This is a genomic window from Blautia faecis (genome assembly GCF_020554845.1).
Taxonomy (GTDB): domain Bacteria; phylum Bacillota; class Clostridia; order Lachnospirales; family Lachnospiraceae; genus Blautia_A; species Blautia_A faecis.
This window is the reverse complement of record NZ_JAJCIA010000033.1, coordinates 1-46084: the sequence shown is the minus strand read 5'-3', so window position 1 is coordinate 46084 and position 46084 is coordinate 1. Positions and strand designations below refer to the sequence as shown.

Genomic DNA, 46084 nt, shown 5'->3' with positions numbered 1-46084 from the left:
CTGGAGCGTTGCGCCGGCGAGTGAGCAATCACCATTGTCCGAATGCGTCCGCCTTTAACAACTTTCAACACACTAAATAGTAATAAAATATACAGAAAAGAGGACACCCCATGAGCAAAGTAACCATAATCACCGGCGGTACATCTGGAATCGGAAGAGGGATTGCGGAGAAAATTCTGGAAAATTCTGCGTCGGACGATATTTTATATGTGAGCTATGGACATAACACGGAGCAGGCGGAGGAATTTCTTCATGCACAAACAGAGGAAAATCAGAAAAAAATCCGGTTGCTCCAGGCTGATATGTCATCCTATGATGAAATGATGAAATTTGTATCCCGGATCAAAGAAGAAGCAAGCCGTGTAGACTGGCTGGTAAACAATGTAGGAATCAGCACCTATGCGAAATATGAAGACTACACCTTCAACGAATGGACCAAAATTGTGAATACCAACCTGTCTGTTCCGGTATTTCTGGTGAAAGAACTTCGCCCCATTATGAGCGAAGGCGGCAGCATTCTTTTTACAGGCTCCTACGCAGGACAGCAGGCTTATTCCTCCTCTCTGGTGTATGGTGTCACCAAATCCGCCATTCATTTCCTTACCAAATCTCTGGTAAAAGAACTGGAACCAAAGCAGATCCGGGTCAATGCCATTGCCCCGGGATTTATTGAAACCAGCTGGCATAAGAACCGCACTCCGGAAAGCTATGAACGCATTAACCGTAAGATTGCGCTTCACCGCTTTGGTGAGATCTCAGAAGTGGCAGATATGGCATACGAAGTTCTGAAAAATGGATACATGAATGGAAGCGTTGTAGACATTCATGGCGGATATGACTATTTCTAAAAAGAATCCTCTGATCTGATTCCAAATAAAAAATCTGTATCAGGATTATATTCGCGAAGTGATTAACAAAAACAAAATTCACAAATATAGTTCGGGATTTTTCTAAATATAAAATTTCTGGAATTAATTGATTTTAAGAAGATAGTGTGCTAAAGTATTTATAATGTTGTGCGAAAGCGAGGAGAAAACATTGCACAAAAGTGATGAAAAATACCAGGCTTACGTAAAAATCCTAGAGGAAGAACTGGTTCCTGCAATGGGATGTACCGAACCCATTGCCATTGCCTATGCAGGCGCAGTGGCGAGAAAAACTTTAGGTAATCTGCCGGAACAGCTGGATATTAAAGTAAGTGGAAATATTATCAAAAATGTAAAAAGCGTCATCGTTCCCAATACTGGCGGCATGAGGGGAATTGCAGCTGCTCTGTGCGCGGGTGTGATCGCAGGCGATGCGGAAGCGCTCCTTGAAGTAATTGCAAGAGTAACACCCGGTCAGAAGGAGGAAATCAAGTCCTACATGGATCAGGTGAAACCCAAGATCACTCCGGCATCCACCGGGCATGTATTTGAAATCGATCTGACCGTAACTCAAGGTACTGAAACGGCCCGTGTTCGCATTGTAGATACTCACACCAACATCATCCTTATTGAGAAAAACGGCCAGCCTGTTTTCCAGAAAGATGTCTGTTCAGGTAAGGAAGAGAAAAAGACCGACCATTCCATATTAAACATAGAAGACATTATCGACTTTGCCAACACTGTTGACACAGAAGATGTAAAGGAGGTTCTGGAGCGTCAGATCCGTTACAATACAGCCATTTCTGAGGAGGGACTTCGCGGAAACTATGGAGCGAACATCGGAAAAGTCCTTCTTCACACCTACGGCGACAATATTAAGATCCGTGCCAGAGCCAAGGCAGCAGCCGGTTCCGATGCCCGAATGAATGGCTGCGAGCTTCCTGTGGTGATTAACTCCGGAAGCGGCAACCAGGGTATGACTGCCAGCATTCCGGTCATTGAATTTGCCAGAGAGCTGCAGGTTTCCCATGACAAAATGCTTCGCGCCCTGGTGCTTTCCAATCTTGTAACCATTCATCTGAAGACTGGAATCGGAACTCTTTCTGCCTATTGCGGTGCAGTAAGTGCAGGCTGCGGAAGCGGTGCGGGAATTGCTTATCTCTACGGCGGCGATTATGAAGTAATTGCACATACAATCGTGAATTCCCTGGCAATTGTTTCCGGAATCATCTGTGACGGAGCGAAAGCCTCCTGCGCAGCCAAGATTTCAGCAGCAGTCGATGCCGGAATCATGGGCTATGAAATGTACATACAGGGACAGCAGTTCTACGGAGGTGATGGAATCGTTACCCACGGTGTGGAAAATACCATCCGGAACGTGGGACAGCTGGCGAAGGAAGGTATGTGCGAAACGGATAAAGAGATTATCCGGATTATGGTAGAGCGTGGTTGAAAAAGGCTTTCTGCAAGATGTGCGCCACAATTTGCGGGAGCTTGCGGAAATACTTTTTTAAACAGGTTCTAGGAAAAGGAGATGAAGGGAAAACACTATGAAGTGGAAATACATATTAAAAAGAATACTGATCGCCATTCCCACTTTTTTCGGAATTACCATATTGGCCTATTTTATTCTGAATATGGCGCCTGGTTCACCGCTGGATGCACTTCTGGCAGATCCGGGAATTACTCCGGCAGAGCTGGAACGTAAGAGAGTGGCACTTGGACTGGATCAGCCGGTGATCATTCAGTATTTTACCTGGCTGAAACAATTGCTTACGGGAAATCTGGGATTTTCCTACAGCACCCAGAGACCGGTGGCAGCGATGATACTGGAGCGTCTTCCGGCTACTGCGATTCTGGCAGCAAGCTCCATTGTACTGTCATTGATCGTATCCATTCCTCTTGGAATCTTTGCTGCCTCCAGGCCGAATTCAGGAAGAGATTACTTTTCCGGCGGTCTGTCTATGCTGATGATGGCGACTCCGAACTTCTTTGTAGGACTGGTATTTATTTACCTGTTCGCCATTGTGTTTAACATTCTGCCATCAGGAGGAATGTACAGCTCAAGCGGAGCTCATACATTTGGAGATCTGATGAAGCACATGATCCTGCCTTGTCTGGTTCTTTCCTTCCAGCAGATCGGAGGATGGGTAAGGCACATGCGAAGCAGTATGCTGGAAGTTATGCAGGATGACTACATTCGTACCGCCAAGTCCAAGGGTCTTACCAAATGGAAAGTGATCATGAAGCATGCCTTGAAAAATGCCCTTACACCGGTTGTTACAGTTGTGGGAATGTCCATTCCTTCTATTGTAGGCGGTGCAGTTGTAACTGAGCAGGTTTTTGGATGGCCGGGAATTGGCTCTCTTATGGTAACAGCGATCAATGGACGAGACTACCCGGTTATTATGGGAATCACGGTTATGATCGCGGCAGCGGTTCTTATTGCGAATATTCTCACTGATGTTGCATACGGAATTCTGGATCCGAGAATCAGCTATAAATAAGGGAGGATAGAAGACAAAAATGAAAAAACAGAAAAACGAAAATGTAAGCTATCTTTCCGAGGTACTTGATAAACTGAAAGAGCACAAAATGGCTATGGCAGGCCTGGTAGTCCTGATCGTGGAAATCCTGATGGTGGTTTTTCTTCCCATGATCCTGAAGCTGGATCCTTATACTTCAGATTACACTGCTTTTTCTGCAGCTCCGGGAGGAGCGCACATCCTTGGAACTGATGCTATCGGACGTGATGTTTTTGCCCGTTTGATGTACGGCGGAAGAACCTCTCTGCTGGTTGGTTTTGTTTCCACACTGATCAGCTGCGCAATCGGAGTTCCTCTTGGCCTGGTTGCTGGTTATGCCAGAGGAAAAGCGGAAGCAGTTATTATGCGAATTGCAGATATTTTTATGTCTTTTCCATCAATTGTGCTGATCCTGGTGCTGGTTGCTGTTCTGGGACCGTCTGTCTGGTCTGTAACCTGTGTCATCGGTGTGCTCGGCTGGACACAGTTTGCCAGACTGATCTATGCAAATGTACTTTCCGTATCCGAGAAAGAATATGTAGAATCTGCAAGGGCAATTGGTACCTCCAATTTCAAGATCGTGACAAAGTATGTTCTTCCAAACTCTTTTGCCCCGATCCTGATCGCAATCACATTCCAGATGGCGAGTGCCATCCTTTCCGAATCATCCTTAAGCTTCCTTGGCATGGGTGTACAGCCGCCGGGAGCAAGCTGGGGAAATATGCTCTACGATGCGCAGTCCATTACTGTGCTTTCCCAGAAACTGTGGATCTGGCTTCCGCCGGGACTTGCACTTCTGATCACTGTGTTAAGTATTAATTTTCTGGGCGACGGTATCCGCGATGCGCTGGATCCGAAGATCAAACTGTAATGTCTCAGGATTAGGAGGGTCTTGATGCAAGACCGGACAGTCCGTTGACATAAGATTGGTTCCGGGAGTTTCCCGGACTGATTTGCTTCACAAAACCTGTCAGAGAAAAAATATCCCTGACAAAAGAAAAAAGGAGGAGACCTATGAAATTCAACATGAAAAAGGCTGCAGCGCTCCTGCTTGCAGGAAGCATGGTAGCAGGCTATGCTGTTCCAGCTGCTGCTGAGGCAGAGGAAAAAGTTGTAACAGCTGCTATGGACCAGGCATGGGATACCATGATGCCGCTGAACACCACAAGCAACTACACCCGTTTTATCTGTGACCAGATTTATGACCGCCTGACACAGACAAACGCAGACGGTTCCATTGAGGGACGCCTTGCTGAGTCCTGGACTGTAAATGATGCCAGTGACGCAGTTACCTTTAAGCTTCATGAAGACGCAGTATGGTCTGATGGTGAGCCGGTTACAGCAGAGGACGTTGTATTCAGCTACCAGATGTATTCTGATCCGTCTGTAGAGGCAAAGAGCCGTTATCACCTGGAGTACATTGCCGGTGTGGATGATTCCGGAGCAGAGCTTTCCGAGGATTCTATCGAAGTAACTGCAGACAGCGATTATGAAGTAACCTTCAAATTAAAAGAGGCTATGTATCCTGATACATTCCTGCAGGATATCGACACTGTTTTCATCATCCCGAAACATATATTTGAAGGAAAAACAGCAGAAGAGATCAATGCTCCTGACCTTTGGGCAAATCCGGTAGGTTCCGGCCCATTCATCTATGACAGTGAGATCAATGGTGAGCGTATGGAGTTCACAAAGAACGAAAACTACTATCTTGGAACTCCAAATATTGACCGTCTGATCATCCGTGTAGTACCGTCCGCAAACGTTCTTTCCGGTCTTATGAACGGCGAGCTTGATTTGATCGGATTCGGTTCCGTACTGACTGATGACTGGGAAACAGCCAAGTCCCAGGATAACCTGGTAACAGAGTCTGTTCCTACCACTTCCTATACCACTCTGATCTTCAATACTCAGAAGGAATATCTTACTCAGGAAGTTCGCCAGGCACTGAATATGGCAATCAACCGTGACGTACTGGTAAATGGTCTTCTTATGGGAGAGGGAACTCCGATCATGACCCCGATCGCACCGGTAAGCCCATACTACAATGACAAAGTTCAGGTTCAGTACGATCCTGAAAAGGCAAAAGAGATGCTTGCAGAAGCAGGCTTCCCGGCTGGACAGACACTGAAATTTTTCATCTCCTCTGGAAGCAGCATTACCGAGAGATGTGCAGCCCTGATCGTACAGGATTTTGCAAATGTCGGTGTAAATGTAGAAATTGAGCAGATGGACTTTGCAACTCTGATGAGCCGTATGCTTGACGGCGAGCATGATCTTGGAATCATTGGTTCCGGCGGAACTCTTGACCCAAGTGAGAGCCGTGAAATGATCTATCCGGAAAGCTCCTGCAACTTCTGCCAGCTTCAGGATACAGAGCTTTCTGACCTGATCGACAAAGGAAACGCAGAGCTTACTTTTGAAGCAAGAAAACCATACTTCGATGAGTATCAGGAAAAGGTTGTAGAAAAAGCAGCTATGGGCTACTTATATACAAAGAACCTTCTTACCGCTTACAACAAGAGCATGAAGAACCTGAACGTTGCAGACTTTAATTGTCTGAACTGGTCTTCCTGGGAGTGGGATAAAGAGTAATAAAAATGGGAAACAGGACAAAAGCGGATAAAGCTTTTGATCCTGGAACCCGCCAAATATGAGAGAAAAGACTCTCATTTCTGGCGGATTTCAGGAGCTGTGAAAGAATCACAGTGAGTTAATTAAGAGAAAAAGGAGTACAGCTATGGCATCTTTACTTTCAGTAGAGAATTTACAGGTACAGTTTCAGACAAAAAAAGGCATTAACACAGCCGTTGACGGTGTAAGCTTTTCTGTAGAAAAAGGCAGGATCCTCGGAATTGTAGGCGAGTCTGGATGCGGAAAAAGTGTCACATCCATGTCTATCCTTCAGCTTCTTGGAAGCAACGCCCGGATTTCTGGCGGCAGCATCAAACTGGATGGAAAAGAACTGATAGGGCTTCCGGAGAAAGAGATGTGCAGGATCCGCGGAAATGATATTGCCATGATCTTTCAGGATCCAATGACTGCCCTGAATCCGACTCTGACTATTGGAACCCAGCTGATGGAACCAATCATGCTCCACCAGAACTGCGGCAAAAAGGAAGCCTGGACAAGAGCTGTGGACGTTCTGAAAAGAGTTGGAATCGCAGCGCCGGAGAAGCGGATGAAGGAATATCCGCACCAGCTTTCAGGCGGTATGCGCCAGCGAGTGATGATTGCCATGGCAGTATCCTGCGAGCCAAGACTTCTTATCGCAGATGAGCCTACCACCGCCCTGGATGTAACCATTCAGGCACAGATCCTGGAGCTGATGTGTGAGCTTAGGGAAAAAATGGGAACGGCTATTATGCTGATTACCCATGATATGGGGGTAGTAGCAGAGACCGCAGACGATGTGCTTGTTCTTTATGCAGGAAAAGCAGTAGAATACGGCAGCATTGAGGATATTTTTGAAAGACCGAAGCATCCTTATACACAGGGACTTTTGAACTCTATCCCACGTCTTGATGAGGATGTAGAGCTGTTGAATACCATTGAGGGCACCGTTCCGGCACCGGATGCTATGCCTGCAGGCTGCAGATTTGCTCCCCGATGTCCTTACGGAAAAGACCGCTGCATGAAAGAAAAACCAGGCGTTTACCATGCTGGAAATTCTCTGGTAAGCTGCTTCAGATACGAGGGTGAGAAAGAATGAGTGAGAACACAGGAATCTTGTTGGAAACAAAGGATCTATCCAAATATTTTACGGCAAAAAAAGGGCTTCTGAACCGTAATCCATCTGTAGTAAAAGCAGTAGACCATGTAAGTCTTTCTGTGAGAAAGGGTGAGACACTGGGCCTGGTCGGAGAGTCCGGCTGCGGAAAATCCACTCTGGGAAGAACTATTCTCCGCCTGATCCCGGCAACAGAGGGCCAGGTTATGTACAATGGGGAAGATATCCTTACCTATGATAAGAAAAAAATGTGGGAAATGCGCCGGAAGCTGCAGATCATTTTTCAGGATCCATACAGCTCCCTGAATCCCAGAATGACCGTTTATGATCTGATCAGTGCCCCTCTTGAGGTGTATAAAGTGGGGACTAAGGAAGAACGCAGGGAAATGGTGGAAGAGATCCTTCAGGAGGTTGGACTGGATAAACAGTATCTGAATCGTTTTCCTCACGAGTTTTCAGGCGGTCAGAGGCAGCGAATCGGAATTGCAAGGGCACTGATCCTGAATCCGGAATTTGTTGTCTGTGACGAGGCGGTTTCCGCACTGGACGTATCTGTCCGTGCGCAGGTGCTGAATCTTATGAGAAATATGCAGCAGAAGAAAAATCTGACCTACCTGTTTATCTCCCATGACCTGAGCGTAGTCCGCCATATCAGTGACAGAATCGCAGTTATGTATCTTGGAAGTGTGGTTGAGGTTGCAGAAAAAGCCCAGCTTTATTCCAACCCGATGCACCCCTATACCAAAGCTCTTCTTTCTGCAATCCCGCTTCCGGATGTGAAGAAGAAACGTCAGCGTATCATTCTGGAAGGTGACGTGCCAAGTGCCTACAATCCACCGTCTGGATGTAAATTCCATACCCGCTGTCCCTATGCAACAGACCGCTGCAGGCAGGAAGCTCCTGTACTTCAGGAGGTGGAAAAGGGGCATAAAGCAGCCTGTCACAGGGCTTTGGAGCTTGTCTGAAAATTTATTTCCTGCAATCTGCAGGCTCTGCAAATTGTGACGTACATTTTGCAGAAAGCCTTTTTAAACATGTTCTGGAGTCTGCTGAATAATTACATATCAGGAAGGATACTACCGGTTTTCCAAAGAATTCCATTAAATGGATATCTTTGGGAAACCGGTATTTTTTTAAGTTATTTTTGTTTAATTTGACGTTATTTTCGTTGCTTTATTGAAAAAAATTTCATTTTTTGCTAAATTATATATAAATATGGAGTATTCTGATTTTGTTTAGAAATATTCCAAAATTTCGAAAGGGGATGGAATGGTGGAAAACAGAAATAACAGATTGCTGAATGCGAAATTAAACAAGTATATCGTTCCAGGTATTATGATGTCGCTGGCACTTCAGCTTGGAAACATTGTGGACACCATCTTTGTAAGTAATTTAATTGGTGTAGAAGCAATGTCCGCAGTCACAATGAGTCTTCCGGTTGAAACGATAGTTCAGCTTACTGGTTACTGTCTGGGTGTGGGAGGTTCCATAGCCGCAGGGAATATGCTTGGTAAACGTGACAAAGAAGGGGCCTCGAGATTGTTTTCAGCCACTTTCATTGTCACACTCGTGGTGGGACTGCTGTTTTCTCTTATTGCATTTCCTGCCGCAGGACCTATTGCCAGATTTCTGGTATCCGGAGACGGAGTTTTGACAACTTATACAAGAGACTATATCCGCATCAGCATGTTAGGTGCACCGGTAATCGGAATTGGTCTGATGATGGTAAACTATCTTGGGGTGGAAAACCATCCGGAGCTTGCTTCTGTTTATCTGATCGCAGCCAATGTGATAAATCTTGTGCTGGATTACATATTTCTTAGATTTACACCACTTGGAGTCACAGGTGCATCCTTATCAACGGTACTTGGCTTCCTTTTTGCCATGGTGGTTTTCCTTTTCTACATTCGCTCAGATAAGAGGAATATCAGTTTCGTGCGGCTGAATGCAAAGGATTTCGGAATCGTGAAGGAAGCGGTGGTTACAGGTGTGCCTATGCTTGTTTTCATGGCAACCAATTTTGTAAAAGCCCTTGGCCTGAATACCATCATCATGAATCAGATCGGGGAAGACGGAATGGCAGTATTTACGGTCTGCGACAATGTTTTGCTGATCGTGGAAATGCTTACAGGCGGAATCATTGGTGTAATTCCTAATGTTGCAGGAATTCTTTTTGGAGAAAAAGACTATGTGGGAATCCGTGTCCTGTGCAAAAAAATGCTGAAATACAGCTACATCGTGCTGGCAGTCATATTCGTTCTGATCATGCTGTTTACAGAACAGATCACCATTATGTTCGGAGGCGGCGGAGAGCTGGGACGGGAGATGGTTCATGCGCTGCGTATTTTTGCTCTGTGTGTAGTGCCTTATCTCTGGAATAAATTTACCGTAAGCTATTATGAATCTATTGAAGAGACTGCAATTGCAAGCTTTGTTACCTTCCTTGAAAATGCAGTGGCAGTTCTTCCTGCAACATTTATAGGAATTTCTATCTGGAAACAGATTGATGGAATCGGTACAAATGGAATTGGTGCTGCATTCGTTGCCACAGAGATCATAACTCTGATCGCAGCCTGGGTTTTCCGAAAGATCAAACACAAAAATTCTACTTTTTATATTGTTCCCGATCAAAATCCCGGAACCAATCTTGATTTTTCCATTAAGAGCACCATGGAAGAAGCTGGCGCGGTTAACAGAAAAATCCTGGAGTTCTGCAAGGAAAACGGTGTATCCGGAAACAGAGCCAATCTTGCTGCCGTGTGTGCAGAAGAAATGACTGTGAATATCATTAAATTTGGTGGAAAAACTTCCAACTGGATCGACATCAACCTTTGCCTGGAGGATGACATTTGCCAGTTAAGGATAAGAGACAACGGAGTGAATTTTAATCCGCTGGAATACAGCTATGACCATGAGGAGTTTGATATCCATGGAATTGAGCTGGTGAAAAAGATTTCAAAATCAATGGATTATATCCGCGCAATTGATATGAATAATACAATAATATCATTTTAGGAGGTGCAGGAAATGTCTGACATTAACGAAAAGAGCAATTTTGTTTTTGAATTTCAGCCTGTGACAAAGCTGTTTGAAGAGCAGGTGCGGCTTCATCCTGACAAATGTGCTGTAGCTTCCAGCAAGGAAAGCTTTACCTACGCACAGCTGAATGAAAGAGCAAACAGAATTGCGAATTCTCTTATTGAAAAAGGCGTTGGCTGTGAAAAAATCGTAGGTGTGGTACTGGAGCGCTGTTGTGACTTTTACGCAGTCCGTCAGGGTATTTTGAAGGCTGGTGGTGCATTTGCTGTTGCAGCTCCGGATTATCCCGATGACCGTGTGCAGTTCATTTTTGAAGATGCAGGAGTTCCCTTTATTATCACCACAGAGGAGATCGCGAAGGAGCGCCAGGAGCTGTTTTCCAGGCTTTCCTGTACGGTGCTTCTGCTTGAAGAACTGCTGGAAAATCCAAATGCCGGGAATCCGGATACCAGGATTAAGGAACATGATCTTTGCTACTGTATTTACACCTCCGGTTCCACTGGAAAACCAAAAGGTGTTATGATCGAGCATATCAACCTTGCCAATTTTATAAATCCTAATCCAAAGAATGCAGAAACCTATGGCTATGTAAGCAGGGGAAGCGTTTCTCTTTCCATGGCAGCCATGACATTTGATGTTTCGGTATTGGAGGAATTTCTCCCTCTCACGAATGGAATGACCGCAGTGATCGCAAGCGATGAAGAGATCCTGAATCCCATTATGCTCGGAGATTTAATTGTAAAAAATAAAGTGGATATTATGACCACAACTCCTACCTATCTTTCCAATATGATCGATCTGCCCCAGCTTCAGGAAGCAGCAGCCCAGATCAGGGTATTTGACGTAGGAGCAGAAGCATTCCCGCCTGCACTTTTTGACAAGATTCATGCAGTAAACCCAGATGCTTATATTATGAACGGCTATGGACCAACCGAGACCACCATCAGCTGTACCATGAAGGTGATCACCGACAGCAAAAATATTACCATCGGAGAGCCAAACGGCAATGTTCAGGTGTACGTGGTTGATAAAGAGAACAGGATTCTTCCGGACGGAGAGACAGGAGAGCTTGTAATTGCAGGTCTTGGTGTAGGTCGGGGCTATATCAATCTGCCGGAGAAAACAGCGGAGGTTTTCATCACTCTCAACGGAGAAAGAGCCTATAAAACAGGCGATCTTGCAAAGATCACTCCAGATGGCGAGATCGAATTTTTCGGAAGAATTGACAATCAGATCAAGCTTCGTGGTCTCAGAATCGAGCTTGGTGAGATCGAGGAGGTTGTTAACAGCTTCGAAGGAATTATCACCAGTATTACAGTACCGGTGGATAATAAATATCTTTGCTGCTACTTTATGGCAGACCGCCAGATCGATGTTGAAGCGCTTACCGCTTATGCGTCAGAATCCCTGGCTCATTACATGGTTCCGGATGTTTTCATCCAGCTGGAAAAAATGCCTTTAACACAGAATGGAAAAATTGACAAAAAGGCATTGCCCAAGCCTGTGGCGCAGCCCAGAAATCTGAAAGAGCCGGAAACTCCAATGCAGAAGAAGATTTTTGACATTGTGGCCCAAGTAGTAGAAAACGACTTCTTCGGAATCGACACCAGCTTTTATAAGGCCGGCCTTTCCTCCATCAGTGCAATGAAGCTCTGTGTTCTGATCTCAGAGGAATTTGGTGTTACCGTAAAAACAAGCGATATCCACGAGAACAATACCGTGGAGAAGCTGGAAAAATATGTCATGCTGGCGCCGAAGCTCAGAACCTACGAAAAGAGAGAGGTTTATCCTCTTACCGGTTCCCAGAAGGGTATTTTTGCAGAATGCAGCAAAAATCCTGAGAGTACCGTATACAATATCCCCTTCCTTTTTGAACTGGATCCTGCAGTGGATACCCGGAAATTATCCGATGCAATTGCCAGAATGGTAAGCGCCCATTCCTACCTGCTTACACAGGTATATCTTGACGATAATGGGGAGATGGTACAGCGCCCTGGAAATGAGACATTTGTGCCGGAAGTAATCGAGACCACAAATGAGAAATTTGCCAGCCAGAAGGAAAGCCTTGTACGTCCGTTTAAGCTGGAAAAAGGACGTCTCCTTCGTGTGGCAATTTATGTGACAGAAGATAAGAAATACCTCTTTACTGATTTCCACCATATTATTGCTGACGGCAACTCCTATGATATCATTTTCGAAGATATCAATAAGGCATATATGGGTGAAAAACTGGAAAAAGAGTCCTATACCGGATTTGATGCGGCCCTTGATGAAGAACAGCAGATGAAAGAGGGCAAATACAAAAAAGCCGAGAAATATTATGACAGTATTTTTGAAGGAATTGAGACTGAATCTCTTCCTATGCCGGACCTGAATGGAAAAGCTCCTGAAAAAGGTTATCTGGAGAAGACCATGGGCCTGAAAGAAGAGGCCATTCTTTCCTATTGCGAGAAGCTGGGTGTTACCCCGAATATTTTATTTACAGGTCTGTTCGGCATCCTTATGGCAAAATACTCCAATGCAGAGGACAGTCTGTTTTCTACTATTTATAATGGACGAAACGATTCCAGGCTTGAAAACACAGTCTGCATGCTGGTAAAAACTCTTCCTGTTTATTGCAAATTCGACCCGAAGACCACCGTACAGGCGTATATGGCAGAGCTTTCCGAGCAGATGCTGTCCTCCATGGCAAACGATATTTTCCCATTTTCCGACATTTGTGCAAAATACGGGCTGAATTCGGATCTTACCTTTGCATACCAGGCAGAGCTCAGCGACGATTATCCAATTGGAGACACTATTGCCAGAGGTCACGACCTTTCCCTGGATATGGCAAAAATGCCTCTGCTGATCCAGGTAAGAGAGTACAACCACACTTATGTGCTTACAGCAGAATACCGCAGCGACATGTACAGCCAGGCCTTTATTGACGGAATCCTGGATTCCTATGAAGCTGCCATGAGCTCCATGCTGAAAACAAAATATGTTTCTGAAATCTCTGTGATCTCTCAGAGTGGGGTAAACAAGATCGCAGAATTCAATCATACAGAAAACGAATTTGACAGAAGCAAAACCATTTCTGACATGTTCGCTGAATTGGCAGAGACCATTCCGGACCACACAGCAGTGGTATTTAAAGACCGGAAATATACATACAAAGAACTGGACGAGCTCAGTGACAGACTTGGAAAATATATTGCATCCCAGGGAATCGGCAGGGAGGATGTAGTCTCCATTCTGATCCCCCGCTGCGAATACATGGCCATCGCACCAATGGGCGTGATCAAAGCCGGTGCAGCATACCAGCCTCTTGACCCTACTTACCCGAAAGATCGCCTGATGTACATGCTGGAGGATTCTGCTGCGAAGCTTTTGATCGCAGACAGAGAGCTTCTGCCACTGGTAGACGGCTATCAGGGACCTGTTTTATTTACAGATGAGATCCCACAGCTGGAAGAGCGTGACGTGGAACTTAAGAAGCCAGAGCTTCATGATCTGTTTATTTTACTGTACACCTCCGGCTCCACTGGCGTACCCAAAGGCTGTATGCTGGAATATGGAAATATCACTGCATTCTGCCACTGGTACAAAAAGTATTACCATATAGATCACAGCTCCAAAATAGCAGCTTATGCGTCCTTTGGTTTTGATGCTTCCATGATGGATATTTACGGAGCAATTGCAAACGGTGCAGAGCTTCACATTATTCCGGAAGAAATCCGCCTTGATTTCATTGCACTTCAGCGTTATTTTGAAGAGAATGGCGTTACCCATTCCTTTATGACCACACAGGTGGGAAGACAGTTTGCAATGGAAATGAGCTGCGAGAGCCTGCAATATCTTTCCATAGGCGGAGAGAAGCTTGTTCCTATGGAACCACCCAAGGATTACAGATTCTTTAATGCTTATGGCCCTACAGAGTGTACTATTTTTACAACTGTATTTGAAGTGGATAAATATTATCCAAACATTCCGATCGGAAAAGCGCTTGACAATTTCAAACTTTATATAACCGATAAGTTCGGCCACCTGCTTCCATATGGAGCTTGCGGTGAGCTGATGATCTCCGGATGGCAGGTTTCCAGAGGCTATCTGAATAAACCGGAGAAAACCGCGGAAGTTTATACCAGAAATATTTATGATGACACCGAAGGCTATGAAGTCCTGTATCATTCTGGTGATGTTGCCAGATATCTTCCGGATGGAAATATCCAGATCATTGGAAGAAAAGACTCCCAGGTTAAGGTCAGAGGCTTTCGAATTGAGCTTTCCGAGGTTGAGGAGGTCATAAGAAGATACGAAGGCATAAAGGATGCGACCGTAGTAGCTTTTGATGATCCTAATGGCGGTGGAAAATACATTGCAGCTTATGTAGTATCTGACGGTCAGGTTGACATAAATAAGTTAAATGATTTCATCAAAGAAACCAAGCCTCCATACATGGTTCCGGCAGTTACCATGCAGATCGACAAGATTCCGCTGAACCAGAATCAGAAGGTAAACAAAAAAGCCCTTCCACTGCCAGAGCGAAAAGTGGAAGAGATCGTGAAACCGGAGAATGAGACTCAGCAGAAGCTGTTTGACTGTATTGCTGAGGTTCTTGGCTATACCGAATTCGGCATTACCACAGATATTTACGAGGCAGGACTGACCTCTATCACTGCTATTAAGCTGAATATCCTTATTTCCAAAGCTTTTGACATTGTGATAAAAACATCTGACATCAAGGATCACCCAACCATTCAGATGTTAGAGGGCTTTGTGAAGACTGCCGGAAAAGAAACCAAGAGGGAAATCCAGGAAAATTATCCTCTCACCAATACCCAGGAGGGAATTTTCATCGAGTGTACAGCAAATATGGGATCCACCATCTACAACATCCCATATCTTCTGAAGCTTGACAAAAAGGTTGACCTGGATAAGCTGGCAGAAGCAATTGACAGCACCGTTGCAGCTCATCCTTATCTGAAAACCCGTCTCTTTATGAGCGACGAGGGAGAAGTTCTTCAGAAACGTGATGATGCTTTAACCTATAAGACGCAGATTATAAATGGAATGAACCGGGAAAATCTGGTTCGTCCGTACATGCTGTTTAATGAGCAGCTTTTCCGCTTTGAAATTCACAGAACCTGTGATGGAAATTACCTGTTCCTTGACATTCACCATATTATTGCAGACGGCACCTCCCTGGGCATTATCCTGAACGACATTAACAGGGCTTACAGTGGTGAAAAGCTGGAAGTGGAAGCGTATACTTCCTATGACCTGGCCCTTGATAATAGGGATGCTCTGGCAAGTGATGCTTATAAGAATGCAGAGAACTACTATAAATCCATTTTTGAAAATGCGGGCGGAAGCATCAACTTCTATCCAGACAAGAGCGGAGCAGCTCCAACCGCAGAGATGTATCATCGTGAGACCAGTGAGTTCTCCGTACAGGATGTGAAGGCATTCTGTAAGAAGCATGGAATTACAGAGAATGTATTCTTTATCTCCGCCTTTGGTATTACTCTTGGAAAATACAATTTCAGGAAGGATGCAGTATTTACCACTATTTACCATGGCAGAAACGATTCCAGACTTTCTGATACCGTGGGTATGCTGGTAAAGACACTTCCTGTTTACTGTGATTTCTCAGGAAGCACTAAGGATTGCCTGAATGAAGTCCAGCAGCAGCTGATTAATTCCATGAACAACGATATTTATCCGTTCTCCCAGATCAGCCACGAGTTCAACATCAAGGCAGATGCCATGGTGATCTATCAGGGCGACAATTTCGCCTTTGATAATATCGGTGGGGAATATGCGCAGGAAGAACCTGTTCAGCTGAATGCGGCAAAGGCACATGTTTCCATCAGTATTTCAATTGAGAGAAATAAGTTTGTCTTTGAGATTGAGTACAGAGGCGACATGTACAACGAGGAAACCATCAAATACCTTGCAGATAACCTGGAAACAACGGCAGATGGAATCCTGAGAGAATTCGAGCCGGCAGACATCAGACTGATGTTTGAGGAAGAGACCAAAATGGAAGATGATCCTTCCCATGCCGGAAAGACTTTTGTAGATCTGTTCAGAGAAGCTGTTGCAAAATATCCGGACAGACCGGCGGTAAGAGATGGAATGGGCGAGCTTACCTATAAAGAACTGGATCATATGTCAGATTATGTTGCCCAGAAACTGACCGAAAACGGATTCGGAAGAGAGAAAGTAGCAGGTATTTTGTGCGGAAGAACAAAGGAATATGCGGTGGCCTATATCGGTGTTATGAAAGCTGGCGGCGCATATGTTCCACTGGATCCGGAATATCCGCAGAGCAGGATCGAGTACATGCTGAAGGATTCCGAGGCAGAAAACCTGCTTGTAATAGACCGTTATCGCAGTCTGGTAGGCTTCTACGACCAGAATGTGATCAGTCTGGATGACGTGGCAGCAGAATCCAAAGACTTTGCGCTTTCTGTAGAGCTTACAGCTCCGAAACCAGAGAACCTGGCTTACATGATCTACACCTCCGGTTCCACCGGAAAACCAAAAGGCGTTATGCTCGAACAGCGGAACCTGCTGAACCTGATCGAGTATATCCTCATGACAAGAAAACTGACACCAGATGATATTGTAGCAGAGTTTGCAAGCTTCTGTTTCGATGCATCCGTGATCGACCTGTTCGCTCCGCTTACTGCAGGTGCGGTACTGTACATTTTGCCAGAGAGCATACGAAAAGATGCAGTTGCTGTTGGAAAATTCATAAAAGAAGAAAATATTACCACAGCTACCTTCCCAACCCAGATGGGCGAACTGGTTGCAGAGCTTCTTGACGATGCTCCGAGCCTGAAATTTGTCACCCTGGGCGGTGAGAAGTTCAAATATTACCGGGATAGAACTTACCAGATGATCAATGGCTACGGTCCAACGGAGAATACTGTTTCCTCCACGGAGTTCTGGGTTGACAAACAGTACGACAACATCCCGATCGGTAAGTCACAGCGGAATATCCGCAGCTACATTGTGGACGAAAATATGAAACGGCTTCCGGTAGGCGCTTCTGGTGAGCTTTGCCATGCCGGACGTCAGATTGCAAGAGGATATCACAATCTTCCTGAGAAGACGGCTTCCGTATTTGTGGAAAATCCGTTCTCCGTATGTGACGAGGACAAACGTCTTTACAGAACCGGTGATATGGTCCGCATGAAAGGTGACGGAAATATTGAATATATCGGAAGAATCGATTCCCAGGTAAAGATAAGAGGATATCGTATTGAACTTGGTGAGATCGAAGGAGCTCTTCTGAAGCACGATAAGGTGAAGAATGCTGCTGTTATAGTGATCGAAAAAGGCGGAAACAAATATATCACAGCTTATTATACTGGTGAAATCATTCCGGAAGATGAGCTGAAACTGTTCCTGAACCCGCTGATTCCGGATTACATGATGCCATCCTTCTTTGTCCATCTTGAGAAAATGCCGGTGACTCCTGGCGGAAAGATCGACAAAAAGGCACTTCCGGTACCAGAAGTAACCACCACAGCCAGCACAGCCTATGTGGAGCCTGTTACCGCTGTCCAGATTGCACTTTGCGAGATATTTGAAAAAGCACTTGGCATTGAAAAAGTAGGAATTGAGGACAACTTCTTCGAACTTGGAGGCTCCTCACTTACTGCATCGAAAGTTGCTGTTATGTGCCTTTCTAAGAATATTTCCATTGTATATGCGGACATTTTCAAATATCCGACTATCCGTGAGCTTTCTGCAATCGTGGATAACAGTGAAGCATTTGAAAATCCGCAGAGCGAGAATGAATTCTCCAGATACAATTATAACCGGATCCAGAGCGTGATCAGCGGAAATGTAGAAGAAAACGTAAACCAGGTGACAAAGGAAGAAATTGGTGATATCATGATCACAGGTGCAACCGGCTTCCTGGGAATTCATGTTCTGAAGGCCTATCTGGATAATTATGACGGCAAGGTTTACTGCCTGGTACGTAAAGGGAAATATGAGTCCATGGAGAAACGAATGATGCATATGTTGATGTATTACTTCGATAATCCATGCCAGGAACTGTTTGGAGAGCGTATTATCTGTGTGGATGGCGATATTACCTCGAAAGAACAGGTGGAGAAATTTGCAGATTACAAATTTAACACCATTATTAACTGCGCAGCCTGCGTAAAGCATTTTGCAGCTGGTGATGTACTGGAGAAGATAAATGTACACGGAGTGGAAAATCTGATTGAATTCTGTAAAAATAGTGGACGCAGACTGATTCAGATTTCTACTGTTTCTGTTGCTGGAGAAGGTTCCGATGGTGTTCCGCCAATGTCCAGAGTCTTTAATGAAAACGATCTGTATATTGGACAGAACATCACAAATGAATATATCCGCACAAAATTCCTTGCAGAGAGAGCTGTACTGGAAGCTGTTTCCAGTGGACTTGACGGAAAGGTTATCCGTGTAGGAAATCTGATGAGCAGAAATTCCGATGGCGAATTCCAGATCAACTTTATTACAAACGGATTCCTGCGAAGTCTGAGAGGATATGAGGCAGTTGGTAAATTCCCAATTGGGGCTATGCACGAAGTTACAGAATTTTCACCAATTGATTCTACTGCACTTGCAGTATTGAGACTGGTGCAGACAGATCGGAGATTTACCGTATTCCACGCCTGCAACAGCCACCATATCTATATGGCGGATCTGATCTATGCAATGCGGAGCCATGGATTTGACATTGACATTGTAAGTGATGAAGAGTTTGAGGCTGCAGTAAAAGAATTTGCAAAGAACAGTGATGACTCAGATGTTGTTTCCGGACTGATCGCGTATACGGCTCATAATGAAAATGAGATCTATACCCTGGATTACAGCAACCGGTTTACAGCACAGGTTCTTTACAGACTGGATTACAAATGGCCGGTTACAGATGACAGATATCTGGAAAGCGCTATTGAGGCACTTGACAGACTTGCATTCTTTGATTGATTTACGCAACTTAAAGGAGGAAATTGTAATGGAAATTGTAAGTAAGACAGAGGGCAGCAAGGTAACTATGGAGATCACAGGATGGCTTGACACCCAGACTGCACCGCAGCTGGAAAAGGAGCTGTCAGCACTTGATCCTGGTACAACCAGCCTGGTATTTGACTTTGCAAACCTGGAATATATCTCTTCTGCCGGACTTCGTCTGGTAATCGCCGCTTATAAGAAGATGGCAGGCAAGGAAGGCTTCAGGATTGTAAATGTTTCTGATGAAGTGTACGATGTTTTCAGCCTTACCGGATTTGACCAGAAGATCAATATTGAGAAGAAATAAAGGTTGAATTCGTGCATGGCGAAGTGAACAGCAACCTGTCTGGAGCAGGCCTGGGGAATCTACAGTTGCTACCCGGTGCTTTTTATAGTAAGAAATGATAAAATTATATAGAATCAATATCAATACTCTTGAGGATCCCTTGCAGAATGAAAGTCTTTTGGAACAAGTTGGACCAGAGAGAAGAAAGAAGGTCATCCGGTATCTTCAGCCGGATGACCGAAAAAGGAGTCTGGGCGCAGGAATTATGATCCGGAAGATCCTGAATGGGAACGGACTTTCCGAAAGCAGCCTGAAATATTCCGAAAATGGGAAGCCTGTGGCGGATCATCTCCATTTTAATATCTCCCATGCCGGAGACTATGTGGTGGGAGTGGTGTCGGATGATGAAGTGGGATGCGACATTGAGCGGAATGTCAATGCGCCTCTGGAAATTGCGGAGCATTATTTCCATTCGACAGAGCGGGAATATATAGAAGCTGCTTCTGACCCGGGCAAAGCTTTTTTTACACTTTGGACCTTAAAGGAAAGTTATATGAAAATGACAGGCAGGGGGATGAGCCTTCCGCTTGATTCTTTCGAGATCATTCGAAAAGATCAGGGCTTTGTTCTGGGAAAATCACCGAAAAGACCAGGCTTTTTCAGGACAATGGAATTTGAGAATTATATTTTCTCAGTGTGCATGGAAAGTGATTTTTCTTTGCCGCCCAAGGGCTTTACAGAGCTTCTGTGACACTACTGCCTTTTGCTGCTATCCAGCATGGATTGGAGCTTATTTTTAGTCAAAAAATCCTTAAGAATTATATGCAAAAGACTTGACGGATATGTCCGCTGTGTGGTAAACTGTACAAGCGACATGGAAGTTAGGTCTTTTTTTTATGCCGAAAAACGGTGGCGGATACACCGAAAAGGCTGATTTAAGACCATGCAAATGAAAACACTGGAGGTGGAAGTTGTGCGCGTTAGGATTACATTAGCATGTACAGAGTGCAAGCAGCGTAACTACAATATGACCAAGGAGAAAAAGAACCATCCTGAGAGAATGGAAACCAAGAAATATTGTAAGTTCTGCCAGAGACACACAATGCACAAGGAAACAAAATAGTCACTTTAGATTGTGAGGTTAGGCTATGCAAGAAAAAGAAAAATCTGCAGGCAAGACCGCCAAGGCTAAGGAGCCGAAGAAATCCTGGTTCCAGGGGCTGAAGGCAGAGTTCAACAAAATTGTCTGGACAGACCGCGATACACTGATGAAACAGTCAGTTGTTGTTATTGTCATAACCGTAATTCTCGGTGTGATCATCAGTGTGATGGATGCAGGCATTCTGGAATGCATTAATCTTTTAATCAAATAAGGACAAAGGTGATTGTATGTCAGAAGCAAAATGGTACGTTGTCCATACCTATTCCGGTTATGAGAACAAGGTAAAGGCCAACATTGAGAAGACAATTGAAAACCGACATCTTGAGGATCAGATTCTGGAAGTACGGGTTCCTCTGGAAGACGTTGTGGAGATGCGTAATGGTGTTTCCAAGCAGGTCCAGAGAAAAATGTTCCCAAGCTATGTTCTTATCAACATGGTCATGAACGACGATACCTGGTATGTTGTCCGGAATACCCGTGGAGTGACTGGGTTTGTTGGTCCGGGATCCAAGCCTGTACCGCTCACAGAAGAAGAAATGAAGCCGCTGGGCATCAAAGATGAGACTGTCCGCGTTGATTTCGTCGAGGGCGATACCGTTGTTGTAACAGGCGGAGCCTGGAAAGAGACTACAGGTGTTGTGACTGCCATCAATCCGCAGAAGCAGCTTGTAACGATCAATGTAGAGATGTTTGGACGCGAAACACCGGTTGTAATCAGTTTCGCAGAAGTTCAGAAAATGTAACAGACAAAGGTAACACAATATCGTGGGAGGGACATACCCCCGCCAATACCACATAGGAGGTGCCGAAAATGGCAAAGAAAGTAACAGGATATATCAAATTACAGATTCCCGCTGGTAAAGCAACTCCAGCACCACCTGTAGGTCCGGCTCTTGGACAGCACGGTGTAAATATCGTTCAGTTTACAAAAGAGTTCAATGCGAGAACAGCAGATCAGGATGGTATGATCATTCCTGTAGTAATCACTGTTTATGCAGATAGAAGTTTCAGCTTCATAACCAAAACTCCGCCGGCTGCAGTTCTTCTTAAGAAAGCTGCAAACATCAAATCCGGTTCCGGCGTACCGAACAAAACAAAAGTTGCTAAAGTTACAAAAGCTCAGGTTGAGGAGATCGCTCAGCTTAAGATGAAAGACTTAAATGCAGCATCCATCGAAGCAGCAGCCAGCATGATTGCTGGTACTGCAAGAAGTATGGGAATTGAAGTAGTTGATTAATCACAAATAGTAAGTGGGAGGGCTTTTCCCCGCAAATACCACAGGAGGTTATAGAAATGAAACGAGGAAAGAAATACGTGGAGGCTGCTAAGGCAGTTGACCGCGCAACATTATACGATACTAATGAAGCTATCAGCTTAGTTAAAAAAGCTGCTGTTGCCAAATTTGACGAGACTATCGAAGTTCATATCCGCACAGGCTGCGATGGACGTCATGCAGATCAGCAGATCCGTGGTGCAGTAGTTCTGCCACATGGTACAGGTAAAACTGTTCGCGTTCTTGTATTCGCTAAGGATGCAAAAGCTGAGGAAGCTAAGGCTGCAGGTGCTGATTTCGTTGGCGCTGAGGACCTTATTCCGAAGATCCAGAATGAGGGATGGCTTGACTTCGACGTTGTTGTAGCAACTCCGGATATGATGGGTGTTGTTGGACGTCTTGGTCGTGTACTTGGACCGAAAGGTTTAATGCCTAACCCGAAGGCTGGTACTGTAACTATGGATGTTACAAAGGCTATCAATGATATCAAAGCTGGTAAGATTGAGTATCGTCTTGACAAATCAAACATTATCCATGTGCCGATCGGTAAAGCTTCCTTTACTGAGGAGCAGTTAAGCGACAACTTCCAGACGCTGATTGGAGCTATTGTAAAGGCTAGACCTAGCACACTGAAAGGACAGTATTTAAAGAGCGTTGTTATTGCTCCGACAATGGGTCCTGGAGTGAAGATCAACCCGATCAAGTTAGCTTAATAGATGAAAATGAAGAGCACTCACCGCGAGGTGGGTGCTTTTTTTCATGTCATAATTTTGATATTTTATAGTGAGTTTTGGTATATGTTTTTTATCATATGAGATATCATATGGGAAAATCGGGTCAATATAAAGACCAGGAGGAGTGTGCAGGGATGAAATATGGATATTTTGATGATAAGAAACGAGAATATGTGATTACCAGACCAGATACACCAGCGCCTTGGGTAAACTATCTGGGAGATCCTGAGTATGGTGCCATTGTGTCCAATAATGCAGGCGGATACAGCTTTGTAAAGTCTGGGGCTAACGGAAGAATTTTACGTTATGTTTTTAATCAGTTTGACGAGCCGGGAAGATATATTTATCTGAGGGACAATGAAACGAAAGATTTTTGGTCAGCGTCATGGCAGCCTGTAGGAAAGGATCTTGAAAAATATAAAAGTGAATGTCACCACGGTACTGCTTATACCAGGATGATGGCAGATTACAGCGGTATTCATTCTGAGGTTAGGTATTATGTACCCCTGGGACAGTCTTATGAGGTGTGGAGCCTTTGTGTGGAGAACTGTTCTGATAAGGAAAGAGAAATTAATGTAACCGGATATGCGGAATTTACCAACAACAGCAACTATGAGCAGGATCAGGTAAATCTGCAGTATTCCCAGTATATTACCAAAACTGTTTTCAGAGGAAACCGTGTACGCCAGATGATCCATGCAAATCTGGATCGTCTTGATGAAGGGGAAAAGGTAGATAACAAAGATGTGACAAATCGGTTCCTGGGTCTGGCCGGCGTGCCAGTGGATTCCTGGTGCGGTGAAAAAGAAGCATTTCTGGGGAGATATCACGGTTATGGAAACCCGGTAGGAGTAATTGACGGCAAGCTTAATTGTGAGGGAAATTATAATGAAAACAGCTGTGGTGCATTGACAGCAGTGTTAAAGCTTGCCCCGGGAGAAAAGAAAGAGATGGCTTTTCTTGTAGGTATGAAAAAGAATGACGAGGCAGAAGCGATTGTTGCGCGTTATGACCAAAATTGCCAGCAGGTTTGCGAAAGGGAACTGGAAGAACTGATCAGTTACTGGCATGGACAGCTTTCACATTTTCAGATAAAAACTCCAAGTAATGAATTTAATACCATGATCAACACATGGAACGCTTACAACTGTTTTATGACTTTTATCTGGTCCAGAGCAGCATCCTTTACTTACTGCGGTCTGCGCAATGGATATGGATACCGCGACACTGTGCAGGATATTCAGGGCGTGATCCATCTGGCACCTGAAATGGCAGCGGATAAGATCCGTTTCATGTTGTCTGCCCAGGTAGATAATGGTGGTGGTCTGCCTCTTGTTAAATTCACCCATAATCCAGGACATGAGGATACGCCAGACGATGCTTCCTATGTACAGGAAACAGGGCATCCGGCATATCGCGCTGACGATGCTTTATGGCTTTTTCCAACTGTATATAAGTATGTGTCAGAGACAGGAAATGTAGATTTTATTGATGAGGTAATCCCATTTGCAAATAAAGATGAAGGAACAGTATATGAGCATCTGAAACGTGCGATCCAGTTCTCGATGGAACATCTTGGAAAACATGGAATGCCGGCGGGACTTTATGCAGATTGGAACGACTGCCTGAGGCTTGGAAAAGATGGAGAATCTACTTTTGTAGCTTTGCAGTTTTATTATGCAATGACCATTTTGAAGGAGTTTGCGGCTTACGAAAAAGATGAAGAATATATCTCATATCTGGAAAAAAGCCAGGAAGAGCTTGGGAAACTGATTGAAAAGCTTTGCTGGAATGAAGACCGGTTTATCCGCGGTTTTACAGAAGCAGGAGAAATAATCGGACAGCGTACAGATCCGGAAGCAAATATGTGGCTGAATCCCCAGAGCTGGGCTGTGATCAGTGGGCTTGCAACAAAGGAGCAGTCAGAACTGGCACTTGAGCAGGTTTATAAAAGACTGAATACAGAGTATGGTGCTATTCTCATGGATCCCCCATACCACGCACATGCTTTTGACGGTGCACTGGCTGTAATTTATAATGCAGGAACAAAAGAAAATGCAGGGATTTTTTCTCAGTCACAGGGATGGATCATTCTGGCAGAAGCATTAATGGGACATGGAGAAAGAGCATTTGGCTACTTTATGGAAAATGCTCCGGCTGCACAGAATGATAAGGCGGAGATCCGCAGACTTGAGCCATATTGCTATGGTCAGTTTACAGAGGGGAAAGCAAGTCCGAATTTTGGCCGTTCTCATGTACACTGGCTTACTGGAACTGCGTCTACTGTTATGGTAGGATGTGTGGAAGGTATTCTTGGAATGCGTCCTGATTTCTATGGTCTTCGTATCGCACCGTCCATACCGAAGGAATGGGATGGATTTGAAGTCGAAAAAGATTTCCGCGGCTGTCACCTGCACATTAAAGTGCAAAATCCGGGACATGCAGAGAGTGGATTTAAGAAACTTACTGTAAACGGTGAAGAGTTAAAAGATAATTATATCCCACAGGATAAGCTGACTGCTGAAACTGAGGTTGAATTGTATCTGTCGTAAAAATTTAGTAGGCCTGGTGGGTGGACGCAGGCAGAAAGCGAGAAACATTGATGAAACATATAGAATTTCAGGATAAAAACGGAAGCTTTATTATACATGATCCGGAAAATTATAGCGGTCTGTATCTGCCTATGGCGGGAGAAAAAGGACTGAAATCCAGTATCACCCCTAATCTGGGAGGTGACAGCAAAACGGATCAGAATCATTTCCTTCTTGAGCCTGTAAGTATTGAAAACCTGCATAACAACCGAAATACCAGAAATTTCTGGTGTCAGGTATATAAAAGCACAGAAGCAGGTGATACTGCTCTGTCTGGAGCAGATCCGAAGCTTCTGGGCTGTTGGTCTGTCTGTGGAAATTCTGCAGAACAGGAATTTCAGAAATTTACAGATAAGCAGGACGAAAGCACACTGGAAGCTGGTTTTATGTGGCAGAAGATTTCCCGAAAATCACAAAAATATGGTCTTCAGGCAGAAGTAACATCTTTTGTTACAATTTCTGGGGACATGGAAGTAGAATATGTGGAAATCACAAATATTTCCGAAAAAAAAGTGGAAATTGTGCCAACAGGTGCAATTCCGGTATATGGAAGAAGTGCAGATAATCTTCGAGATCACCGCCATGTTACCTCCCTTCTCCACCGAATTCGGACCACCGATTATGGTGTGGAAGTAACCCCGGTTTTGTCCTTTGACGAGCGGGGACATCAGAAAAATAATACTACATATTTTGTATACGGTTCAGATGAAAACGGAGAGAAGCCGGAGTCATTTTATCCTACGGTGGAGGAGTTTATAGGAGAAGGCGGAACCTTTCTGAATCCAGAGGCAGTAAGAATTAATAAGCCCGGAAAACCCTCTGGAACAGAACTTCAGGGAAAAGAGGCTGTTGGAGGCATCCGATTCAGCCGGAAAACACTGAAACCAAGGGAAACAGCTGGTTATATTTTACTATGTGGGATTGCAGATGCCGGTGAGCAGCAGTTCCCAAGAAAGGAGAATACAGATAAAAAGGCAATAGATCCGGCAAAAGCTTCTAAATGGATAGAGTCGTTGACTTCTGGCTGCAGGACCCGCTCCCAGGTACGGAATATGCTGGAAGAAGTAAAAGAACACTGGATTCGGAAGGTTAATGTAGCGTTTGAAACTGGAAGCGAAGATGCGGATAATTATCTGAAATGGATCTGTTTCCAGCCAATCCTCAGAAGAATTTATGGATGTTCTTTTCTCCCCTATCATGATTATGGAAAAGGGGGACGCGGCTGGCGCGATTTATGGCAGGATTGCCTTGCCTTGTTGATCATGGAGCCATCTGAGGTAAGACAGATGATCATTGATAATTATGGAGGTGTTCGTATTGATGGAACAAATGCCACAATTATAGGAAGTGGTCAGGGAGAATTTATTGCAGACAGGAATAATATTACCCGTGTATGGATGGATCATAGCTTTTGGCCGTTTGTAACTACGAAGCTTTATTTGGATCAGACCGGGGATCTTGATGTTTTATTTGAGAAGATTCCATATTTTAAGGATCTTCAGTCAAAACGCGGAACAGCTCATGATGAAGAATGGAACAGCAGTTATGGTAATTTACAGAAAACAGATGCTAATGAAATATATCATGGAACTGTTCTGGAACATATTCTTCTTCAAAATCTGTGCGCATTTTTTGATGTGGGAGATCATAATGAAATGTGTCTGCATGGAGCAGACTGGAATGATGCCTTAGACATGGCCTGGGAAAAAGGTGAGAGTGTGGCCTTTACCTGTGCTTATGCCGGAAATTTGAAGGATATCGCTTATGTGCTTAGAGAAATAGAGAGTGTTCAGGGAATTAACAGGATTGAGCTTGCAGAAGAAATGGAATGTCTGTTTGCCTGTGGAAAACAGTTATATGAAAACCCTGAGAAAAAACAGAAGGTTTTGAAGCAATATACTGATTTGAGTGCCCATAATCTCAGTGGAAATAAAGTAGTGCTTTCTCTGAAAATGGTATGCAGCAATCTGGAAGAAAAAGCAGACTGGCTCGTGGAAAATATTCGGAAAAATGAATGGATCCAGGATGGGGATAAAGGCTGGTTTAATGGATATTATGATAATCATGGAAGAAAAGTAGAATATAGCGCGGTTTCAGATGAAACCGACAATAAAGCTGGTGCAGAGTGTAACACCCGAATGATGCTTACCGGACAGGTATTTGCTGTCATGAGTGGTACCGCTACAGAGGAACAGATACAGGCAATCTGCAGGAGTGCAGATGCATATCTGTATGACAGGAAAGCCGGCGGCTACCGCCTGAATACAGATTTCAAAGAGGAAAAATTTGACCTGGGAAGAATGTTTGGATTTGCATATGGAGAAAAGGAAAATGGTGCCGTCTTTTCCCATATGGCAGTTATGTATGCCAATGCATTGTACAAAACCGGTCACGCCAAAGAAGGATACAAAGTTCTTCAGACTCTGCTTGATACTGCAATGGATTTTGAACGCAGCAAAATGTACCCGGGAATCCCGGAATATTTCGATAATCAGGGAAGAGGCTTATACGCATATCTGACCGGAGCTGCAAGCTGGTATATGCTGACCATGATAACAGAAGTTTTTGGAGTAAAAGGCCAGCTGGGCGATATGGTGATAGCACCTGCACTTATGCCTGAGCAGTACGATCAGGAAGGAAAAGCTTCCTTGAAAATAGAATTTGCCGGAAGGAAATTTTCCATTCATATTTTTAACAGGGAGAAAAAAGAATGGAATAAAGTGCAGATAAAAGAAGCCTTTTGTGATGGTACTTTGCTGTCGGCAGAAGGCGGCAGGCAGGCTCGCCTGAAGCGCTCTGAAATAGAAAAACTGACTTTGGAAAAAGTACATGAAATTAATATTATTTTGAACTAATCTGGATAAAGAATTAGAAAAATGACCAGATATTCAGGAATAACAATGCATAAATAAAGGTTATTCCTGAATATCCGGTCTTTTTATGTAAGGCGGAGAATTATGCATTGCAAGAGCCTTACGTGCTAGAGCCTGTTTGAAAAATCATTCCCGCAATCTGCACGCCCCACTTTGCGGTATATTTTGCCCGAATTCAGTTGCCGTAGCCCGCTACGGCGCCTTCATCTGGACAAAATCTTCCACAAATTGTGACGCACATCATGCAGAAAGCTTTTTTCAAACACGCTCTAGGTCAGCTTACCACATGGATTTATAATACCTATCCCTGTATTTTTTTGGAGTCAGACCAGTGAAATTTTCGAATACCTGAATAAAGTGACTCTGGGAAGAGAAGGATAGGTAATTGGCGATGTCAACTACTGCTTTGTCCGAGTAGCGAAGAAGATGTGTGGCTTTTTCTATTTTTTTCTCCCTTATGTAGTCACTGATGGAAATTCCAAGATTTTGTTTGAATACCCTGGATAGATAATTCTGGGAAAGACCGGTGTGGCAGGCAAGGTCTTCTATGGTGATACGGTCCTTTATATGAGCATAGATGTAATCAATGCACTGCATAACTGGCTTGGAAAGTACGGATAATTTTTTTTGCAGGATCATTTTTCCGGTAAAATCCTTTGCCATAGTGTGGTGAAGGTCTGCAATCTGTCGCAGGGAAGTGCAGGAATCCATTTTTAAAATGTAAAAGTCACTAAGCCGGTAGGCCTGCTCTGCCTCCATCCCTCCGTCAATGCAATATCTGGTAAGCATCGCAGCTGTAACCACAAAGTGGTATTTCAGATTCGTGACAGGGTTTCTGGAAAGGACTCCGGTTCCCTCCAGATTCGTAAAAGAATCTGCATTACAGTTCTGTATGACAGTTTCCATATCTCCGGTTTTTACTGCCGTATAAAAGGAATATTCAACAGAAGGCGGCCTGTGCTTGGATTCAGTTTCGTTTTCTTCAAATTCTGTGTTGTACCAGTCTTTTGATATTGCCATGTAATCCCCTCCAAAACAAAAATGTGTCATTTTTTATATTATGACATGAATCTGATATTTTGTTAAGAGAAATAATATAATGTCAAAAATAAAAATGGTATATTTATTGCACCAAAGAGATACAGCATTAAGAAAATGCTCAAAAAAGGAGGATCTTTTATATGAAGAAGAGAGCAGTATCTATGTTACTTACAGCTGTTATGGCAGTTACCGGTATGGCTGCAACAGCAACCGTAGCACATGCAGAAGGAGAAGAGGGAAAGGTTATTAACATCTATTCCTGGAACGATGAGTTCCGTACACGTCTGGAGGCTATTTATCCAGAAGTTGAGTCCACTTCCAGCGATGGAACTGTTACAACCTTAAAAGACGGAACTGAGATCCATTGGATCATCAACCCAAACCAGGATGGTGTTTACCAGCAGAAGCTTGATGAGGCGCTTCTGAATCAGGCTGATGCATCTGATGATGATAAAGTAGATATTTTCTTAACTGAGACCGATTATGTTTTCAAATATACAGACAAAGATGCAGATGTAGCAATGCCGCTTACAGATCTTGGAATTGACCCGGATACAGATCTTGCAGATCAGTACGATTTCACAAGAACAACTGCTTCTGACTCTGACGGAGTACAGAGAGGTTCTACATGGCAGTGCTGCCCAGGAACCCTGGTATACCGTCGTGATATTGCAAAAGAAGTTTTTGGAACAGATGATCCGACAGAAGTAGGCGAGAAAGTAAAAGACTGGGATACAATGAAAGAGACTGCTGCTCAACTGAAGGAGAAAGGTTACTACACATTTTCTTCTTATGCAGACACCTTCCGTTTATATGGAAACAGCATCGCACAGTCCTGGGTACAGCCTGGTGAGACAACCATTACAGTTGACCAGAAGATTATGGATTGGGTAAATGATTCAAAAGAGTGGCTGGATGCAGGTTTCCTTAACCCTACTGTAAAAGGACAGTGGAACGATGACTGGAACAAAGCTATGGGCTCCCAGTCAAAAGTATTTGCATTCCTGTTTCCGGCATGGGGAATCGACTTTACATTAAGTCCAAACTGGGATGGCGATGCAGGCTCATGGGCAGTTACAAATCCTCCGCAGGAATACAATTGGGGCGGTTCTTATATTCATGCAGCAACAGGTACTGATAATCCAGAGCATGCAAAAGACATTATCCTTGCTATGACTGCAGACAAAGACAACCTGTTAAAGATTTCTAAGGATTATTCAGACTTCACAAATACAAAGAGTGGTATGGCAGAGGCTGCTACAGATGATGCAAACTTCTCTTCTGAGTTCCTTGGCGGACAGAACCCATTTGCATATTTTGCACCTGTTGCAGAGAACATTAAGATTGCACCGCTTTCTGCATATGATCAGGGATGTGTAGAGCTTATCCAGAACTCCTTCAGTGATTATTTCCAGGGAAATGTTGACTTTGATAAAGCAAAGGCAAACTTTGAGACTGCTATTAAAGAGCGTTATCCTGAGATCTCTGAGGTTAAATGGCCGGAATAATGTAGATAGTTCTGAGGATTTTGTTTGCAAAAACATCTTGCAGAATACTATTAAAAAAATAATGTCCATGTGACGTTTGAAAATTGGTATAAGGAACGTGGAGAGGATCCTGTAACATAGGATTCTCTCCTGTTCTGTAAGATGTGTGTAAAGGAGAACTGTTATGAAGAAAAACAAGAAAAGCATTAATTATGGAAAATGGGGCTACCTGTTTATCCTTCCTTTTTTTATAATCTATTTGATTTTTTCTTTGATTCCATTGGTTGATACGGTCCGTTACAGCTTTTTTGAATATTTCCGTTCTGGAATTAAAGAAATCGGACCCAATTTTATTGGAATGGCAAATTACATCAGTCTGCTGAAATCCGATATGTTTAAATATGGAGCAAACACATTGATTCTGTGGCTGATCGGATTTGTGCCGCAGATTGTGGTTGCGTTAGTTCTGGCAGCCTGGTTTACAGATGCCCGTTTGAAAATAAGAGGAAAACAGTTTTTTAAAGTGGTAATATATCTGCCGAACCTGATTATGGCATCTGCATTTGCACTTTTATTTTTTACTATGTTTTCTACAAACGGACCAATAAATTCTATTCTGATGTCTCTTGGATGGATTAAAGACCCTATTGATTTTATGGGATCTGTAGTTGGAACAAGATCATTAATTGGCTTTATGAACTTCCTTATGTGGTTTGGAAATACAACGATTATGCTGATGGCGGCTGTTATGGGTATCAGTATGGATATTTTTGAGGCTTCTGACCTGGATGGCTGCAATAGTATTCAACGTTTCTATTATATTACATTGCCGCTGATCAGACCGATTCTTGCATATACATTGATCACATCTATAATTGGTGGTCTTCAGATGTTTGATGTACCACAGATCCTGACAAATGGACAGGGTAATCCAGATAGAACGTCTATGACGCTGATCATGTTCCTGAACAGTCATCTGAAGAGTAAGAACTATGGTATGGCTGGTGCATTATCTGTTTACCTGTTTATTATCAGTGGTATTTTATGCTTCATCGTATATCGCATGACCAATGATAATGATCCGGATGGTTCCAAAAAGGCTGCAAAAAAACGTGCTAAGGAAGAAAGGAGAAGATTAAGAAGATGAAGAAGAAAGCAGGAAGCCAATTCAGAACAGTTTTCGCACATATCGTACTGATTCTTCTGTCTTTTATGTGCCTGTTCTTCTTTTACGTATTGATAATTAATGCAACCAGATCTCATGGGGATCTGCAGAAAGGTTTCTCAGCACTTCCAGGAAAATATTTCCTTGAGAATCTGAAAAACGTGGCAAACGACGGAAGCTTTCCAATGTTTCGGGGAATTTTGAACAGTGTGATCGTATCTTCCTGTAGTGCCGCACTTTGTACATATTTTTCATCCCTTACGGCATATGGTCTTTATGCTTATGAGTTTAAGGCAAGAAAGGTTGCTTTTACATTTATCATGGCAATTCTTGTAATGCCAACGCAGGTTACTGCAATGGGATTCCTTCGTCTGGTTACGAAGATGGGATTATATGATTCCCTTCTGCCGCTGATCATTCCCTCCATTGCATCTCCAGCTGTATTTTATTTTATGTACAGTTATCTGCAGTCGTCTCTGCCGCTTTCTCTTGTGGAGGCTGCCAGAATCGATGGTTCCGGAGAATTCCATACCTTTAATCGCATTGTGATTCCAATTATGAAGCCTGCAATTGCAGTTCAGGCGATTTTTACATTTGTTGGTTCCTGGAACAACTACTTTGTACCGGCCCTGATCATCCAGTCCAAGAGTAAAATGACGGTGCCGATTCTGATCGCTACTCTTCGTGGTGCTGATTATATGAATTTTGATATGGGTAAAATTTACATGATGATCACAGTTGCGATCGTGCCGATCATTGTTGTGTACCTGCTTCTTTCCAAGTATATTATTGCAGGTGTTACCCTTGGTGGTGTCAAAGAGTAATGGCGTTTACACAGTTTAAGCACAGTGGGACTTTGAATCCGGAAATATCTGTCTGCGAGAAAAAGCATAGCTCTTTTGCAGAAAAAGCGGCAGAGGAAGGCATTGTTCTATTGAAAAATGAAAATATTCTTCCCATTTCATTATCTGCATCGGTTGCCCTTCTGGGCATCGGTGCGGATAAAACTGTAAAAGGGGGGATTGGTTCCGGAGATGTAAATAACAGGCAGAATATTACCATTTACGAAGGAATGGAAGAATCCGGAATTCGGATCACCAGCAGGGACTGGCTGGATGATTATGAACATCGCTATCAGAAAGCAAGACTTATATGGAAAGAGAAAATTCTTGAAGAAGCAAAGCATGTAAATAATCCTTTTGATGCCTATGCATCCAATCCATTTATCATGCCGGAGGGGCGTCCTGTTTCTGAAATGGATATCCAGGAAGCTGAAATTGTTGTTTATGTAATCAGCCGTATTTCTGGTGAAGGAAAAGATCGTCGTCTTGAAAAAGGTGACTATTATCTTAGTGAACGAGAAGAGAAAGATATTCTTTTTCTAAACAGCAGAAGTGTGCCTATTGTTCTGCTTATAAATGCCGGTGGTCCTGTGGAGCTTACAGATATTCTGGAAAAAGCGCAGTGGATAAAAGGTATCCTCAATATTTCCCAGCTTGGACAGGAGGGGGGACGTGCGGTTGCAAGGATCCTTCTTGGAGAAGCTGTTCCAAGCGGAAAGCTTACAACAACCTGGGCAAAAAAATATGCGGATGTGCCATTTGCAGAGAATTTTAGTTATCTGAATGGAAATCTGGAATTGGAAGAATATAAAGAAGGAATTTATGTGGGCTATCGGTATTTCGACAGTTTTGGTGTAAAGCCACTTTTTCCTTTTGGCTTCGGTCTTTCTTATACAGATTTTAAGATTCAGTTTTGCAGTATTGAAATTGACAAGGATAAGATTGCAGTAAATGTATCTGTAGAGAATATTGGAAATACTTTTGCAGGAAGAGAAGTTGTACAGGTGTATGTATCACTTCCCCGGGGCAGGATAGAGAAAGAATACCATCGCCTGGTTGGATATGCAAAGACAAATGTATTAAAGCCGGGAGAAAAACAGGAGTTAAAGATCCTGTTTGATGGAAAAACTATTGCAAGCTTTTTTGAGGATGCAAATGCCTGGATCGTGGAAACAGGAAAGTATGGTCTCTGGATTGGAAATAATTCAGCCAATCTGAAGCTGGAGGCTTTTATAAATGTGAACCAGGATGTAGTTCTGGAGCAGACGCAGAAACTGGAGGCGTTGGTTGAATTATCTGAAAAAATGGAAGCTTCGAAGAATGTAAAGGCTGCAGAAAAGCAGCTGGAGAAAAGTAGAAATGCTGATTTTCCCACCATACAGTTTGAAGCATTGCAGAGAAAACAAAAGGCTGGAAATGTTGACCGAGAGTCTCTGGCCATGGGAAACTCGCTGGAAATTCTGGCAGAAGAGCTGCCTGTAGAAGAATTGATCCCACTTTTATACGGAAATACTGGTGGTATTAGCAGCAATCTTGGAGCAGCAGGGATTAAAGTGCCTGGTTCAGCTGGCGAAACTTCAGAAGCTCTTTATGAAAAATATGGAGTTCCGGTATTGATCATGGCAGACGGACCAGCTGGTATCAGACTGCAAAGAAGTTATGAGGTAAATCGCGAGAATGATTCTGTTTATGGAATCGGTGTTCTTGGTTCTTTGGAAAATGGATTTCTGGTAACAGAAAAGCCTCACCAAAATGCAGATACGTATTATCAGTACTGTACTGCTTTTCCGGTTGGTACAGCTTTGGCGCAGTCCTGGAATCGGCAGCTGTTGAAAGAGTTTGGAGAAATGATAGCTGAGGAAATGGAGAAATTTGGCGTCAATCTCTGGTTGGCACCGGGAATGAATATTCACAGAAATCCCCTGTGCGGACGAAACTTTGAATACTATTCAGAGGACCCGCTGCTTGCAGGAAGTCTGGCAGCAGCAGTTACCAAAGGGGTTCAGAGTAAAGCAGGATGCGGGGTAACGATTAAGCATTTTGCATGCAATAATCAGGAAGATAATCGTATGGGAGTAGATGTTCATCTTTCTGAAAGGGCTCTTCGTGAGATTTATTGTCGTGGATTTGAGATTGCCATAAAGGAGAGTAAACCTGTGGCAATTATGTCCTCCTATAATCTGGTAAATGGGGTACATGCCGCAAACAGCAAGGATCTGTGTACCAGAATTGTGCGTGATGAGTGGGGATTTGAGGGCGTGATCATGTCGGACTGGAATACTACGGAACCCAAGGATGGAAGTATTCCATGGAAGTGCACAGCTGCCGGAAATGATATTATCATGCCGGGAAGTGAGAATGATCATAAAAGTATTCTGGATGGTTACAGAAGCGGGGAGCTTTCAGAAGAAGAAATTCGTATTTGTGCCAGAAGGGTCTTGAAACTAATTGATAAACTGCGAAGCAGTTATTTGGTTATGAGCGAGTAGTGAAGCGGATTGCGAATATTCGCTTGACTAAAAGGACTGAGCAAGGTATGCGTATGTGTACTTTGCTCTTATTTTTTTCATTTTTATAGAAATTATAAAGAGAGATGTGGTAGTATGGAAAATACCAGCGATACAAAAAGAAAATCTGGGATGGAGCTTGAGGTGAAAGATGGTGCTTTGCTGTGGCAGAGTATAGAAATAGACGAAAGCAAGAAGAGCGTATAAAAGCAGTGGAAAATGGAAGGAGAGTCTAAATGGATGAGCGAAGCAAACGGGCGCAGATGGAGCGGAAGAGGAGAATTCGTAGAAAGAAACAGAGACGTCGGGTTTTGATTAGTGCGCTGGTGGAAGTTTTGATTCTGGCAGTGTTGGCTTTTGCGTTTTGTTGGAACAGAGGACTGGAAACGAAAATTTCAGGCTTTTTCGGACGATTCGACAGACCGCCTGTGAAGGAACTGGATGTGACGGGAGTAAATAGTTCTAATATAGTTCTAATGGATGTGAAGAGTGGAATAGTTATTGGTGACTTGAATGGAAAAGAGCAGATTTATCCGGCGTCCATGACGAAGATCATGACTGCAATTGTGGCGCTGGAAGCATTTTCAGATCTGGATCATGAGATTACTTTAAGTGAGAATATTTTTTATGCTCTGGATGGACAGGATGCCACACAGGCAGGCTTTCAGCCAGGGGAGAGCGTGAGAGTGCGTGATCTGGTCTACGGCGTAATGCTGCCTTCCGGAGCAGAATGTTGTCTGGCTTTGGCAGATGAAGCATCCGGCTCAGAAGAAGCATTTGTGGAAAAGATGAATAAGAAGGCCAAGTCCATTGGGATGAAGGATACCCATTTTATGGATTGTACTGGCTTACATGATCCAGAGCATTATAGTACAGCATATGATATTGCGCTGCTGCTTAAGTATGCGTTACATAATGATACTTTCCGTGAAGTGGCAGAAAGCCATTTCCATTCTACGCCAGCTACCAATGTACATCCGGATGGAATTACCTATTACAGTACCATGTTTAAAAATATGTCGGATACATCGGTAACCGGCGGGGAAATTCTGGGTGGCAAAACCGGGTATACCTCTGAGGCAGGGCATTGTCTGGCAAGCTTTGCACAGATATATGGCAGGGAGTACATTCTGGTAACTGCAGGCGCCGCGGCGGACGCTACGGGAGTGCCGCACATTCTGGACGCGAAAACAATTTATAACCGACTGGGCGAAGCGGTGGCACAGAAATAAGAAATGACAAATCCAGTGAGGAAGTGAATGCTCTTTTTCTATGCTGTGTTTCGAGTCAGGCTGGTGTTATTTCGCCATTTGCAGGATTGCCACAATATCTTCTTTCGTCAACGGCTGGAAGAAGCCAATGTGTCCGTTTCTGCCGAAAACGCATTTCTCAGCCATTTCCTCGATTTGGGCATCGGTTGGATAAATGCCAAGTTCAGTAAGGGTGGTTGGCATGCCTATAGAGTGGCACCAGGTCTCCCAGGCAATGATGGATGCGAGAACAGTATCCGTAATATCAGAATCGCTGGTCTGGGAAGCATCAATTCCGAAAACCTTCTCACCAAACTGTGCAAACCTTCCCGGATTTGTCTTATACACATATCTCGCCCAGCTTCCCCAGACAGCTGCAAGTCCGGCTCCGTGAGCTACATCAAACATACCGCCGAGTTCATGCTCAATCTTGTGTGTGGCAAAATCAGATACCCGTCCGGCACCAGTCAGACCGTTATGGGAAAGGCTTCCGGCCCACATGAGAGTAGCCCGGGCGTCATAGTTCTCAGGGTCTTTTACAGCAACCTGGGCGGCATCACGAACGGAAAGCATCAGTCCCTCTGCAATCCGGTCAGTAAGGCTGGTATCTGTGTCTGTAGGGGTAAAATAACGCTCCATAGTGTGCATCATAATATCAGCTGCGCCGCTGGCTGTCTGATACGCCGGAAGGCTGTAAGTCAGCTCAGGATTCATAATAGCAAATCTGGGGCGTGAGCAGTCGTGCCCATAGGAACGTTTCATCATACCGTCTTCAATGGTGAGAACCATGGAGGAAGACATCTCAGAACCGGCAGCTGCAATTGTAAGGATAACACCGATTGGCAGATTTTTATCTGTTTTTACACGACCGTAAAGCAGATCTTCTATTTCAAAATCATTGGCGATTCCGTAACCGATTCCCTTTGCTGTATCAATTACGCTGCCGCCTCCAATTGGCAGAAGGAAGTCAACACCTTCCGACCGTCCAATGCGGATCCCTTCTTTTACCAGGGAAAGGCGAGGATTGGGAACCACGCCACTAAAGTCTATATAGGAAAGTCCGGCTCCATTCAGGCTCTGATGTACACGTTCCAATAGTCCTGATGATTCAACATGTCCTCCTTTTTTTCCATAAATGATCATAACTTTATGCCCACCAAATGCGGCAACCTGTTTGCCAGCCTCGTTTTCCCGGTCTGCACCGAAAAGAACTCTGGTAGGAGTGTAAAAATCAAAATTTATCATGGGAAATGCCTCCGTAAAATATGAAAATAAATTTGCGATTCTTTGCAAAAAGTGTTCTGTGAGCGGTCTTATGCATCTGACATCATTATATATGCTGGAAATGTAAATGACCAGAGCGGATTTTGTAATTTTATGGGATAATTTTTCGAACGATAAAACTTTACTTTTAAGCTGTGATTTTGTAAGGTATGGTTATAGAGGAAAAACAGAAAAACGGTGCACAGTTATTCTTTACTTCCAATATAGAAAACTATATAATAAAAGGAGAACTGACAGATGAAGTAAGTCCGGAGCTGGTAGAATTGCTTCATTATATTGAACATACCACTCAGGACATGGCAGATGGCTGTAAAAGCGAAAGAATACATAAGATGCAGAAGCGTATATGCAGTATCAAATCCAGTGAGGAAGTGAGTGTGAGATATATGCAGAGATGGGAAGAAATGGAAATGGAAAAAGAGGCGGCACGTGAATTAGGACTCGCAGAGGGCAGAACCCAGGGACTTACTGAGGGCAGAACCCAGGGACTTACTGAGGGCAGAACCCAGGGTCTTGCGGAGGGAAGAGCGGAGGGAAGAGCAGAGGGAAGAAGTTCTATGGCACGATTGATAGATAAATTATTAGAAGAAAATCGCATAGAAGATTGTAAAAGAATAGCAAAAGACCCAGAATTTTGTCAACATCTGATGGAAGAATTTGGAATAGAGTAAAAAATAAAAGTGGAACATTCTTTAAAATTAATAAACAGAATGTTCCACTTTTCCTGTATCGTTATATGTTAGCTAGAGAATATCTGGCTTTTATCGATTTCCCTGGAAAGCAGCTTCTTATAACTGCAATCCATCCCGATTGCTCCAAGTGGTGCAGTGATCAGAATTCCCAGTACAGCCACAGAAAGCACGATCTGCCCGCAGGAAAGTCCCATAGCCATTGGAACAGACCCAATCGCTGCCTGTACGGTTGCTTTCGGAAGGTAGGCAATGGAACAGAACAGTCTTTCCCGCCATGTTAGGTTTGTTCCGGTAACACAAAGAGAAACGCCCAGGGTACGGATCAGAAGTGCTGCAAAGATCATGGCCAGGGCAGCAGGACCGGCTTTTAAGGTATAGCGGATATCTACAGAAGCACCTACAAGTACAAAAAGCAGGACTTCAGCAGCCAGCCATAGTTTCCCGAATTTCTGGGAAAGGCGGGCAGAAACGGAGGCGGTGCATTTTAGCTTCAAAACACAAGCCATGCTTATCACAGCCAGAAGTCCGGAGACGGAAACCACAGGCTTCAGCCATGTCTCAATGGACATAAGCAGGAAAGCCACGCCCATTACTACGATCACTTTCATGCTGTTTCGCACCATATGACTGTGCGCATAAGCAGTTTCGAAAAACAAGGAAAGAAGATAACCAGCCACACTTCCAAGTGCAATACCCAGGATAATGGAAACCGGAATGTTGATAAAATCTTTCAAATGTGCGCTGCCGCCCTGTGCCATAGTAGAAAATGTGGAAAACAGCACGATCACATAAATATCATCACAGGAAGCGCCTGCCAGGATCATCTGGGGAATGCTTTTGGCTGTGCCGTATTTTTCATCCATCAACTGTACCATTCTTGGGACAACTACAGCCGGGGATACCGCACCCATTACAGCGCCCATCACAGCCGCTTCCAGTCTGGTAATTCCCAGAAAATACGGTGCCAGCAAAAAGTAAGCCAGGATTTCGAAAGTTGCAGGAATGCAGGCCATCATGATGGCAGGACGTCCCACTTTCTTCAGATCGGCAAGATTCAGGGAAAGTCCCGCTTTCAGCAGGATAATGATCAACGCGATCTGCCGCAGCTCCGATGAGATGGACAGAATCGACGGATCCAATACGTTCAGCACATAAGGTCCCAGTAAAATACCGGTGATCAGCATACCGATAATACGCGGTAGTTTCAGTATCTGGCAAATAGCAGCCAGGGAAAGTCCCACAAGAAAAATAAAAGCCAGAGATGTTAACATTGTTATAAATTCCTCCTTTTTACGCAGAAAAGCTGATGCTTCCTGCGACAATTGTTATCACAGAAGTCATCAGCTTAATAAGCGGTTCGGGATGATCCCGGGGAGACATTCATTCCCATTTGTTTCTGGTGGTATAATAGCACATTATAAAAGTGGTGGCAAGAAGAAATTATAAATCAAATAACAACTTCTGCTGTGCACGTTACTGCTCACTCTGTGACCAGTAACCGCTCCGCGATGCACAGAAAGACGAACCTTCTTGTGACAAGCACAAGAAGTAGCGTTTGCTGCGCAAACTTAATTCTCGGGTTTTCTGTGAACTTTGTTCACGAAAAACACCTCGCGGAATGTTACCAGTGAACAGTAACCTGTGCACAACAACGTGCTTTGTAACATGTAGAATCTAAGTTTTGTATCATTAGGCGTTGGGTGAAGAGAATTAAAACAACGTCTCTTCATTCTCCTCAAAAAGTTTATCATTAATTTCAAACAACTTAAGCCTATGAAGCAGTCCATAATAAATAATGGCATCTCTTTTTAATTTCGGATAAAGCTGTGCCATTCCACAAAGCTTCAGCAGTTCCTGGGTTTCGTCAACCGTCGCTTCAAGCCCATAACACAGGCACAGCAGACGATTCCGCGATGGATTACGGCGGCCTGCGAAAATCTGATGGAGATATATTTCGCTCATACCGGCCTGTTTGGCAAGCGCTGCCTTAGAGATATGTTTCTTCTCGAACAGACGGTTTAATAATTCTGCCACACTCTTATTTTCAAATTGCTCCTGGTTCTGGGACAGAAACTGGCTCAGATCCGGGGAATCCATAAGCTCCTGCTGTAAACCATCTGTATTTTTCTTTTTCATATTCGCGCCTTTACAATAATTTGTCAATAAGTTAAAATAATTTTAACAATACAATCAAATAAAACTATACTATAAAAAATTCTGAAAAACAATATGCAGTCAGCATAGTGGTTGTTACCCTCTGGCAGTGTTCCATAGCTGTGGGAGTGCCATTGGCGAGGAACAGCTGATTCTCATAGCGTGCAGGTGATATGTCCATTTGGGGAATGATAGTTGGTGATAAGGAGAAATATGGAAATTTATGACAGTCTTTTAGGCGCAGTTTGTGACGAATATGACAGGGTCACATTGATCAAAAAAAGCGAGCGGGGCGAAGTAACCTTGATACGCCACAGGGCAAGCGGAAACCGCTATATTTTCAGACATTTTTCCGGCAGCAGTGAAGTGTACCGGAAGCTTCTTACGGTATCCTGTCCCAATCTGCCCCAGATCATGGAGGTGGGGGAAAAGGAGGGAAAAACAGCTCTTCTGGAAGAATATGTGCAAGGTGATACGCTGGGGGAGATTTTACAGGGCGGACTTTTGACAGCGGCACAGGCAAAGCAGATCACCCGCCAGCTGTGCATGGCTTTGTGGGTGCTTCATTCCCTGGGAGTTGTACATAGAGATGTAAAGCCAGATAATGTGATCATACGTGGAACCGAAGCGGTTCTTATCGATTTTGATGCTTCCAGAATTTATAAAAATGAAAACAGAGAAGATACACAGATTCTTGGAACCACAGGCTTTGCAGCACCGGAACAGTATGGGCTCTCCCAGTCTGATGGGCGTGCGGATATTTATGCACTGGGAGTTCTGCTGAACATTATGCTGACTGGGGAACATCCCTCCAGGAAGCTTGCCAGCGGAAGAATGGGCAGGATCGTCCAGCGTTGTACCATGGTAAATCCGGAGAAAAGATACAAGAATATCCTTCATCTGATGGAGGTTTTGTAAAGCATAAAAAGCTTATGGTCTCTGGAAAAAAGCCTGTAAATTTATAATACAAGATGGATAATTACTTACTAGAGTGTGTTTGAAAAATCATTCCCGCAATCTGCACGCCCCACTTTGCGGGAGATTTCACCCGAATTCGGTTGCCGTAGCCCGCTACGGCGCCCTCATCCGAGCGAAATCTCCCACAAATTGTGACGCACATTTTGCAGAAAGCCTTTTTCAAACACGCTCTAGCTGTAAGGTATGTTAACCATAAATATATCGTAATAGGAGAAAAATATGAGTAAAAAATGTATAAAATGCGGACAGCCTCTTTCGGACAACGCTTCTTTTTGTCCTCACTGTACAGCAGTCCAGAAGGAAAAACAGGAGATAAAAGCACCGAAACGATGGAGAAAGGCGGCTTTTGGAGCAGCTGCTGTGGTAGTGCTTCTGGCAGCTGTTGGAGCAGCTTTTTCCCTGCATCACCGTCCGAAGTCCTATGAGGGAGGGGCGCAGGTGGTTTATAAAGACAAAGGAAAATCTTATAAACTGCTGTTGAATTTTTCCGAAGATGATGGAGTAACAGGACATGCCCAGGGTGAACGTACTGATACATTGGCACAGGGAATGGAGAGTGCCCTTCCATGTCAGCTGTATGTTCTGGATCAGGAGACTGGAGAACTGGCGTGGGAAGAATTTACAGAAAAGGTAGTTTCCTGTAAGGTGGATACAAAACCTGGAGAAAATTCCCGGAAGGTAGATTATGTAGAACCGGTTCATAACGAGAGTTTTCCAAATGCAGCATATGTTTCTGATATTATTTATACCTCAGACAGCGGTACTAACGATATCTTGTGGAATCTGACGATGAAAAACGGAGATACGATTTCTCTTAGCACACGGCTTACCATTGAAAAGCAGGCAGCAGTTACCTATTTTTCAGAGGATACGCCTATGGAGACCACAGAGGAACTGAATGCATTGCTGGCTTCCATTGAGGAAGAGGTGTCATCGGAAATTCCGGTTTACCTTCATCTTCCGGCAGTAACTTATGATGGTGATATTGTTTTTGGAAATCATGTGTGGGGAATTTATGGCAGCTCAGACGGAGATGACGTGACTACTTTCACAGGAACCGTCAGCTTGCGCGGATTGAATGGAAATTACGCGGAAATGTCAGGAATCCAGTTTAAAGGGAATTCTGGAATTGGGGTGAACGCGTATTGTCTTACTTTACTTTCCAAATGCAGTTTTAATGGTTGGGATACGGCTGCAATTGCCAATAATGAAGCCTGGGTAAATGCAATGGACTGTACTTTTACCAATAATAAAATTGCACTGAAGTTTAACAGCAGCATGGCTTATGGTACAGCGCCCAACTATCTGAATAATACATTTACCGGAAATGGAACGGCGGTCTGCATTGAGAATCTACCTGGGAATGAAGTCCTTGATTTCGCGGGAAGTACTTTCTCAGAAAATGATGTGGACATTGATAATAAAGCAGAGCATTCGGTGGATACGGCGAAGGCAAATTTTGAGACTGCTTCGGAGTAATGCTCTGTGAGGGCTTTTTTATATAGCGTTCAAGTAATATTTTAATAAGAGTTTTAGGGTTACAGATTAATCATTTTGCGGTCTGTAACTCTTTTTATATCACGGCACAATGGCAGATGCCGCCGAGACTCCCTGCTGCAGTAGCAGAATCCTGCAAAGTATGATTTCTGTGCATCGCGAAGCGTGTTGCTGTGAAGGTCGTGAACAGTAATAATTTCTTCTTGTACTATGCTTTCAGGTAATTGCTTTCCTTCCTCCTATTATTATATGATAACTTATCAGTCTCAAATAAAATTACAAAAAATGGGGGTCAAAGGATGAAGAAAAGAACATTAGCGCTGGCGTTGGCATTGGGGTGTGTATTTATGTCTCCAACGCTTTCCTATGGGGAAGAGAATGCAGAGGTAGTTTCAGAAATAGAAGAGGATTCCAGTACGGATGAAGGAAACAATAACTCCTGGGGAAAAGTTGCGGTAGTAGATGACTTCGGGGATGCAACGGGGCAATCTGTTATAAGTACGGTTGTTTCCGGAACCTTTAGCAACACGGCAACAACCGGTAGTGATCTGCTTGTCACAGCATATATTAATTTTGATGAATTTGATTATTGTTATGATTTATCTTTTAAACTTTTAGAGTATAAGGATACCCCTGCTACTTATTTTTCTTCTGATTCTAAAGAATTGAAAATAAAAGTTGGAAGTATAAATACTGTATATGAATATGGTTTGCTAGGTGAGGAACCCAATGGCAATGTTTATGTCAGCGGATCTTCAGGAGAAGATATTGTGAAATGTTTATATGAAGGAAATGATATACGTTGTGTACTGAATCTTGGTTCATCTAAATATAGCTTTGCATTGGAAGCAGGCAATATCGCAGAGCTAATTGATGAAGGCGGATATGGTGCGCCGTTAGATGAGGAAGGCAGGAAGGAAAGAAAAAGTAAACATGAAATAGAAGAAGCGCAGGAAAGCAGCAGGAAAAAACAGGAAGCAGAGCTTGCACAGGCGGAGAAGGTTATAAAACCCAAAGATGATTTTATTGCTGCATATGTGAATCATACAGATGCGGATAATGACTATGAAAGTGGATTTTATTACTTCAAAGCTCATGCAGACGAGTTTGAGACTTTAACAGAAGAGGAATTATCCTCCATTTTTCCATGCAGATTCCGGTATTATACTGTTAATTGGGCAATTGGCGGAACCACTGGTGCCGGAGACCTTTATGAATATGACGCAGATGGTAATACAAAACAGCTTGGAAGCTTTGGAACAGATGACAGCTATCGCACAAGAGAAGAAATAAATCCCAACTGGCCTGAGATTAATGGAAGCTGGCGAATCGAAGATGGAAAACTGATCCGAACAATTACATCTGGAAATCAGGAAAAACGTTATATTGTGAAATCATTAGACCGTGACGGCTATTATTTATTATGCTTTGAAAGTGCAACCGGCGAGGTGAATGCGGTTATGATGATTGTTTTATATGATGAGAACAATATGCCGTTGTATGAATTTACAGAAAATTAAGTAAAAAATAGAGAGAAAAGCTATGCTGGGAGGGGCTGTGGTCCGCACAAATTAAACGAAAAGGGAGAGACACATTTTGAGAGTTTTTAAGAGTGAAAAATGGGTTAGGGACACCTGATTTACATATTAAAAATGACGGAAGTCTGCCCAAAAAGGGAATCACGAAAGTGATTCCCTTTTATAAAAAGCTTTATTTTATGCGATTCCCCGGTAAAAATTATTCTCCAAAGTATCTCTTAAGAAGACCTGCGAATGCTTTGCCGTGTCTTGCCTCATCTCTTGCCATTTCATGAACTGTATCATGGATTGCGTCAAGGTTAGCTGCTTTAGCACGTTTCGCAAGATCAGTCTTACCAGCTGTTGCACCGTTCTCAGCGGCTACACGCATCTCAAGGTTCTTCTTGGTGCTGTCTGTAACAACTTCACCTAATAACTCAGCGAATTTAGCTGCGTGCTCTGCTTCCTCATAAGCAGCCTTCTCATAATACATACCAACTTCCGGATATCCTTCTCTGTGAGCAACACGTGCCATAGCAAGATACATACCAACCTCAGAGCACTCGCCCTCGAAGTTTGCTCTTAAATCAGCAAGGATGTCTTCGCTGACACCTTTAGCAACGCCTACAACATGCTCAGCTGCCCATGCCATTTCATCATCCTGTTTCGTAAATTTCTCAGCCGGAGCCTTGCAGATTGGACATACTTCCGGAGCTGTGTCACCTTCATGAACATAACCACATACACTACATACCCATTTAGCCATAATTAAATTCTCCTTTTCGTATATAAAATTTATTTTTAATTTTTAATAATAGTAATTATTACTGTTTTATAGTAACATATTGTTTCCCGCTTGTCAAGAGTTATTAAAATTTTTTTCAAACAGGATCGAATGTTCACTTAAAGTTTGGTTCTGTGGCCATTGCTTGTCGAGCGGCTGTAATTCCCTGCAAAATAGATATGACCAGAAAATGAAAACTTTATTCAACTGTTTAGTGAGACTCTTCCTTCAGGCATTCCTTGCAGATTCCGAAAAATCTTGCTTTATAATCGGAAATCTGACCGTCCTTAAAGTCAGCTGCAATACTCTCAAGACTTTTATCAATATGTTCGCTGAATACGTCCATCACTCTGCCGCAGCGGGTGCACATAAAGTGACAATGGGGAGCGGTGCGGGCATCGAATCGGTCTGCTCCGCCAAAGCTGGAAAGCTTCTGTATTTCACCCAGATCAGCGAGAAGAGAGAGGTTTCGGTATACAGTTCCAAGGCTGATGTTTGGATAAATCTGCTTCATATTCTCATAAACAAAATCAGCGGTGGGATGGTCGGTTCTGCCAGTAAGAAACTCCTTAATAGATTCTCTCTGGCGGCTGTATTTCAATGTGGCCATCTGATTCCTCCTTTCTCTCGATAATAGTAATTGTTACTGATATTAATATACAAGATAATTGCAAATTTGTCAATAGTAATTTGTCTAAATTTACACTAAAATTATAAATATTGCATCGCTGTAAAATGATAAATTTGGGTGTCAAGCGTTTTTGAAAATGTCCTAAAATAATTGAAGTATTAGCCCCGGCTTTT

General features: G+C 43.6%; 35 protein-coding genes, 4 pseudogenes and 1 riboswitch. Of the genes and pseudogenes, 29 read left to right on the top strand and 10 right to left on the bottom strand.

Annotation, left to right across the window (positions count from 1 at the left end; translation table 11 throughout):
* Positions 1–110 precede the first annotated feature (110 nt).
* Both LIZ66_RS14525 and LIZ66_RS14520 read left to right on the top strand, forming a co-directional pair.
* On the top strand, positions 111–848 hold the full coding sequence (locus LIZ66_RS14525) for an SDR family NAD(P)-dependent oxidoreductase (RefSeq protein WP_227201148.1): 738 nt from the start codon (positions 111–113) through the stop codon (positions 846–848).
* A 190-nt stretch (positions 849–1038) separates the two neighbouring features.
* Positions 1039–2319 (top strand): L-cysteine desulfidase family protein, encoded by a 1281-nt coding sequence (locus LIZ66_RS14520; RefSeq protein WP_227201149.1) that lies wholly within the window; start codon positions 1039–1041, stop codon positions 2317–2319.
* Positions 2320–2324: 5 nt separating this feature from the next.
* Here LIZ66_RS14520 and LIZ66_RS20125 read toward each other — a convergent pair.
* Positions 2325–2384 (bottom strand): annotated as a pseudogene (locus LIZ66_RS20125) (hypothetical protein); the annotation flags it as partial.
* Positions 2385–2416: 32 nt separating this feature from the next.
* On the opposite strand from LIZ66_RS20125, the gene LIZ66_RS14515 reads away from it, so the two are divergent.
* The 16 genes from LIZ66_RS14515 (at position 2417) to LIZ66_RS14440 (ending at position 28064) form a co-directional block, all read left to right on the top strand.
* On the top strand, positions 2417–3373 hold the full coding sequence (locus LIZ66_RS14515; protein WP_118577950.1) for an ABC transporter permease: 957 nt from the start codon (positions 2417–2419) through the stop codon (positions 3371–3373).
* A 19-nt stretch (positions 3374–3392) separates the two neighbouring features.
* Positions 3393–4262 carry an oligopeptide ABC transporter permease gene (gene opp4C, locus LIZ66_RS14510; RefSeq protein ID WP_173718543.1) on the top strand — a complete coding sequence of 290 codons (870 nt, stop codon included), beginning with the start codon at positions 3393–3395 and terminating at the stop codon, positions 4260–4262.
* A 143-nt stretch (positions 4263–4405) separates the two neighbouring features.
* Positions 4406–5986 (top strand): ABC transporter substrate-binding protein, encoded by a 1581-nt coding sequence (locus tag LIZ66_RS14505; protein ID WP_148463506.1) that lies wholly within the window; start codon positions 4406–4408, stop codon positions 5984–5986.
* Positions 5987–6131: 145 nt separating this feature from the next.
* A complete protein-coding gene (locus tag LIZ66_RS14500; protein WP_173717009.1) occupies positions 6132–7103 on the top strand; it encodes an ABC transporter ATP-binding protein in 972 nt (323 codons plus the stop codon).
* Positions 7100–8086, top strand: a complete 987-nt coding sequence (locus LIZ66_RS14495; protein WP_227201150.1) for an ABC transporter ATP-binding protein — start codon at positions 7100–7102, stop codon at positions 8084–8086. The genes LIZ66_RS14500 and LIZ66_RS14495 overlap by 4 nt, the downstream gene beginning before the upstream one ends.
* Before the next feature lie 304 nt (positions 8087–8390).
* Entirely contained in the window at positions 8391–10136 is a 1746-nt protein-coding gene (locus LIZ66_RS14490; RefSeq protein ID WP_227201151.1) for an MATE family efflux transporter, read from the top strand.
* Positions 10137–10148: 12 nt separating this feature from the next.
* A complete protein-coding gene (locus LIZ66_RS14485; RefSeq protein WP_227227643.1) occupies positions 10149–19139 on the top strand; it encodes a non-ribosomal peptide synthetase in 8991 nt (2996 codons plus the stop codon).
* A gap of 28 nt (positions 19140–19167) precedes the next feature.
* Complete coding sequence (locus LIZ66_RS14480) at positions 19168–19470, top strand: STAS domain-containing protein (protein WP_118577945.1); 303 nt, start codon at positions 19168–19170, stop codon at positions 19468–19470.
* 139 nt (positions 19471–19609) lie between these two features.
* The gene (locus LIZ66_RS14475) at positions 19610–20200 is read left to right on the top strand and encodes a 4'-phosphopantetheinyl transferase family protein (protein WP_226837789.1); all 591 of its coding nucleotides are present in this window, start codon (positions 19610–19612) and stop codon (positions 20198–20200) included.
* 222 nt (positions 20201–20422) lie between these two features.
* Positions 20423–20572 (top strand): 50S ribosomal protein L33, encoded by a 150-nt coding sequence (gene rpmG / locus LIZ66_RS14470; RefSeq protein WP_117853039.1) that lies wholly within the window; start codon positions 20423–20425, stop codon positions 20570–20572.
* A gap of 25 nt (positions 20573–20597) precedes the next feature.
* Complete coding sequence (gene secE, locus LIZ66_RS14465) at positions 20598–20822, top strand: preprotein translocase subunit SecE (RefSeq protein ID WP_173718538.1); 225 nt, start codon at positions 20598–20600, stop codon at positions 20820–20822.
* Between the two features lie 16 nt (positions 20823–20838).
* Positions 20839–21354, top strand: a complete 516-nt coding sequence (gene nusG, locus LIZ66_RS14460) for a transcription termination/antitermination protein NusG (RefSeq protein ID WP_173718537.1) — start codon at positions 20839–20841, stop codon at positions 21352–21354.
* A 68-nt stretch (positions 21355–21422) separates the two neighbouring features.
* Complete coding sequence (gene rplK, locus LIZ66_RS14455; protein ID WP_117852954.1) at positions 21423–21848, top strand: 50S ribosomal protein L11; 426 nt, start codon at positions 21423–21425, stop codon at positions 21846–21848.
* Between the two features lie 56 nt (positions 21849–21904).
* A complete protein-coding gene (rplA, locus tag LIZ66_RS14450; protein ID WP_118577943.1) occupies positions 21905–22597 on the top strand; it encodes a 50S ribosomal protein L1 in 693 nt (230 codons plus the stop codon).
* 155 nt (positions 22598–22752) lie between these two features.
* The gene (locus tag LIZ66_RS14445) at positions 22753–25170 is read left to right on the top strand and encodes a glycoside hydrolase family 94 protein (protein ID WP_173718536.1); all 2418 of its coding nucleotides are present in this window, start codon (positions 22753–22755) and stop codon (positions 25168–25170) included.
* A 50-nt stretch (positions 25171–25220) separates the two neighbouring features.
* The gene (locus tag LIZ66_RS14440; protein ID WP_227201026.1) at positions 25221–28064 is read left to right on the top strand and encodes a GH36-type glycosyl hydrolase domain-containing protein; all 2844 of its coding nucleotides are present in this window, start codon (positions 25221–25223) and stop codon (positions 28062–28064) included.
* 118 nt (positions 28065–28182) lie between these two features.
* Here the strand turns inward: LIZ66_RS14440 and LIZ66_RS19495 are convergent.
* Positions 28183–28311: pseudogene (locus LIZ66_RS19495) on the bottom strand (DUF6783 domain-containing protein).
* Between LIZ66_RS19495 and LIZ66_RS19490 the strand changes: the two are divergent.
* Positions 28261–28380 (top strand): annotated as a pseudogene (locus LIZ66_RS19490) (DUF6783 domain-containing protein); the annotation flags it as partial. The pseudogenes LIZ66_RS19495 and LIZ66_RS19490 overlap by 51 nt on opposite strands.
* On the opposite strand, the gene LIZ66_RS14435 reads toward LIZ66_RS19490, so the two are convergent.
* Positions 28362–29102 carry a helix-turn-helix domain-containing protein gene (locus LIZ66_RS14435; protein WP_148463499.1) on the bottom strand — a complete coding sequence of 247 codons (741 nt, stop codon included), beginning with the start codon at positions 29100–29102 and terminating at the stop codon, positions 28362–28364. The pseudogene LIZ66_RS19490 and the gene LIZ66_RS14435 sit on opposite strands and share 19 nt — an antisense overlap.
* Positions 29103–29263: 161 nt before the next feature.
* On the opposite strand from LIZ66_RS14435, the gene LIZ66_RS14430 reads away from it, so the two are divergent.
* The 5 genes from LIZ66_RS14430 to LIZ66_RS14410 all read left to right on the top strand — a co-directional run bounded on the left by LIZ66_RS14430 (position 29264) and on the right by LIZ66_RS14410 (position 36356).
* On the top strand, positions 29264–30631 hold the full coding sequence (locus tag LIZ66_RS14430; RefSeq protein WP_195992856.1) for an ABC transporter substrate-binding protein: 1368 nt from the start codon (positions 29264–29266) through the stop codon (positions 30629–30631).
* 163 nt (positions 30632–30794) lie between these two features.
* Entirely contained in the window at positions 30795–31757 is a 963-nt protein-coding gene (locus tag LIZ66_RS14425; RefSeq protein ID WP_148463497.1) for a carbohydrate ABC transporter permease, read from the top strand.
* On the top strand, positions 31754–32599 hold the full coding sequence (locus LIZ66_RS14420) for a carbohydrate ABC transporter permease (protein ID WP_148463496.1): 846 nt from the start codon (positions 31754–31756) through the stop codon (positions 32597–32599). Before LIZ66_RS14425 ends, LIZ66_RS14420 begins: the two co-directional genes overlap by 4 nt.
* Positions 32599–35106, top strand: a complete 2508-nt coding sequence (locus LIZ66_RS14415; RefSeq protein ID WP_187566035.1) for a glycoside hydrolase family 3 protein — start codon at positions 32599–32601, stop codon at positions 35104–35106. Before LIZ66_RS14420 ends, LIZ66_RS14415 begins: the two co-directional genes overlap by 1 nt.
* Positions 35107–35360: 254 nt before the next feature.
* Positions 35361–36356: a D-alanyl-D-alanine carboxypeptidase family protein gene (locus LIZ66_RS14410; protein WP_226815530.1), complete on the top strand. Its 996-nt coding sequence runs from the start codon at positions 35361–35363 to the stop codon at positions 36354–36356.
* 66 nt (positions 36357–36422) lie between these two features.
* On the opposite strand, the gene LIZ66_RS14405 is transcribed toward LIZ66_RS14410, so the two are convergent.
* The gene (locus LIZ66_RS14405; protein ID WP_148463494.1) at positions 36423–37619 is read right to left on the bottom strand and encodes an iron-containing alcohol dehydrogenase; all 1197 of its coding nucleotides are present in this window, start codon (positions 37617–37619) and stop codon (positions 36423–36425) included.
* 188 nt (positions 37620–37807) lie between these two features.
* Between LIZ66_RS14405 and LIZ66_RS14400 the strand changes: the two genes are divergently transcribed.
* Positions 37808–38329: a FliH/SctL family protein gene (locus tag LIZ66_RS14400; RefSeq protein ID WP_227201025.1), complete on the top strand. Its 522-nt coding sequence runs from the start codon at positions 37808–37810 to the stop codon at positions 38327–38329.
* Between the two features lie 68 nt (positions 38330–38397).
* On the opposite strand, the gene LIZ66_RS14395 is transcribed toward LIZ66_RS14400, so the two are convergent.
* Complete coding sequence (locus LIZ66_RS14395) at positions 38398–39621, bottom strand: cation:proton antiporter (RefSeq protein ID WP_173717003.1); 1224 nt, start codon at positions 39619–39621, stop codon at positions 38398–38400.
* Positions 39622–39674: 53 nt separating this feature from the next.
* Positions 39675–39747: riboswitch (Fluoride riboswitch) on the bottom strand.
* Positions 39748–40060: 313 nt separating this feature from the next.
* Entirely contained in the window at positions 40061–40486 is a 426-nt protein-coding gene (locus tag LIZ66_RS14390) for a helix-turn-helix domain-containing protein (RefSeq protein ID WP_148463803.1), read from the bottom strand.
* Between the two features lie 231 nt (positions 40487–40717).
* Here LIZ66_RS14390 and LIZ66_RS14385 point away from each other — a divergent pair, with 231 nt between their 5' ends.
* On the top strand, positions 40718–41422 hold the full coding sequence (locus LIZ66_RS14385; protein ID WP_148463804.1) for a serine/threonine-protein kinase: 705 nt from the start codon (positions 40718–40720) through the stop codon (positions 41420–41422).
* Positions 41423–41483: 61 nt separating this feature from the next.
* On the opposite strand, the gene LIZ66_RS19485 is transcribed toward LIZ66_RS14385, so the two are convergent.
* Positions 41484–41612, bottom strand: coding sequence for a DUF6783 domain-containing protein (locus LIZ66_RS19485; protein ID WP_308768443.1), 129 nt, complete (start codon positions 41610–41612; stop codon positions 41484–41486).
* On the opposite strand from LIZ66_RS19485, the pseudogene LIZ66_RS19480 reads away from it, so the two are divergent.
* The 3 genes and pseudogenes from LIZ66_RS19480 to LIZ66_RS14375 all read left to right on the top strand — a co-directional run.
* Positions 41562–41672, top strand: a pseudogene (locus LIZ66_RS19480) (DUF6783 domain-containing protein); the annotation flags it as partial. The gene LIZ66_RS19485 and the pseudogene LIZ66_RS19480 overlap by 51 nt on opposite strands.
* A 29-nt stretch (positions 41673–41701) precedes the next feature.
* Positions 41702–42961 (top strand): zinc ribbon domain-containing protein, encoded by a 1260-nt coding sequence (locus LIZ66_RS14380; protein ID WP_173717434.1) that lies wholly within the window; start codon positions 41702–41704, stop codon positions 42959–42961.
* Positions 42962–43278: 317 nt separating this feature from the next.
* Entirely contained in the window at positions 43279–44499 is a 1221-nt protein-coding gene (locus LIZ66_RS14375; RefSeq protein ID WP_173717435.1) for a hypothetical protein, read from the top strand.
* Positions 44500–44716: 217 nt separating this feature from the next.
* Here LIZ66_RS14375 and LIZ66_RS14370 read toward each other — a convergent pair whose 3' ends face one another.
* The 3 genes from LIZ66_RS14370 to LIZ66_RS14360 form a co-directional block, all read right to left on the bottom strand.
* On the bottom strand, positions 44717–45262 hold the full coding sequence (locus LIZ66_RS14370) for an NADH peroxidase (protein ID WP_148463755.1): 546 nt from the start codon (positions 45260–45262) through the stop codon (positions 44717–44719).
* 229 nt (positions 45263–45491) lie between these two features.
* Positions 45492–45890, bottom strand: coding sequence for a Fur family transcriptional regulator (locus LIZ66_RS14365; protein ID WP_148463756.1), 399 nt, complete (start codon positions 45888–45890; stop codon positions 45492–45494).
* Positions 45850–46084, bottom strand: a 235-nt coding sequence (locus LIZ66_RS14360; RefSeq protein WP_227227642.1) for a hypothetical protein, incomplete at its 5' end; no start/stop codon positions are given. The genes LIZ66_RS14365 and LIZ66_RS14360, both read right to left, overlap by 41 nt.

Bases quoted from the DNA above. Each gene is read 5' to 3' on its own strand.
- LIZ66_RS14395 (WP_173717003.1), bottom strand. From the start codon at position 39,621: ATGTTAACATCTCTGGCTTTTATTTTTCTTGTGGGACTTTCCCTGGCT.
- nusG (WP_173718537.1), top strand. From the start codon at position 20,839: ATGTCAGAAGCAAAATGGTACGTTGTCCATACCTATTCCGGTTATGAG.
- secE (WP_173718538.1), top strand. From the start codon at position 20,598: ATGCAAGAAAAAGAAAAATCTGCAGGCAAGACCGCCAAGGCTAAGGAG.
- LIZ66_RS14420 (WP_148463496.1), top strand. From the start codon at position 31,754: ATGAAGAAGAAAGCAGGAAGCCAATTCAGAACAGTTTTCGCACATATC.
- LIZ66_RS14500 (WP_173717009.1), top strand. From the start codon at position 6,132: ATGGCATCTTTACTTTCAGTAGAGAATTTACAGGTACAGTTTCAGACA.
- LIZ66_RS14525 (WP_227201148.1), top strand. From the start codon at position 111: ATGAGCAAAGTAACCATAATCACCGGCGGTACATCTGGAATCGGAAGA.
- LIZ66_RS14365 (WP_148463756.1), bottom strand. From the start codon at position 45,890: ATGGCCACATTGAAATACAGCCGCCAGAGAGAATCTATTAAGGAGTTT.
- rplA (WP_118577943.1), top strand. From the start codon at position 21,905: ATGAAACGAGGAAAGAAATACGTGGAGGCTGCTAAGGCAGTTGACCGC.
- LIZ66_RS14445 (WP_173718536.1), top strand. From the start codon at position 22,753: ATGAAATATGGATATTTTGATGATAAGAAACGAGAATATGTGATTACC.
- LIZ66_RS14505 (WP_148463506.1), top strand. From the start codon at position 4,406: ATGAAATTCAACATGAAAAAGGCTGCAGCGCTCCTGCTTGCAGGAAGC.
- LIZ66_RS14410 (WP_226815530.1), top strand. From the start codon at position 35,361: ATGGATGAGCGAAGCAAACGGGCGCAGATGGAGCGGAAGAGGAGAATT.
- LIZ66_RS14390 (WP_148463803.1), bottom strand. From the start codon at position 40,486: ATGAAAAAGAAAAATACAGATGGTTTACAGCAGGAGCTTATGGATTCC.
- LIZ66_RS14430 (WP_195992856.1), top strand. From the start codon at position 29,264: ATGAAGAAGAGAGCAGTATCTATGTTACTTACAGCTGTTATGGCAGTT.
- LIZ66_RS14415 (WP_187566035.1), top strand. From the start codon at position 32,599: ATGGCGTTTACACAGTTTAAGCACAGTGGGACTTTGAATCCGGAAATA.
- LIZ66_RS14435 (WP_148463499.1), bottom strand. From the start codon at position 29,102: ATGGCAATATCAAAAGACTGGTACAACACAGAATTTGAAGAAAACGAA.
- LIZ66_RS14425 (WP_148463497.1), top strand. From the start codon at position 30,795: ATGAAGAAAAACAAGAAAAGCATTAATTATGGAAAATGGGGCTACCTG.
- LIZ66_RS14385 (WP_148463804.1), top strand. From the start codon at position 40,718: ATGGAAATTTATGACAGTCTTTTAGGCGCAGTTTGTGACGAATATGAC.
- LIZ66_RS14485 (WP_227227643.1), top strand. From the start codon at position 10,149: ATGTCTGACATTAACGAAAAGAGCAATTTTGTTTTTGAATTTCAGCCT.
- LIZ66_RS14490 (WP_227201151.1), top strand. From the start codon at position 8,391: ATGGTGGAAAACAGAAATAACAGATTGCTGAATGCGAAATTAAACAAG.
- rplK (WP_117852954.1), top strand. From the start codon at position 21,423: ATGGCAAAGAAAGTAACAGGATATATCAAATTACAGATTCCCGCTGGT.
- LIZ66_RS14400 (WP_227201025.1), top strand. From the start codon at position 37,808: ATGGTTATAGAGGAAAAACAGAAAAACGGTGCACAGTTATTCTTTACT.
- LIZ66_RS14440 (WP_227201026.1), top strand. From the start codon at position 25,221: ATGAAACATATAGAATTTCAGGATAAAAACGGAAGCTTTATTATACAT.
- LIZ66_RS14480 (WP_118577945.1), top strand. From the start codon at position 19,168: ATGGAAATTGTAAGTAAGACAGAGGGCAGCAAGGTAACTATGGAGATC.
- LIZ66_RS14405 (WP_148463494.1), bottom strand. From the start codon at position 37,619: ATGATAAATTTTGATTTTTACACTCCTACCAGAGTTCTTTTCGGTGCA.
- LIZ66_RS14515 (WP_118577950.1), top strand. From the start codon at position 2,417: ATGAAGTGGAAATACATATTAAAAAGAATACTGATCGCCATTCCCACT.
- LIZ66_RS14495 (WP_227201150.1), top strand. From the start codon at position 7,100: ATGAGTGAGAACACAGGAATCTTGTTGGAAACAAAGGATCTATCCAAA.
- LIZ66_RS14375 (WP_173717435.1), top strand. From the start codon at position 43,279: ATGAAGAAAAGAACATTAGCGCTGGCGTTGGCATTGGGGTGTGTATTT.
- opp4C (WP_173718543.1), top strand. From the start codon at position 3,393: ATGAAAAAACAGAAAAACGAAAATGTAAGCTATCTTTCCGAGGTACTT.
- LIZ66_RS14370 (WP_148463755.1), bottom strand. From the start codon at position 45,262: ATGGCTAAATGGGTATGTAGTGTATGTGGTTATGTTCATGAAGGTGAC.
- LIZ66_RS14380 (WP_173717434.1), top strand. From the start codon at position 41,702: ATGAGTAAAAAATGTATAAAATGCGGACAGCCTCTTTCGGACAACGCT.